Below are 53,961 nucleotides of genomic sequence, written 5' to 3' on the forward strand. Positions count from 1 at the left end.
GTTTAAGCAAAGATCGCCGGGGCCGCGGTGCGGCCCGTTCGCGACACAAGGCCGCTCCTACAGGGGACGCGTCAGGCTTGAGGCAGGCGTGGGCTCGCCCGCGCAGCAGGCGCGCATGGTCTGGCGCAACCAGCGATGCGCCGGGTCGTTGTCGAAACGCGGATGCCAGGCCTGCATCACCCGCACCCTCTCCAGCGGCACCGGGATCTCGAACGAACGCAGCGGCAGGCCGAACTTGGTCACGCTGCCGAGGATGTTCGCCGGCATCGGCAGGATCAGGTCCGACTCCGGCAACGAGAACATCGCCGAATGGAAACTCGGCGTGATCAGCGCCACCCTTCGCTGCACGCCATGGGCGCCCAGTTCCACGTCGATGGGACCGTTGGCCCGTCCGCGTCGCGACACACTGATCTGCGGGTAGCGGGCAAAGCGCTCCGGGGTAATCTCGTCGTCGAAGATCGGGTGGTCGGCACGCGCCAACCCGACGAACCAGGTGTCGAACAGGCTCTGCACCTTGATCTCCGGCCCCATGTCGATGCTCGAACTGACCACCAGGTCGATCTGTCCGTGGCGCAGCACCAGGTCATCGTCGCCCTGGTGCTCGGGAACGAAGCGCAGCACGGTGTTCGGCGCCTGCTCAAGCATCATGTGCAGCAGGCGCGCGCCATACAGGGCGATGAACAAGTCGTTGGTGCGGATATTGAAGGCTCGGTCGAGGTTCGCCAGGTCGACCTCGTCGCCACTGCGAAACACCAGCCCGGCCTGCTCCACCAGGGCCCGCACCTGGTCGCGCAGGGCCAGCGCCCGGGGCGTCGGCACCAGGCCACGGCCGGCGCGCACCAGGATCGGGTCGCCCATGGCCTCGCGAATGCGCCCCAGGGTGCGGCTCATGGCCGCCGGGCTCAGGTTCATGCGCTGGGCGGCGCCGACCACGCTGCCTTCGTCGAGCAGGGCGTCGAGGGCGACGAGCAGGTTCATGTCCGGGAGTTGCATGGCCGTTTTCCGTGACAGCTGTGGGACACGCGATGGTATCAGGTTGCTGGATTGCGTCAGGCGCAATGGCACCGTGCGTGGTGGGCTATTTATCACGACCGATCGATGCGTCAGCCTGAATAGGCCCTATCGCGTGGCAAGCCCGCTCTCACGAAATTTCCCCTGATCGAGCGGCCCTGCCTTTACAGATTCAATCAAGGAACCTCCATGCCCCACCCGGTCCTGATCGCCATCGACGCCTCTCCCGCCGCCAGTGCCCTGCTCGACCTCGCCCGTCGCTACTGCCACCCCGGCGAACACACCCTGCACGTGCTGCTGGCCATCGACTCGAGCTTCGCCGTGCACGACCAGCCCACGGCCTACACCGAACTGGAACAGGAGGAATACCCCGCCGCCTGCGACGAACAGCAGTTGGCCGAACACGCCGTGATCCGCGCCGTGCGCAGCCTGCGTGACGCTGGCTTCGACAGCCTCGGCTGCATGGTCGCCGATCAGCCGGTCGAGGCCATCGTCGCCAAGGCCAGGGAGCTGGAATGCGAGCTGGTGATCATCGGGCACCGCCATCTGTCACGCCTGGGGCGACTGCTCGATCCTTCGATCAGCGCGAAGGTGATCGATCGACTGGATGTGCCGGTCCTGGTCGGTGCGGCCAAGCGTCACTGATTTTCCCTCGAATGCGCCTGCTGCAGGATCAGGGGGGCGTCCCCCAGTGGCGGGACTGAATCATTTCCGTCGGGCGGAACGCCTTTGATCTTGTCCGACAATCCCGCCTTGCCTAGAATACTGCCGCCGCTTTTCGGCCCATTCCCCATGGATCCCGGGGCTTATGCAGTTGCGAGCATGACGTTGCCCACCCGATCACCACGATCCGCCCTGTACAAGTCACACCCCGAGCTGGTCCTCAACCTGGGCAGCTGCCTCGCCGTGCTCGCCATCGTGGCCATCGTCAGCTACCTGCTGGCCCGCGAGCGCGACAGCGTCGAACAGTCGGCGATGCGTTCGTCGAGCAACATCGTGCAGTTGATCGAAAGCGATATCCTGCGCAACGTCGAACTCTACGACCAGTCGCTCAAGGGCCTGATCTGGGCCGTGCAACATCCCGAGCTGCTCAACGTGCCGGTCAAGCTGCGCCAACAGATCCTGTTCAACCAGGCCTTCTCCGCGCCGGTGCGCGGCGACATTCTCTGGCTCGATGCCAAGGGCGACGTACTCGGTGACTCCACCAGCGCGGTGCCGCGCCAGGCCAACTTCGCCGACACCGTGGCCTTCCAGGCCCACCGCGACCGCCCGGGCTTGGGCCTGCTGATCAGCCCACCGTTCAAGGCGCGGCTGGGCAACCTGGACTGGTGCATCAGCTTCAGCCGGCGCATCTCCGGCGCCAACGGCGAGTTTCAGGGCCTGGCCGCCGGGGCCCTGCGCCTGTCCTACTTCAACGAACTGTTCCAGCGCCTGGACATCGGCGTGGACAGCAGCATCAACCTGCTCAATACCGACGGCCAGCTCCTGGCACGCCAGCCGACCCGTCCGCAGGATCCGTTGATCGGCACCAGCTTCAGCCAGCGCCCCAACTTCACGCGCATCCTCGAGGAGCGCAGCGGCAGCTTCACCGCCCGCTCGACGGCCTATGAAGGCCAGCGCGTCTACACCTTCGCCCGGGTCGCCGACCTGCCGCTGATCGTCCTGGTGGCGCACTCGGCCGACGAGGTGTTCCAGTCGTGGCGACGCACCGCGATCGTGGTCAGCGTGGCCACCGGCGTGCTGTGCATCGGCATCCTCTGGCTGACCCTGCTGCTGGGCCGTGAATTGCGCCGCCGCCACGATGCCGAGCAAGGCCTGGCCACGCTTGCCGCCACCGACAGCCTCACGGGCCTTGCCAACCGTCGTCGCCTGGACCAGGTGTTGCGCCAGGAGTGGGCCCGCGCCCAGCGCAACCGCAAGCCGCTGGCGGTGCTGATGGTGGATGTGGACCACTTCAAGGCGTTCAACCAGCGCCATGGCCATGCCGGCGGCGATCATGTGCTGCGTGAGGTGGCCACGACCCTGGAGCTATGCATCCGGCGCCCGGCGGACCTGGCGGCGCGCTATGGCGGGGAGGAGTTCCAGGTGGTGCTGCCAGAGACTGAACTGGCCGGCGCCCGGCTGCTGGCCGAGCGAATTCGAGCCAGCGTCGAGGCGATGCCGCCGTTCGGCGATGATGAGCGCTCGGTGACGGTCAGCGTGGGGATCGGCTTGCATGTACCGGGCAACCACCAGGATCTGTCGGCGCTGCTGGCCGACGCGGACGAGGCGTTGTACAGGGCCAAGGCCAATGGCCGGAATCGGGTTGAAGGGCCGATGGCCTGAGGGGCCGCTTCGCGCCCCTTTCGCGGCACAAGGCCGCTCCTACAAGGGGAACGCATTCTTCTCTGTAGGAGCGGCCTTGTACCGCGAAAGGGCCGCAAAGCGGCCCCAGAATCTCAAGACCGAGCGCGAGCCGCGTTACGCAGTGCCTTCACCTGGTCATGATTGCGCTGCACACCCTGCAGCTGCTTCTCCACCAGCGTATAACTCTGGTCATTGGCCGAGCGCCCCAGCTTGACCAGCTTTTCACGGGCCTCTTTGTAGGCCTTGAGCGCATGGTCTTCACCGCGCTCCACCTCGTTGAGCACAGCCTCTTCATCCTTGCCGGTGACCATCGACTTGAGGTTGACCCAGCCGCGGTGCAGGTCGCCGCTGATGCTGGTGCTGGTTTCGGGATCACCACCCAGCCGGCGCACTTCGCTCTGCAACTCTGCCGCGGCACTGGCGCACTCGCTGGCGCGCTGCACGAAGAAGGCTTTGAGTTGCGGATTCTTCACATCGTCGGCGGAGGTCTTGAAGCCTTTCTCACCGTCCTTGCTGTACTCGATCAGGTCGTTGAGTACGTCGATCGTGTCTTTGTTGGGATTGCTCATGGCAACAAACTCCTTGGCAGGTGATAGTCACCTTTACCGGAGCAGGCTTCGTGCCAGGCTAAGAAATATGAAATTAGTCTTTAAAATCAATAAGTTGAAATTACAATCAGAAAGCCTGAAAACGGCGTTCTGCATGATCGCCGCTTGGGTCGTCGTGCAGTTTGCAGTATGGTCCGCGCTTCACCTGCCACAGGCCGATGCCCGATGAAACCCGAATCCCTGCAACTGCTGGTCACCCGCACCATGCCCTTCGGCAAGTACCAGGGGCGGATCATCGCCGACCTGCCCGGCGATTACCTGGCGTGGTTCGCCCGCAAGGGCTTTCCACCCGGGGAGCTGGGCGGGTTGCTGGCGTTGATGCATGAAATCGACCACAACGGCTTGGGTGATCTGCTGAAGCCGTTGCGGGGCAAGACACGGGGCTGACGGTACCCTCTGTAGGAGCGGCCTTGTGCCGCGAAAGGGCTGCGAAGCGGCCCCATTCACTGTGTATGACGCTGAAATCCTGGGGCCGCTCCGCGCCCCTTTCGCGGCACAAGGCCGCTCCTACAGGGATTGCACAGGGCCTGGCTAGCCCTTGGCCGGCGCCACTACCATCTCCACCTGTTCGCTCTTCTTGATCACGGCATACACCACTGCCGTCAGCAGGCTGCCGGCCACAATAGCCAGCAGGTACAGCAGCGCATGGTTGATCGCATTGGGGATCAGCAATACGAACAGCCCGCCATGGGGCGCCATCAGCTTGCAACCGAAGTACATCGACAAGGCCCCGGTCAGCGCGCCACCGGCGATGCTCGCCGGGATCACCCGCAACGGGTCCTTGGCGGCGAACGGAATCGCCCCTTCAGAGATGAAGCACAGCCCCAGCGCCAGCGCGGCCTTGCCGGCCTCGCGCTCGCTCTGGGCGAACTTGCGCCGGGCCAGGAAGGTGGCAATGCCCAGGCCAATCGGCGGCACCATGCCGGCGGCCATGGTCGCGGCCATCGGCGCGTAGCTCGACGACGCCAACAATCCCACCGAGAACGCATAGGCAGCCTTGTTGATCGGTCCGCCCAGATCCACACACATCATGCCGCCGAGCAGCAGCCCCAGCAGAATGGCGTTGGTGGTGCCCATGCTGTCGAGGAAATGGGTCAGCCCTTCGAGCATGGCGGCCACGGGCTGGCCGACCACGTAGATCATCACCAGGCCGGTGAACAGGCTGGCCAGCAGCGGGATGATAAGGATTGGCTTGAGCGCGTCGAGGCTGCTGGGCAGGCGCACCCAACGGGCGATGGCCTTGGCGCTGTAACCGGCCAGGAAGCCGGCGACGATACCACCGATGAACCCCGCCCCCAGCGTGCTCGCCAGCAGGCCGCCGATCATCCCGGGCGCCAGCCCCGGACGGTCGGCGATGGACCAGGCGATATAGCCGGCGAGCAGCGGCACCATCAGCTTGAACGCCGCCTCGCCGCCGATCTGCATCAGCGCGGCGGGCAACGTGCCGGGCTCCTTGTAGGCCTCGATGCCGAACACGAACGACAGCGCGATCAGCAGGCCGCCGGCCACCACCATCGGCAGCATGAACGACACCCCGGTCAGCAGGTGCTTGTAGACGCCGGCCTTCTCGGCCTGCTGCACCGCGCCAGGCGCATCCCCCGCAGCCTCCACCTTGCCCTCGGCCAGTGCCTTGTCCAACGTGGTACGGGCCTGCTTGAGGGCGATGCCGGTACCGCAGCGGTAGATGCGCTTGCCGGCGAAACGCGCAGCCGGCACTTCGATATCGGCGGCCAGCAGCACCACGTCGGCTTCGGCGATGGCCTCGGCCGGAAGCGGATTGCGCGCGCCGACCGAGCCCTGGGTCTCCACGGTGAGCTGGTAGCCCATGGCCTGCGCGGCCTGTTGCAGCGCTTCGGCGGCCATGAAGGTATGGGCCACGCCGGTCGGGCAGGCGGTCACCGCGACAATTTTCGGCGTGCTGCCCTGCAGGGCCGGCGCCGCCTCGTGAACCCGGGCCCCTGCGGCGGCTTGGTCAAGAAACCCCTCGCGGTCCGCCAGTGCCTGGGCCGGCGTGCTCTGGTACAGGCGCTTGCCCGCGAAACGCGCCAGGTCCATCGGCCCGGTGCTGACCACCAGCACCCAGTCGGCCTCAGCAATCTGCGCCGTGGTCAGGCGACGCTCGGGGTGCTCGGCATCCTGCACCTCGACACTGGTGCTCCAGCCCCGACGCTGGGCTGCGGCGGCCAGCAGGCGGGCGCTGAGCACGCTGGACACCTGCCCGTTGGGGCAGGCGGTGACAATGGCAATGTTCATCAGCAGCCCTCTTCTTGTTGTTCTGCCAGGTGCACGGCGGCCTCCAGCCGGGCCAGTTGCTCGCGATCGTGGATGCCGAAGCCGACCTGGGTGACCGCCTGGGCGGCGATGGCGGTGGCGCGGCGCAAGGTGGCGGCGGGCGCCTCGGCCTGCAGCAGGCCGTGGACCATGCCGGCGACCAGCGAATCACCGGCGCCGACGGTGCTGGCGATGCGCACCTTCGACGGTTGCGCATGCAGCGCCAGACCGGCGGCGAACCAGGTCACGCCCTGCTCGCCCTGGGACACCACCACATGCTCGACGCCGCTGGCCAGCAAGCGCTGCGCGGCGACGCGCTGGCCGGCCGCGTCAAGCACGGGCTGCCCGAGCACTTCGCCCAGCTCCTCGGTGTTGGGCTTGACCAGCCAGGGCGCGGCCTCGAGGCCGGCGCGCAAGGCTTCGCCGCTGCTGTCCAGGGCCACCTTCAGGCCCTGCGACTTGAGCATCAGCAGCAGCTCGCGCAGCCACTCGGGGCTGATGCCCCGCGGTAGGCTGCCAGCCACCACCACGGCGTCATGCCCCGGAGCCAGCTGGGCCAGGCGTTGCAGCAAGGCATCGCGGGCGGCCTCGTCGACCTGCGGCCCCGGCCCGTTGATATCGGTGACCTGACCATCGGCCTCGACCAGCTTGATGTTGCTGCGGGTCTCGCCGGGCACACGGACGAAGCAGTCGGCGAACCCACGCCAGGCAATCAGCGCCTCGAACGGCGCCAGGTTGTCGAGCCCGAGAAAACCGCCGACGGTCACGCTGTGGCCCAGGTCGGCCAGCACCTGGGCGACGTTCAGCCCCTTGCCGGCGGCATGGCTGTGCTGGGCCTGGCTGCGGTTGACCGCGCCGGGGCGCAGTCGATCGAGGCTGATGGTGATATCCAGCGCCGGGTTGAGGGTAAGGGTGAGAATCTTGGCCATCAGTAACGCTCCACCAGCGCCCGGACTGCCTCGGCGCTGTCTTGTTGCAGGGCCTCGCGCGCCAGGGCGCGGGCCGTCGAAAGGTCGGCCTGGCGCACCAGTGCCTTGACTTCAGGGATGCTGCGGGCGGCGACGCTCAGTTCGTCCACGCCCAGGCCCAGCAGCACGGCGACGGCCTGCGGATCGGCCGCCAGTTCGCCGCACACGCCCACCCACTTGCCCTGGGCATGGGCGGCGCGCACGGTCATGTCGATCAGGTTGAGCACCGCCGGGTGCAGGCCGTCGGCCTGGGCCGAGAGGCTTGGGTGGCCACGGTCGATGGCCAGGGTGTACTGGGTCAGGTCGTTGGTGCCGATGCTGAAGAAGTCCACCTCGCGAGCCAGCTGCGGCGCCAGCAACGCGGCCGACGGTACCTCGACCATGATGCCCACCTGCAGGTCGGCCACCGGGATCTCCTGGCGCAGGCGCTCGACCATGGCCTTGGCGGCGCGCCATTCATGGAGCTGGCCGACCATGGGGAACATGATGCGCAGCGGGCGATTGTCCGCGGCGCGCAGCAGGGCCCGCAGCTGGTCTTCCATCACCTGCGGGCGTTGCAGGGTCAGGCGCACGCCGCGCACGCCGAGGAACGGGTTCTCTTCCGCCGCGATCGGCCAGTACGGCAAGGGCTTGTCGCCGCCCACATCAAGGGTACGCACCACCAGCGGGCGCCCGCCCAGGCCGTCGAGCACCCGGCGGTACTCGGCCTCCTGGGTGGCCACATCGGGCAGTTGCGGGTGGGCCATGAAAATCAGCTCGGTGCGCAGCAGGCCGACGCCTTCGGCGCCCTGCTCCACAACTTTGTCGATGCCACTGCTTTCGCCGATGTTGGCGAACACTTCGACGCCGTGGCCGTCACGGGTCAGGGCCGGCTCATGGCGGTTGGCCCAGGCGATCCGCAAGCGCCGCTCACGGGCATCGCGCTCGGCCAGCGCCCGTTGCAAGCGGGCCTCGGGCGGCGCGACCTCGACCTGCCCGCGCAGGCCATCGAGCAGCAGCGGTGTGCCGCTCTCCAGCAGCAGCACTGCCGCCCCGGCACCGACCACCGCCGGGATGCCCAGCGCCCGGGCGACAATGGCACTGTGGGCCGTGGCGCCGCCCTGGGCGGTGACGATGCCGGCGACCCGCGCCGGGTCCAGACGCGCCACATCGGACGGGCCCACCTCGGCCATCACCAGCACGTAGGGCTGCTCGGGCTCGACCAGCGCCCGCACGCCACACAACTGGGCCAGCACACGGCGACCGATATCCCGCAGGTCGGCGGCGCGCTCGGCCAGCAGCGCGTCGTGCAGCGCCTCCTGCTGGCGGGCAGCGCTCTCGATCACCGCCATCCACGCGGCGGCGGCGCTCTCGCCCTGGGCCAGGCGCAGCTCGACGTCGTCGGTCAGGGCCGGGTCGGCGAGCATTTCCTGGTGGGTGACGAAGATTTCGCCGATGGCCTTGTCGCTGCGTTGCACCAGGGCCTGCAGGTCGGCGTGCACCTTGTCGATGGCCGCTCGCAACCTGGCGCGTTCCTGGCCGGGCGACTCGCCGCGCAGCGGGTAGTCGATCTCGCGTTCGACGCACACATGGGCCGGGCCGCTGGCGATGCCCGGCGCGGCCGCGACACCCTGCAGGGTGCTGCCGGGCGCCGGGGCCTGGAGGGTTTCGATGGGTGGCTGCTCCACTGCGGCCGTTTGCGGCAAGGGCTCGACCTCCTCGCCCAGCCCCTGCTCGATGGCGGCCTGCAGCACCGGCAAGGCATCGGCGGCAACGCCCGGTTCGGCGATCAGTTCCAGCACCTGGCCACGGCGAGCGCCCAGGCTCAGCAGTTTGCTCAGGCTCTTCACCGAGACGGCGGGCTGGACGCTGTCTTGCAGACGGATGCGAATCTCACCCTCGAAGCCCTTGGCCAACTGCGCCAGCACCTTGGCCGGACGCGCATGCAGGCCATGGGCGTTGGCCAGCATCACCCGGGCGCTGGGCCAGTCGGCGGGCGCCTCGCCACCGAGCACTTCGAGCACGGCGCGGCTGCTGGTGGCCTGGTAGAGCATCTGCCCACGGCCCTCGATCAGCACCTCGCACAGGCGCTCGAGCAAGGCCTGGTGGGCGGCGCCGAGACTGGCCAGGCAGAACAGGCCATTGAGCGGCTGGTCGCGGTAGCGCAGTGGCTGCTGTGGGGTGACGAAGGCCAGGCCCGGCTGGCGCACCTCGCGTTCACTGTGCAGCCACCACAGGCCTTCGCCCAGCGGCAGCGGTTCGGTCTGCTGCAGCACGGCGGCAAAGCCGCTGTCGGCACAGCCGCCGCGTTGCAGCAGGCGGGCGCCGCGCCAGGCCAGTTCATCGAAGTCTTCCGCCGCCAGGTTGAGGCCGACCAGCTGGGCATCCAGTGCCAGCTCGCGCGGCGCGCCCTGCAGCAGCTTGAGCAGCGCCTCGGCGCTGCCGGCGCGACGCAGCGCCTCGGCCAGGTCGGTTTCGCCCAGGGCGCGGGTCAGCAGTTGCAGCAGGCGCAGGTGTTCGTCGGAGCGGGCGGCGATGCCGATGGCCAGGTAGACGATCTGCCCGTCGCCCCAGTCCACGCCTTCGGGAAATTGCAGCAGGCGCACACCGGTGGCGAACACCAGTTCACGAGTCTGCGGCGTGCCGTGGGGGATGGCGATGCCCTGGCCAAGGAAGGTCGAGCCCTGCGCCTCCCGGGCCTGCAGCCCCGCCAGGTAGCCCTCGGCGACCAGGCCATCGGCAACCAGTCGATCGGCCAGCAACGCCAGTGCCTCGCCCTTGTCGGCGGCACGCTGGCCCATGGCAATCTGCTCCACGGCAAGCTCGAGCATGACCCTCTCCTTTTGCGGCAGCCCCGTCGGCTACCGAGGTATTGTTGTGGAATTCGACGGCAAAAGCCGCCAAAACGATCAGCGCAACGGGCGAATGCGCATTTCCAGGCAGGAAATTTCGTTTTGCTGAAACGTTTAATCTGACCAAGTGGCCACGTTACTCGATAATCTGCCAACGAAAAAGCCCCATCCTGTCGGACAATTGCGACAATGGTCGTCTGCGCGCAGGGCCGTGGATGGGTGAAACTAGCCGGTCCAGCCCCGTGGCCAGTCCCGGAAACAATAAGGAAAATTCGGTGAAACTCAGCGATATCGCCCGTCTGGCCGGTGTGTCCGTGACCACCGCCAGCTACGTCATCAATGGCAAGGCCGAACAGCAGCGCATCAGCAACAGCACCGTCGAGCGCGTGCGTGCGGTGGTCGAGGCCCACGGCTTCACGCCCAACCCCCAGGCCGCCGGCCTGCGCAGCCGCCACACGCGCACCCTGGGCTTCATTCTCCCGGATCTGGAGAACCCCAGCTACGCCCGCATCGCCAAGCAACTGGAGCAAGGCGCCCGTGCCCGTGGCTACCAGCTGCTGATCGCCAGCAGCGACGACCAACCAGACAGCGAACGCCAGTTGCAGCAGCTGTTCCGCGCCCGCCGCTGCGATGCGCTGTTCGTCGCCAGCTGCCTGCCGCCGGAGGACGACAGCTACCGCGAGCTGCAGGCCAAGGGCCTGCCGGTGATCGCCATTGACCGACGCCTGGACCCGGCGCATTTCTGCTCGGTGATCAGCGACGACCGCGACGCCAGCCGCCAGCTGGCCCAAAGCCTGCTGAAAACCCGCCCACGCAGCATCGCCCTGATTGGCGCCCGCCCCGAGCTGTCGGTGAGCCAGGCCCGTGCCGGTGGCTTCGACGAGGCCCTGCAAGGCTTCGACGGCGACGTGCGCCGCTACCAGGGCGAGGCCTTCAGCCGTGAATGCGGCCAGCGCCTGATGCAGCAATTGATCGACGAACTGGGCGGCCTGCCGGATGCCTTGGTGACCACCTCCTACGTGCTGCTGCAGGGCGTGTTCGACACGCTCCAGGCGCGCCCGGAGAATTCGCGCGAGCTGCAACTGGGCACCTTCGGCGACAACCAACTGCTCGATTTCCTGCCGCTGCCGGTCAACGCCATGGCCCAGCAGCACGGCCTGATCGCCGCCACTGCATTGGAACTGGCCCTGGCCGCCATCGAGGACAAGCGCTACGAGCCCGGTGTGCACGCCATCGGCCGCACCTTCAAGCAACGGATCGCCAAGGCCTGAAGATGCGCCTGATCGACACCCACACCCACCTCGACTTCCCCGATTTCGACGCCGACCGCCCGCGCCTGCTGGCCAACGCGGCGGCGCGCGGGGTGGAGCGCATGGTGGTGCTGGGGGTGTACCAGGACAATTTCCAGCGAGTCTGGGACCTGGCCTGCGCCAACGAAGGCGTGTACGCGGCGCTGGGGCTGCACCCGATCTACCTCGAGCAGCACCGCCCCGAACACCTGGCGCAACTGCGCGACTGGCTGGAACGCCTGCGCGGCAATCCGCGGCTGTGCGCGGTGGGTGAGTTCGGCCTGGACTTCTACCTGCCCGAGCTGGACCCGACGCGCCAGCAGGCGTTGTTCGAGGCCCAGCTGCAACTGGCCTGCGACTTCGAGCTGCCGTCGCTGCTGCACGTGCGCCGCAGCCACGCCCAGGTGATTGCCACGCTCAAGCGCTATAAACCGGCGCGGGCGGGGATCATCCATGCCTTTGCCGGCAGCTACGAAGAGGCGCGGGAGTACATCAAACTCGGCTTCAAACTGGGACTCGGCGGCGCCGGCACCTGGCCCCAGGCGTTGCGCCTGCGCAAGACCCTGCCACGGCTGTCGCTGGACAGCGTGGTACTGGAGACCGACGCGCCGGACATGGCGCCGGCGATGTTCCCGGGGCAGCGCAACAGCCCGGAGCACCTACCCGAGATTGCCGGGGCGCTGGCCGACGTCATGGGGATCGAGCCAGGGCTGCTGGCCGAGGCCAGCAGTCGCAATGCCTGCGAGATGTTTGGCTGGTAGCCCGACGCGGTCTCTGTAGGAGCGGCCTCACGCTACCCTCGGTCACACCCTGAACGCCCCAATCAACCGCTTGAGCTCCACCACCTGCGCCGACAACGCCCGGCTGGCGTCCTCGGTCTGGCAGGCGCCCTCGGTGGTGTCCTGCGCCGCGCGGTTGATCGCCACGATGTTCTGGTCGATGTCGTGGGCCACGGCAGTCTGCTGCTCGACGGCGGCGGCGATCTGCTGGTTCTGCTCGACGATCCCGCCCACCGCGCCGAGGATATTGCCCAGGGCCTGTTGCACCTGGCGCGCCTCGTCCACGGTGCCGGCAGCCATCTGGTGGCTGCTGCCCATCACCCGCACCGCCGCGCCCACGCCATCCTGCAGGCGCTGGATCATCTGCGCGATCTCTTCGGTGGAGTCCTGGGTGCGCCTGGCCAGGGTCCGCACTTCGTCGGCGACCACGGCGAAGCCTCTGCCCTGCTCGCCGGCCCGGGCTGCCTCGATGGCGGCGTTGAGGGCCAGCAGGTTGGTCTGCTCGGCAATGCTGCGGATCACTTCCAGCACCCGGCCGATGGCCTGGCTGTCGCCTGCCAGTTGGTTCACCGCCGCCACGCTCTGGTCGATCTCGCCGGCCAGGCGGGCGATGCTGCCCTGCTGGCTTTCCACCAGGTCGCGGCCCGAGGCGCTCTCGTGGTTTACCCGCTGCGCGCCTTCGGCGGCCAGGGCGGCGCTGCGAGCGACCTCCTGCGCGGTGGCGCTCATCTGGTTCATCGCCGTGGCCACCTGCTCGATCTGCTCGCGCTGGCCACTGACTGCCTGGTTGCTGCGGCTCGACACCGAAAGCACCTGCCCGGCCTGCTCCTCGACCGTGGTCACGGTCTTGCCGACCTGCTCGATCAGCCCGCGGATACGCCGTACCGTCTCGTTGAAGCCACGCCCCAGCTCGCCGAGTTCGTCCTGGCTGTTGGCCTTGAAGCTGATGGTCATGTCGCCGGCGGCGACCTTGTCCATGGCGTTGCCCAGGTTGCCGAGGGTTTCCCGGGTGGAGACGTAGAAGCCACCGTAGAGGTAGACGATCAGCGCGAACACCGTGGCCAGGGCCGCGACCAGCGCGATCGTGCGCAGGCGGTGCTCGCCCAGGCGCTCTTCCAGTTGGCCGTGCAGGTGGGCGAGGACAGCGTCGTTGAAGCGGTAGGTCTGCGCCATCAGGTCGCTGGTCTGCTGGTAGAAGCCGGCCCAGGGCGCATCCAGGGTCTCGGCCACCACGACCTGGTCCTCGAACAGGGTAGCGGCCTGTTTGACCGTGGCCTGGCTGGCCTGGGCATCGCTGGCCAGCGCAGCCTTGAGCCCGGCATCGCTGGCCAGGACGTCGTCGAGACGGATGGCATAGTCGGCGGACAGCCGCTCCAGGCGCTGCAGCAAGTCTTCGAAGCGCGCGCTGCCCGAGGAATCCATGAAACCACGGCCGAGGGCCACCGCGCCCATCGCCCGGCCTTCGCCCAGGGCCTGGGTGACCTGCGCCGTGGCGTTGCCGACCAGCTCGCTCAGCTGGCGCACCGAGGCCTGGCTGTCCTGGTTCAAGCCCGACTGGCTGGCGACCAGCTTGCCCAGCACCTGGGCCTGGGCCAGCAGCTTGTCGAACAGCGCCGCCTTGTTCTGTAGCGAGCTTTCCTCCCGGGCGCGGGCAAAGGCCACGGCCAGCTCGGCACGCTTGGCCTCGAGCGCAGGGTCGCTGCCCTTGAGGCCGTCGAGCCGGGCCTGGACCTTGTCCTGCAATCCGGCAATGCGGCTTTCAACGTCGCCAGCCTGGCCCGACTGGCCCAGCACAGCGTTGATCTGCAGCAGGTTGCCCAGGGTCTCCAGATCGCCACGCAGGGCCAGGCTCTCGGACAGCGGTGCCAGCCCCTGCAGCTCGCCACGGGTGGCCTGCAGCTGGTTGTAGGCGTCGCGGACCAGGTAAAAACTGGTGACCAGCATGGGCAGGAAGAACAGGACGCTGATCAGGCTGAACTTCATGCCGAAGCTCAGCCGATTCATCAGTGCGATGGCCGGATAGAGCAGACGCTTCACAGGTCACCTCCTTGAATTCTTGTTGTTCTGCGGGGTAGCACAAGGCCATCTAGGGCCAGTGGCTTTGTATAGCGCAGATTGGAATCAAGGTTTGTAACTTATGGTTAAGCAACCAACGCGTTGATGAGCAGCTCAGACCAGCACAGTCCACAGGGCGAAGCAGGCATACCACAGCACGGCGCAGCGCAGCAGCAGCTCCCACAGGCTGTCCAGGCGCTCCAGGCCTCGCTGGCGGTCCTCCTCCTCGGGAATGTCGTCGGCCACCCGGCCGACCTTGGCCACCAGGTGCCCGGCGCTGACGTGCCAGTCGAGCAGCTCGTGCAACATCACCCGGGTCACCGCGACGAAGTTGCCGACCAGGGCGAAGCTCACCGTCATCACCCGCACCGGCAGCCAGTCCATGGCATGACGCAATTGCCCGGCCAGGGTCTGCAGCGCCGGCTGGCGGCTGTGGTCCATGGTCAGCGCCAGCAGGCGGTAGGCCAGCGCCGCACCCGGGCCGAGCAGGAAGTACCAGAAGATCACCGCGAAGAAGCTCTGGTAGGCCTGCCACAGCAGATGGCCCTGGACCCGCTTGATCAGGCTCTGGGCATCGTCGGCGGCCAGGCCCAGGTCGCGTTCGGCCACATGCAGCGCGGCCTGGTCGTCACCGCGGCGCCAGGCGTCACGAAACGGCCCGAGCGCCGCCTTCACATCGCCGCGGCCGAGGCTGTAGACCAGCACCAGCAGGTGCACCGGCAACGCCAGCAGGCCGTAGGCCACCGGCTCCAGCACATGCAGCAGCAGCGCGAGCAGCGCCACCGGCGCCAGGACCAGGATGCCCAGCGTCCACCAGGGATGGACCTTGCCGCTGCGCTCCAGGCGCACCAGTTCGCCCAGGTAGAAGCCGTCGCGCTGCAACCGCTGGCGCAGGGCCGAGAACTTCTCGACCCACAGCGCCAGCACCAACACCAGAAAACTCATGCCTTGTCCTCGTTGCGTTGCAGCGCGGCCCGGTAGCGCGACCAGTCGAAGGCCGGCCCCGGATCGGTCTTGCGCTGCGGGGCGATATCGCTGTGGCCACAGATGCGCTGGGCGTCGATCACAGGCCATGCCGCGCGGATCTCGCGGGTCAGCCGCTCCAGGGTGGCGTACTGGGCATCGGTGTAGGGCAGCTCGTCAGTGCCTTCCAGTTCGATGCCGATGGAAAAATCGTTGCAGCCCTCGCGCTCGCCGAAGCGCGACACGCCGGCATGCCAGGCGCGGTCGAGCAACGAGACGAACTGGGTCACCGCGCCATCGCGCTCGACGAACAGATGCGCCGAGACGGTCAGGTGGTTGATGGTGGCGAAATAAGGGTGCTCGTTCGGGTCCAGGCGGTTCTGGAAGAACTGCTGCACCTTGCCGGTGCCGAAGCAGGCCGGTGGCAGGCTGATGTTGTGGATGACCAGCAGCGCGATGGCCTCGCCCTCGGGGCGGGCGTTGAAGTTCGGCGAGGGGCAGTGGCTGACGCCGGTGAACCAGCCGGTCGCACGGTCCAATTGCATGGTGCAGATCCTGAAATGACGCCCGAGACAGGTGCCCAGTATGCCGTGGCCGGCAGGCGCTTGCATGTAAATGATTGTGTAGGAAAATTCAGCGTTACTGCGCCTGCTGCCCGCGCAGTTGCTCCAGCACCGCTTCCAGCGCCCGCTCGAACAGCAGGCCGTCGTCCAGCAGGCGCACTTCGCCACGGCGCAGTGCCAGGGCCAGGCCCATGCGGTTCCATTCGCGCACCTTCATGCCGGTGCGGTTGGTGAAGACCAGGCGATCATTGCTGTCGATGCGCGCCACCAGCTTGCAGCGCAGCGGCTCGTCGTCGTCCATCACTTCGACCCAGTTGCCGACCTGCAGGCGCTGCACCTGGCGCAATGCCGGCTCCTGGTCATCGAGCGGCAGGCCAGGGGCAAGGGCGGACTCGTCGTTGACCGCCAGCACGATAGCCTCCTCCAGCCACACTTCATCCAATGCGGCGTCCGGCTCCGGCGTGCCACCGCAGGCACGCAAGTGCAGTTTCTCCAGTTGCAGGAAGAAATCACGCGTGGCGGCGGAGTCCAGCGCCACCCCCGCCAGGCCGTCGCGCAGCGCCTTGAGCAGGCCCGGCACCTGCTCCAGCAGGCGCTGTGGCTCACGGTACGGGGCAATGCTGACCAGCAGGTCGTCCACTGTCGCCAGGGCGTCGGCCCAGGCCGCCGAGGCCTCGCCCTGCTTCAGCCAGGCCAGCAGCAGCACCTGGCTCCAGGACTGCACCAGCATCTGCACCACCACCTGCGGCAGCACCCGGCCATGCAGGCGGTCGTTCAACTCCTGCTGCACCCGCTGGCGGGCCTGCAAGGCACGGGCACGGCCCTCCTCGGCGTCGCGGGTGCGCTGCTCGAGCAGTTCGTTGCGCCGGCGCTCGTCCTGGCTGAAGGCGAGAAACTCATCGAGCAGCTCGTTGAACACCGCGCAGTCGTCGGAAAAGTCATTGAGCAGGCGCTGGACGATACGCTCGACCCGCAAGTGCAGGCTGTCGCGCAGCCCCTCGGCATCGCTCTCCCAGCCGATGGCCACGGCGGCGATCTCGTTGAGCAGGCGGCGCGCCGGGTGGCTGCCACGGCTGAACATGCCCTTGTCGACCAGCGCGACCTTGAGCACCGGGATATGCAGGCGGGCAATCAGCGCCCGCAGGCTGGCCGGCAGGTTGTCGTCGCCCTGGATGTAGGCGAACAGCAGGTCGACCAGGTTGATCGCGTCCTCGTCGTCGGTGGCGATCCGCCGCCGCGTGCCGCTGCGCACGCTGACCCGCAGCAACAACTGCTCCAGTTGCTGCCCGAGGTTGAAGTCATCCGGCTCGCCGGGGGCCGGTACATAGTGCTGCAGGTGGGTGAGCAGGCGCAGCAGGTCGCCGGTGCTGGTCGGCTGCGCGGATCCGGCCGCCTGCAACCGCGGCGCGACACGCCCGCGCACCGGTGCCAGCAGCGTCTGCACCGAGGCGAAGAAAGCCTGGCCGGCGGAGTCGGACAAGCCGCCCAGCGCCGGGCTGACCGGGACGCGCCGGGCGATGCTGCGCCGGTCCTCGGCGCGGCGCCGCGGGGCGGGCATCAGCTCCGGCAGTACACCGGCGCTGGCGAGCAACTGGCTGGCCTCGCCGTAGAGCAGGTCGAGGTCGCGCAGCACGTAGCGCTCGAACAGCTTGAGCAGCACCATCTTGACACTGGCGCCGACTCCCAGGTTGCGCCCGGCGTCCAGGAAGTAGCCACACAGGTTGCCGGGGCCCAGGGGATTGCTTGCGCTGGCCAGCGGCAATTCCAGCAGCGTGGTGAAGCGCAGGTTCAGTTGCTCCAGCAGGAAGCCGTCGCGGGACAGCACCCGGTCGACCATGGCCTGCACGGCCACCGAGCGCTCCAGCGACGGCTTGTCCTGCGTCTGCGCCCTGACCAGGGACTCGAGCCCATCGCCCTGGCCGATGCGGGCGAAGGCCTCATAGAAGGTGTCGAGGAAGCCCCGCTCGATGCTCTTGCGCTTGAGGCGCAGGTCGCGCATGGCTTCGAAATACAGGTTCTGGTCGAGACGCCCGCTGGCCTTGTCGGCCATTTCGAACAGGGTGTCGTCGGCATTGTCGAACAACGCCTGCAAGCCCTGGCGCAGTTGCAGCGCGGCCTTGTCGCGCACCTGCAAGAGCAGCACCGGAAGGCATGGCGAGGGCGCGCGCGCGCCCCGGTCGATGGCGGCCGCCAAGGGCACCACCTTGCCTTCATCATGCATCCCGGACTCCTTGCTGGATGTTGCGTTGTTCGACTGGAAGGGAATCGTCAAAGCTATGACGCCAAATACTGGTCGCTATTATCGGTGAAAATTCTGACAGCTGCTAGCACGCCATTCGCACGCCTCAACTGACAGTACGTTCACTGGAATGCTCAAACCGCCTGACCAAAGGTCATCGGCCCTACAGCTGTACACGCCGCCCCCCTGCCCTATAATCGCCGGCACCTAGCTTGTGGAGCCGACCATGCCGAACCTACGCCTCGCCGACCTGACCGCCGAAATCGAAGCCAACGTGCGCCGCGCGCTGCTCGAGGACATCGGCAGTGGCGACATCACCGCACAGCTGATCCCGGCCGAGCGCCTGGCCAAGGCGACCATCATCACCCGCGAGGACTGCGTGATCGCGGGCACCGCCTGGGTCGATACGGTGTTCCGCCAGCTCGACCCGCGGGTGGCGGTACACTGGCAGGTGGCCGACGGCGAGCGGGCCACGGCCAACCAGGTGCTGTTCCACCTCGAAGGCCCGGCGCGCTCGCTGCTCAGCGGCGAACGCACGGCGCTGAACTTCCTGCAGATGCTCTCGGGCGTGGCCACCCGCGCACGCTTCCTGGCCGACCTGGTGGAAGGCACCCAGGTGCGCCTGCTCGACACCCGCAAGACCCTGCCCGGCCTGCGCCTGGCGCAGAAGTACGCGGTCACCTGCGGAGGCTGCCACAACCACCGCATCGGCCTGTACGACGCCTTCCTGATCAAGGAAAACCATATCGCCGCCAGCGGTGGCGTGGCCGAGGCCGTGGCGGCGGCACACCGCATCGCCCCGGGCAAGCCGGTGGAGATCGAGGTGGAAAGCCTGGACGAACTGCGCCAGGCGCTGGCGGCCGGAGCCGATATCGTCATGCTCGACGAACTGACCCTGGACGAGATGCGCGAAGCGGTGCGCATCACCGCCGGCAAGGCCAAGCTGGAGGCCAGCGGCGGCGTCAACGAGACCACCCTGCGGGTGATCGCCGAAACGGGTGTGGACTACATCTCGATCGGCGCGATGACCAAGGACGTGAAGGCGGTGGACCTGTCGATGCGCTTGAGTCTCTGAGGTTTTCGCAAGGTATGAAAAAACCGGCCAGATGGCCGGTTCTTTTTATCGCGGGGCCAGCCCGCTCCCACGTTCAGAGTGGGAGCGGGCTGGCCCGCAAAGGCTGGATCAGTTCGCGGCGTTGGCCAGGCCGTCCAGGTAGCGTTCGACGTCCAGGGCCGCCATGCAGCCGGCGCCGGCCGAGGTGATGGCCTGGCGGTAGACGTGGTCGGCCACGTCGCCGGCGGCGAACACGCCCTCGACGTTGGTGGCGGTGGCGTTGCCTTCGCGGCCGCCGTGGACCACCAGGTAGCCGTCTTTCAGGGTCAGCTGGCCTTCGAACAGCGAGGTGTTCGGGGTGTGGCCGATGGCGATGAACACGCCGTCGACCTTGATTTCGTCGAAGCTGCCATCGTTGTTCTTCAGGCGCGCACCGGTCACGCCCATGTTGTCACCCAGCACTTCGTCCAGGGTGGCGTTGAGCTTGAGCTCGATCTTGCCTTCAGCGACACGGGCGTGCAGCTTGTCGATCAGGATTTTCTCGGCGCGGAAGGTGTCGCGGCGGTGTACCAGGGTCACCTTGCTGGCGATGTTGGCCAGGTACAGTGCTTCTTCCACGGCGGTGTTGCCGCCACCGACCACGGCGACCGGCTTGTTGCGGTAGAAGAAACCGTCGCAGGTGGCGCAGGCCGACACGCCCTTGCCCATGAAGGTCTCTTCCGACGGCAGGCCCAGGTAGCGGGCGCTGGCGCCGGTGGCGACGATCAGCGCGTCGCAGGTGTAGGTGCCGCTGTCACCGCGCAGGGTGAACGGCTTGTTGGCCAGGTCGACGGCGTTGATGTGGTCGAAGACGATCTCGGTCTCGAAGCGCTCGGCGTGCTCCTGCATGCGCTGCATCAAGGCCGGGCCGGTCAGGCCATGGGGGTCGCCCGGCCAGTTGTCGACTTCGGTGGTGGTGGTCAGCTGGCCGCCGGCCTGCATGCCGGTGATCAGCAGCGGCTTGAGGTTGGCGCGGGCGGCGTACACCGCGGCGCTGTAACCGGCAGGGCCGGAACCGAGAATGATGACGCGCGAATGACGTACTTCAGACATGTCGAACTCCTGTCGAGCGGGCCGCACGGGTCCAGCATCTAGGTGCCGGTTGCGCCAGCTGGAATTAAAAGGGACCCACGCAGCACTTGGGGAAGGCTACAACGCGTTGGTCCAAAACCGAAAAAGTTGAGCGCACTGTAGCGAGGCCGCAGAGATTAAGGAAATATCCTTCGACAATCCACCTTATAGACAGTCTCTATCCGGCTGCCATTGTCCCAATGCTTTGTTACACGCCGTTTCCCAGAGGCGCGGTGCCTTTCGTCGGCGCGCCAAACTCGGTAAGGTCAGCGCGTTTTCCTCAAGCGGAGCATTCCGATGCAAGCCCCCGTCCTGTCCGGCCCCCAGTACCTGCGCGAGGGCCTGAAACTGGTCCTGAGCCCGAGCCTGCGCCTGTTCGTGCTGCTGCCCCTGGCGGTCAACCTGCTGCTGTTCGGCGGCCTGATCTACTTCGCCGGCCATCAGTTCAGCCTGTGGGTCGATGCGCTGATGCCCACCCTGCCCGACTGGCTGAGTTTCCTCACCTACATCCTGTGGCCGCTGTTCGTCGCCCTGGTGCTGTTGATGGTGTTCTTCACCTTCACCCTGCTGGCCAACGTCATCGCCGCGCCGTTCAACGGCTTCCTGGCGGAAAAGGTCGAGGTGGTGGTGCGCGGCCAGGACACCTTCCCGCCCTTCAGCTGGGCCGAGCTGATGGCCATGGTGCCACGCACCCTCAGCCGCGAGATGCGCAAGCTGGGCTACTTCCTGCCACGGGCCATCGGCCTGTTCATCCTCTCGTTCATCCCGGTGGTGAACGTGATCGCCGCGCCGCTGTGGCTGGTGTTCGGTATCTGGATGATGGCCATCCAGTACATCGACTACCCGGCGGACAACAACAAGATGAGCTGGCAGGACATGCTCGCCTGGCTGCGGCAGAAGCGCTGGCAGTCGATGGGTTTTGGCGGGATCACCTACCTGGCGTTGATGATTCCAGGGGTCAACGTGCTGATGATGCCGGCGGCGGTGGCCGGGGCGACGTTGTTCTGGGTGCGTGAGCGTACCTGAGCTCCCACAATCCTGAAGGAGATCACCCAGCCCTTCGGACTACGCTGTTGCGCAGGGAGCTATCTCCCTGTGGGAGCGGCCTTGTGTCGCGAAAGGGGTGCGAAGCGCCCCCAGGAATCATGCGTCAAGCTGATATCGCCGGGGCCGCTTTGCGGCCCTTTCCGACCGGTCCGACGCCTCGGCAAGGCCGCTCCTACACAGGCGGTGTCAAGCCGGTCAGTGGCTCAACTGACTGGAAAACTGCCCCACCGCATCCACCACCTTCTTCGCCCCTTCCTGGATCTCGACGATCACCCCGCCGGTATCGGCGGCCAGGGCCAGGCCCTGCTCGGCCTGACGCTTGCTGGTGTCGATGATGTCCACTGCGGCCTGGGCCAACTGTTCGTTCTGCTGCACCACCTTGGCGATCTCCTCGGTGGCGCTGCTGGTGCGCGAAGCCAGCTGGCGCACTTCGTCGGCGACCACGGCAAAGCCACGCCCCTGCTCGCCGGCGCGGGCGGCCTCGATGGCGGCGTTGAGCGCCAGCAGGTTGGTCTGGCCGGCGATGTCGCTGATGGTCTTGATGATCGCGCCGATCACCTTCGACTGCTTGTCCAGCGCCTGGATGCCATCGGCGGCGTCCTGCATCGAGCCTTCCAGGCCACGCATCACCTCGACGGTCTGGGTCACCACATCGGTGGCCTTGCGCGCGCTGTCGTCAGTCTCCAGCGAGGTGGTGTAGGCAATGTCGGCGGCCTGGGCCACGGCCAGTTCCTGGTTGACCTGGTCGGTGATCACGGTGGCGAACTTGACCACCTTGTACAGCACATCATGGGCGTCGATGATCGGGTTGTACGAGGCCTCCAGCCAGACCACCCGGCCATGGGCGTCGATGCGCTTGAAACGCTCGGCGACGAACTCGCCGCGACGCAGCCGCTCCCAGAAAGCCTGGTAGCCCGGCGAGTTGGCCTCCTCCGGCTCGCAGAAAATCCGGTGATACTTGCCACGGATCTGCTCTAGGCTGTAGCCCATGGTCTGCAGGAAGCGGTCGTTGGCGGTCAGCACCTGGCCTTCGAGGTTGAACTCGATCACCGCAGTGGAACGCATCAGCGCCTTGATCAGGCTCTCGTGCTCGCGGGAGGTCTCGATGGTGCGGGTCAGGTCGCTGGAGTGCAGGGAGAAGTACTTGATACGCCCCTGGCTGTCCTTGACCGGCTGCAGGATCGAACGCAGCCACGCCTCGTCACCGTTGCCGCGCAGCAGACGGAAGGCGCCGTTGAGGTGCTCGCCACGGGTGATGGCGTGCTTCATGCGCTGGTAGAAATCGAGCTTCTTCACATGCGCCGGCACGATCTCCTCGATGTTGCGCCCGATCAGTTGCTCGGCGCGATAGCCCATCTCGGCCTCGAAGTTACCGTTGACCGACTCGATGCGCCCCTGGGGGTCGAGCTGGAGCACCAGCATCTCGCTGTCGAGGCTGTTCTTGACCTGCTCGATGGACATCAGCTCTTCGCGCAGTTGCTGGATTTCTTTCTTCAGTTTGCTGTTGAACATGACCGCTCTCCCGGAGCGAATTCCTGTAGTCGAATGCCTCTGCATCGGCTGCGTGGCGAGGGTTCTTGAGTGCGTTACAAGGAAATATTCAAACGGATGCAAGTGCCGGAAATCAGGCGTCACGTGTCCGTCACGAAGGCGTCACATGGCCGCAACGGGGGCGGCCCAGACTTTTTCGCATGAGCACACCGTCCCTGCGTATCACTCTGGTCAGCGAAACCTTCCCACCCGAGATCAATGGCGTGGCCAACACCCTTGGCCGCCTCAGCGAAGGGCTGCGCCTGCGCGGCCACCAGGTGGAACTGATCCGCCCGCGCCAGGCCACCGACAAGGCGACCGCCAACGACGAGACCCTGCTGCTGTGCCGAGGTTGGCCGTTGCCGGGCTACCCGGGCCTGCAATGGGGCGAGGTGTCGATGCACAAGCTGTGGCGCCGCTGGCGCCGGCAACGCCCGGACGTGTTGTACATCGCCACCGAAGGCCCGCTGGGCCTGAGCGCCCTGCGCGCAGCCCGGCGCCTGGGCGTGGCGGTGGTCAGCGGCTTTCACACCAACTTCCCGCAGTATTCGGGACAATATGGCCTGGGCCTGCTGTCACGGCTGCTCACCCACTACCTGCGCTGGTTCCATCGGCGCACCGCCATTACCCTGGTGCCCAGCGTCAGCCAGCGCCTGGAGCTGGAGCGCCGCGGCTTCGAACGGCTCGGCCTGATGGCCCGCGGGGTCGACGCCAGCCTGTTCAACCCGGCCCGGCGCAGCCAGGCCCTGCGCGAGCAGTGGGGGCTGGGTGTGGATGACATTGCCGTGCTGCATGTCGGGCGCCTGGCCGCGGAGAAGAACCTGGCCCTGCTGCGTCCTTGCATGGAAGCCCTGGTCAAGGCCTACCCGCAGCGGCGCCTGCGCCTGGTGATCGTCGGCGATGGCCCACTGCGCGGCCAGCTCGAACAGCAACTGCCCGACGCCGTGTTCTGTGGTGCACAGCGCGGCGAGGTGCTGGCCGAGCACTACGCCAGCGGCGACCTGTTCCTGTTCCCGAGCCTGACCGAAACCTTCGGCAACGTCGTGCTCGAGGCGCTCGCCTCGGGCCTGGCCGTGGTCGCCTACGACGAGGCCGCCGCTGCCCAGCATATCCGCCACGGCCACAGCGGCGCCCTGGCCATGCCGGGAGACCAGGCGGCGTTCATCGACGCCGCCTGCTGGTTGCTGGAGGAAAGCGAAACCCTGCGCCGGGTGCGCCTGAACGCCCGCCAGCACGCCAGCCGTCAGGGCTGGCCGGCGATCGTCGAGCAGTTCGAGGGCTACCTGTACAGTGCCTGCCGCGAGCCGCAGGCCGCCCGCGAACAGGTCCCGCCACTGGTGATCAAGCCAGGGTCGTCAGCGCCTCACGGCTGAACGGCAGCACGGCGTCTTCACGCCCGTCCCGTACTTTGCGCGCCCATTCGGCATCCACCAGCAGGGCGCGGCCCACGGCCACCAGGTCGAACTCCTGGTCCTGCAAGCGGCGCAGCAGCCCTTCGAGGCTGGCGGGCTTGGCCACCTTGTCGGTGGCGACCATGAACTGCAGGAACTCGCCGTCCAGGCCGACACTGCCCACGGTGATGGTCGGCTTGCCGGTGAGCTGGCGGGTCCAACCGGCGAGGTTCAGCTCGCTGCCCTCGAACTCCGGCTCCCAGAAGCGCCGGGTGGAGCAGTGGAAGATATCCACTCCCGCCTCGGACAGGGGCTTGAGGAACCCCGCCAGGGCTTCGGGGGTTTCCACCAGGCGAGCACTGTAGTCCTGCTGCTTCCATTGCGAGAAACGCAGGATGATCGGGAAGTCCGGGCCGACGGCTGCGCGCACGGCCTGGATCAGTTCGATGGCGAAGCGTGAGCGCCCGCCCAGGTCACCGCCATATTCGTCATCGCGACGGTTGCTGGCTTCCCAGAAGAACTGGTCGATCAGGTAGCCGTGGGCGCCATGGATCTCCACGCCGTCCATGCCGATGGCCTGGGCATCGCGCGCCGCCTGGGCGAAGGCGGCGATCACCTCGCGGATATCCTCCCGGCTCATGCCGTGGACCAGCACCTGGCCGTCCTTTTCCTTGCCGCTCGGGCCATAGCCCGGAACGCTGGCGTCCGGCTCGGTGCCCAGGCGTCGCACACTGCCCACATGCCACAGCTGCGGCACGATGCGCCCACCCTCGGCATGCACGGCCTCGACCACGCGCTTCCAACCGGCCAGGGCGTCCTCACCGTGGAAGCGCGGCACGTTGGGGTAGCCGTTGGCGGCCTTGTGCCCGACCGTGGTGCCCTCGGTGATGATCAGGCCGACACCGGCGGCGGCGCGGCGGCGGTAGTACTCGACCACGCCGTCGTGGGGCACGCCGCCGGGGCAGAAGGTACGGGTCATCGGCGCCATGACCACGCGGGTCGGCAGGTCGAGGGAGCCGAGGGTGAAGGGCTGGAACAGAGGGTTGCTGGACATGCGGCGCTCCCGTGGGATGAAGTGATGCGCCCGAGCTTAGGGGCCGCCAGGTGAGTGTCACAGCATCATTGATTGCAGTGATCGGCAGGTATCGCTGCGGGCGGGCCGATTTGCAACAGGAAATTTATTTTGCAAAAGGGCTTGAATTCGTCCGGCGGTTGCCTGACTTTAGAGTCAAGAGGCGCAGAAAACCCAACGCCCTCAGTGGCCTAGGCACGCCTCTCGCGAGCAAGCTGAATAAGGATTGAATCATGCAAATCCAGGTCAACAGCAGCAACCAGATCCAAGGCAACGTCCGCTTGAACGAGTGGGTCCGCAGCACACTGCAAAGCAGCCTCGAACGCTACGAGGACGACCTCACCCGCATCGAAGTCCACTTGCGCGACGACAATGGCGCCAAGCCCGGACCGCACGACAAACGCTGCCAAATGGAGGCTCGCCCCAAAGGCCACCAACCGATTTCCGTGACCCATACCGCTACCTCGCTGGACCAGGCCGTCGATGGCGCCGCCAGCAAGCTGAACCACGCGCTGGAGCACTTCTACGGCAAGCTGCGCAGCAAGCGCGCTATCCTGGAGCAGAGCGATCCAGACGCCTGACACTTGAATGTGTCCAATGAAAACGCCCGGCCTTGCGCCGGGCGTTTTCATTGCGTGCCGATCAGCGGGCCTGAACCAACCCACCCTTGCCCCGGTCAACCCCTGCAGTCATTCAGTGCAGGACCGACCATGAACAACCCTTTCGACCAGATCAGCGCCGCCTTCGCCCCCGAGTACCGGGTCAACCTGAGCATCGAGCGCCTGGACGGCAGCATCATGCTGACCCTGTCCGACGACAGCGGCGTGGTCGCCAGGCGCCTGATCAGCCAGGCCCAGCGCAACGATCCGGTGCGCCTGCAGCGGGTCATCGACAGTATCCGCCTGGGCCTGGCCATCGAGCTGGGGCAGAACCCACTGGAGGTGCTGGCGGCCCTGACCCGCACCTGGCACGGCGAGCAGCGCTTTCCTGCCGCCGGAATTGCCAACTGAGGGCTACTTGCCTTCGTCCACTTCCTTGCCGCTGGCATCCAGCGCCTTGGTCGACGGGTAGCGGTACGAGGCGTAGCGCACCACCAGGATGGCGAAGGCCAGCAGCAGGATGCCGCCGCACACGTACAGCAACCCGACATCCGGCGCCTTGTGGTGCGAGACATCGCCGATCAGCAGGCGGGTCAATGCGGTGATCGCCACGTAGAGCAGGAAGCGGATCGGCATGTGGTTGGTCTTGAAGTAGATCCCCACCATCGCCCCCAGCTCCAGGTAGATGAACAGCAGCAGGATGTCATCGACGCTGACCCCGCCCTTGCCCAGCATGTCCAGGAAAGTCACCACCGCCGCATAGGCGGTGATCGCGCCGATACCGAACAGCGCCAGGTAGTGGAAGGCTTCCACGCACAGGTTGCCCAGCGAGTCGGCGGAGCCGTGCAGGCCTTTGCGCAGTCTTTCTGCCCATTTGATATTCACGATGTTCGATTCCCCGATACGACTGTCTTGTGCCATGCAGTTAAAGGGCCACGCCCCCTGTCTTGGAAGGCGGCCGATTGCCGCAGGGCACCTGTGGGCTACGCTGATTTTCAGTTTGCCGGGCCATCATTGCGGTTGCAGGATGATGGCCGGGCGATGTACTGTATAAAAATACAGTTAACCGCTACCCAACCAGCAAAAAGGCACAGAGGTGATGAATGGCCGTCGAAGTGGTGTACCGCAGCAGCCGCGACCCGGAGCGTTTGTTCATGGATAAGGCCGAAGCAGACCGTCACGACAAGATGCTCGAGCTGGCCGAACGCCTGGCCGAGGTGCTGCACAAGGCCGTACCGTCGCTGAGCGAACAGCAGGTCGAGGAAGCCGGTATCTACATGGCCAAGAACCGCGACGTGTTCGCCCGGGCGTTCAAGAGCCAGCCTGATGCGCTGGCGGAACTGCTCGAAGGTGGCGCGGCCGAATAACTTCGACACTGCACTCTGTAGGAGCGGCCTTGTGCCGCGAAAGGGCCGCAGCGCGGCCCCTGCTACCCGGTGCTCTGCCCCCTTTCGCGGCACAAGGCCGCTCCTACAGGGAGAGCACTGGTCTTTTCAGCCGTACAGCAACCGCTCTGCCAACATCTGCGCCACCCTGGCCGGCGACCGTTTCTCCGCCTGGGCATGGGCGAACACCTCGGTCAGCCGCGTGGGAATTCGCGCCAGGTGCGCGGTGATGGTGCCCACGGCCTCCCCTCGATGGGTCAACGCCACATAGATCAACCCGCCCGCGTTGATCACGTAGTCCGGCGCGTACAAGATTCCCCGACTCTCCAACTGGTCGGCCACCTGCAGCGTGGTCAGCTGGTTGTTCGCCGACCCCGCCACCGCCGCACAGCGCAGCTGCATCACGCTCTGCCCGTTGAGCACCGGCCCCACGCCACAGGGCGCGAAGATGTCGCACGGGGTGCTGATCAAGGCCTCGTGGGCCACCGGGTGGGCATTGAACTGCTCCACCGCCAGGCGCACCTTGCCCGGGTCCAGATCGCTGACCAGCAACTCGGCGCCCGCCGCATGCAGTTGCTCGGCCAGGGCATAGCCCACGTTGCCCAAACCCTGCACTGCCACCCGCAGCCCCTCCAGGTTGTCGCTGCCCAGCCGGGCCATGGAGGTGGCGCGAATGCCGGCGAACACACCCATGGCCGCATGGGGCGATGGGTCGCCCGAGGCGGTGGTGCTGGTCACGTAGGGGGTGGACTGGGCGATGCAGTCCATGTCGAGGGTCGAGGTGCCGCTGTCCACCGCCGTGATGAAACGCCCCTGGAGGCTGTCGACGAAGCGGCCGAAGGCCTCGAACAGCGCCGCGCGGTTTTCCACATGCGGATTGCGCACGATCACCGCCTTGCCACCGCCCATCGGCAGCCCGGCCAGGGCCGCCTTGTAGCTCATGCCCTGGGCCAGGCGGATGGCATCGGTCATGGCGCTCTCGTCGTCGGCATAGGGCAGGTAGCGGCAGCCGCCCATAGCCGGCCCCAGCTGTTCGCTGTGAATCACCACCACGGCCTTCAGACCCGTGGGCGGGTCGATGAACAGATGCAGTGACTGGGCGCGGGTGCTTTGCATGAGCTCGAACATAGACGGGCTCCCCAAAGAGGTGCTCCTACCAGTATAAACAGGTGGAGGCCGGACATTGCACGGGCGGACCACTGGACGAAAAGCCACGCCAGGGCTACAAGTTAAGCGTGATGGAGAGGTCCCATGAACCCACGCCAAGCCTGCCTGGCCTGCCTGGAACGCGAGCCGGTCGCCCTGCTGGAAGCCGCCCTGTGGATCGCCGCCGAGCATGACGACACGGTCGAGCCTGCGGCCGGCCTGGCCCGACTGCAGGAACTGCAACGCGACGTCAGCACCAGCCTGCCGATACTGCCGCTCAACGAGCTGGCCCAACCCTTGCTGCGCCAGCTCAACGCCCTGGGCTTCCAGCAGGACGAATACCACCCGCTGCGACCGCAGGCGGCCCTGATGGACAAGGTGCTGCAGCGCCGTCGCGGCCAGCCGTTGCTGCTGGCCATCCTCGCCCTGGAACTGGCCCGCCGTCTGTCGATCCCGCTGGAGGGCGTCAACTTTCCCGGCCATTTCCTGCTGCGCGTACCCGGCGCCGATCACCTGCTCGACCCCTGCGGTGGCCGCCGCCTCTACCCCAACGACTGCCGTGAACTGCTCGCCCGCCAGTACGGCCCGCAGATGACGCTGAGCGCCGAGCACCTGCGCAGCGCCTCGCCGATGCAGATGCTCCAGCGCCTGTCGCGCAACCTGCGCCAGTTGCACATCAGCAACGACAACGACCTGGCCGCGCTGGTCGATGCCGAACGGGTCATGCAACTGGGCCCGGTGCAGGTCAGCGACTACCTGGCCCGCGCAACGCTGTACCAGCACCTGGACTGCCCCCAGGCCGAACGCTTCGACCTGGAGCACGCCCTGTTGCTGACCGACGACCCGCTGCAGCGCCTGAAACTCAGCGAACGCCTCGGCCAGCTGCCCAGCACCAAGCGCTCAATCCATTAAGGCCTCGCCCGCGACCTTCGGCTCACGCGCCTGCGGCGCCCGCACCCGACTGATCAACAACGCCCCCAACACGGCCGGGACTGCGCAGAAGAAGAAGATCTGTTCCACCGGCATGTGCAAGGTCAGCAGCAAGCTGCCCAGCAGTGGCCCGAGGATCGAGCCGAAGCGCCCGACGCCCAGGGCCCAGCCGGTGCCGGTGGCGCGCACCTGGGCCGGGTAGAAGTTGCTGACGAAGGCATTGAGCGTCAGCTGACCGCCGATGATGCAGAAGCCGGCGGCGAACACACTGGGTACCAGCCAGCGCGGGTCGTCGTGGTTCAGGCCAACCAGCACGCTGAACAGCGCCGCTCCCAGCAGCACGGCGGCCAGCAGACGGGCCTTGTTGGCCATGCGGTCGGCGCACCAGGCCAGGCACACCGCGCCGAAGGTGCCGGCGAACAGGAACAGCGAGGTCACCAGGTTGGCCTGGTTCAGCGCCAGCCCGCTTTCCTGCAGCAGCGACGGCAGCCAGCTGATCATGAAGTACAACAGGATCAGGCTGACGAAAAAGGTGCTCCACAGCAGCAGGGTCGGACGGGCGAAACCGTCGCGGAACAACGCCACCACGGTGAGTTTGCTTTCCGCCGGCTCGTCGGTGGCGACGCGTGCCGCCGGTATCTGCCAGCCCGGCAGCAGGCGAGCGGTGACCCGCTGCAGCCGCGCATAGGGCGGGGCGTCGCGCAGCAGGCGCGGCAGCGACTCGGGCAGGAACAGTGCCAAGAACGGGAACAGCAGCAAGGGCGCCACGCCGCCGGCGAGGAACACCGCCTGCCAGCCGTAATGGTCGATGAAGCCCGCGGCGACGAAGCCCCCCGCAGCGCCCCCCAGGGAGAAACCGCAGGCCGCCAGGGTGACCATCAGGGTGCGCAGTCGAGGCGGCGCGTAGTCGGCCATCAGCGCCATGGCGCTGGGCATGGCGCCGCCCATGCCGATGCCGCAGAGAAAGCGCGCCAGCATCAGGCTGTCGAGCGAAGAGGCGAACACCATCAGCAGCGTCAGGCTGGCGTACAGCAGCACGCAGCACAGCAGCACCCGGCGCACGCCGAAGCGGTCGGCCAGTGGCGTCACCGCCAGCGAACCGACTGTCAGCCCCAGCAGGTTGGCGCTGAATACCGGCCCGAAGGCGGCCTTTTCCAGCCCCCAGTCCTGGGCCAGCGCGGGAATCACATAGCCCAGCACCTGGGCGTCATAACCATCGGTGACCAACAGCAGGATCAACAGCAGCAGCAGGCGCCACTGATAGGGTGACACCGGGCGCGCGTCGAGCGCCGCGCGAAAGCTGGCTATCTGGTTGTGCATCGCAAGGTCCCTGTCTTTTGTTGTTATGAGTGCAGGTGCGGGCGGTGGCGATCAGTCGGGCGTGTCGGGCTGCCTCGCCGGGTGGGCCTGGTGGAAGGCCGGGTGCTGCTCGGCCAGGGCGGCGACCCGGCGGATGCGCGGGTAACCACCGAGGTCGATGTTGAAGCGCTCGGCCGCGTACAACTGCGGGATCAGATAGACGTCGGCGAGGCCCGGCGTCGTCCCGAAGCAGAAGCCGTCATCGCCGATCAACTGCTCGATCGCCGCCAGCCCCTGGCTGATCCAGAGGCTGATCCACTGGTTGACCTGGGCCTCGTCGTGCCCCAGCTGACGCAGTTGGTTGAGCACGCTGACGTTGTGCAATGGGTGGATATCGCAACCGATGATCGCCGCCACGCCGCGCACCTTGGCCCGGGCTTCGGGCGCACGGGGCAGCAGTGGCGTTTGGGGGAAGGCTTCCTCCAGGTACTCGATGATCGCCGGCGACTGCACCAGCAGCTCGCCGCTCTCCAGGCGCAGGGCCGGCACCCGGCCCTGGGGGTTGAGCGCCAGGTAGTCCGCGCCGCGCTGCTCGCCCTTGAGCAGGTTCACCGGCAGGGCCTGGTAATCCAGGCCCTTGAGCGCCAGGGCGATGCGCACCCGATACGACGAGGTGGAGCGGTAGTAGGTGAACAGTTCCATCGCCCTGCCCCCTCAGTTGGCCGCGACGATGGTGCCGCGGCATTCGCCGAAGCCGATGCTGGCCACGCCCTCGCGCACGCAACGGGCACGCAGGATGATCTCGTCACCGTCCTCGAGGAACTTGCGCACCTCGCCGCTGGCCAGTTCCACCGGATGCTTGCCGCCCTCGGTGATCTCCAGCAGGCTGCCAAACGAACCCGGCGCGGCGCCCGACAGGGTGCCCGAGCCGAACAGGTCGCCCGGTTGCAGCTGGCAACCGTTGACGCTGTGGTGGGCAACCATCTGCGCCACGGTCCAGTACATGCTGCGGGTGCTGCTCAGGGTGAGGCGATGAGCCGGCAGGTTCTGCTCGCGCATGCGCTCGGTCAGCAGCAGCACCTCCAGCTCGATGTCGAAGGCGCCGGCGGCCTGGTCGCGCTTGTCCAGCAGGTACGACAGCGGCTGCGGGTCACCCTCCGGACGGGCCGGCTGGGCGCAGCGGAACGGCTCCAGGGCCTCGGCGGTGACCACCCACGGCGACACCGTGGTGATGAAGCTCTTGGACAGGAACGGGCCCAGCGGCTGGTATTCCCAGGCCTGGATATCCCGCGCCGACCAGTCGTTGAGCAGGCAGAAGCCGGCCACGTGCTCGGCGGCATCACCCACCGGGATCGGCTGGCCCATGTCGTTGCCCTGGCCGATCCAGATGCCCAGCTCCAGTTCGTAGTCCAGGCGCGCGCATGGGCCGAAGCTCGGCTCGGTCTGGCCCGCCGGCAGGGTCTGGCCCTTGGGGCGGCGCACATCGGCGCCGGAGGCACGGATGGTCGAGGCGCGGCCGTGGTAACCGATCGGCACATGCTTGTAGTTGGGCAGCAGCGGGTTGTCCGGGCGGAACAGCTTGCCGACGTTCTTGGCATGCTCGATGCCGACATAGAAGTCGGTGTAGTCACCGATCTTCGCCGGCAGGTGCAGTTGGCATTCGCTGGCCGGGTACAGCGCGGCCTTCAGCGCAGCCTGGTGCTCGCTGCCCTCGCCCAGCAGTGCCAGCAGGCGCTCGCGCAGGGCCACGCGGGCCGCACGGCCGAGGGCGAAGAAGGCGTTCAGCGCGCCGTCGACGGTGGCCTCGACGGCGGCCTTGGCCGCACCGTCGAACAGGCCGGCGGCCAGCACGGCCTCGAGGTCGAGGATCGCGTCGCCGATGGCCACGCCGCAACGTGGCGCCTGCCCTGGGCGGCTGAAGATGCCCAGGGGCAGGTTCTGCAGCGGGAAGTCGCGGTGCCCGTTGGCGTGCTCGACCCAGCTGCGGGCAATGGCGGTATGGTTCATCGGTTATCTCCGGTTCGGGTTGAAGGTGCTCGGCAAGGTGGCCCAGCAACTATCATAGTCGGCCTGCAACTGCGGGCTTTCGAGGGCCTGGCGGCTCGGACGCAGCACCTGGCTGGTCTCGAACATGAAGGCCATGGTGTTGTCGATCTTGTGCGGCGCCAGGTCCACCGAGATGGCCTTGTCGCAAGTCTCGGCGTCCGGACCGTGGGCGCTCATCACCCCGTGCAGCGAGGCGCCGCCGGGCAGGAAGCCTTCGGCCTTGGCGTCGTAGGCGCCGTGGATCAGGCCCATGAACTCGTTCATCAGGTTGCGGTGGAACCATGGTGGACGGAAGGTGTTCTCGGCCACCATCCAGCGCGGCGGGAAGATCACGAAGTCCATGTTGGCCATGCCGTGCACGCTGGTGGGCGAGGTCAGCACGGTGAAGATCGACGGGTCGGGGTGGTCGAAGCTGACCGTGCCGATGGTGTTGAAGCGGCGCAGGTCGTACTTGTACGGCACGTTGCTGCCGTGCCAGGCGACCACGTCCAGCGGCGAATGCTGCAGCTCGCAAGCCCAGTGTTCGCCGAGGAACTTCTGCACCAGCTGCACCGGGCCGGTGCTTTCTTCGTAATGGGCGACCGGAGTGAGGAAGTCACGCGGGTTGGCCAGGCCGTTGCTGCCGATCGGGCCGAGGTCCGGGATGCGCAGCGGCGCACCGTGGTTCTCGGCGATGTAGCCACGGGCCTGGGCATCGAGCAGTTCGACTCGGAACTTCATGCCCCGCGGGATCACCGCGATCTCCAGCGGTCCGACTTCGAGCACGCCCAGCTCGGTGGCGATGCGCAGGCGGCCCTGCTCAGGCACCAGCAGCAGCTCGCCGTCAGCATTGAAGAACACCCGCTCCATGGAACGGTTGGCGCGGTAGATGTAGATGCTCACCCCGGCCGGCTTTTCCGACGCCGAGTTGGCCACCATCGGCAGCCAGCCATCGATGAAGTCGGTCGGCTCGGACGGGATCGGCTGGGGGCTCCAGCGCAGGCGATTGGGGTTGACGGCCCCCAGCGCGCCGGTCAGCGGCTGGCGCTCCAGGCGCTCGAAGCGCGGGTGCAGCGCCGACGGGCGAATGCGGTACAGCCAGGTACGGCGCAGTTCGCTGCGGGTCATGGTGAAGGCAGTGCCCGACAGCAGCTCGGCGTACAGCCCGTAGGGGGCCTTCTGCGGCGAGTTCTGCCCGACCGGCAGGGCGCCGGGCAAGGCTTCGCTGGCGAATTCGTTGCCGAAGCCGCTCAGGTACTCGAGTTCAGGGGAAGTGTCGCGGGTCATCGGTGCCTCCGGGCTGCTGGGAGCCGTTGCGGGCAGCTGGCTGCGGGCCCGATCCTGAAACCGGCACCAAGGGCGGCAGCGCGTCTGCATTGTTTTTATCGTAATCAGATTACGAATAACGTAATTTGCCCGCACGCAGTCGTCAAGCTATAAAGGCGCCACCCTAAGAAATCCGCATAGAAGTCCCCCATGGCCAAAGCCAGCAGCAACGCCGACAACGGCAAACAGAAGGTCCGCTCGGCGGAAGTCGGCACCGACATTCTCAAAGCCCTGGCCGAACTCTCCCCCTCCACCTCGCTGTCGCGCCTCGCCGAGCATGTCGAGATGCCAGCGAGCAAGGTGCACCGCTACCTGCAAGCGCTGATCGCCAGCGGTTTCGCTGAGCAGGACCCGGCCACCAACCACTACGGGCTGGGGCGCGAGGCGTTGCGGGTAGGCATGGCGGCCCTGGGCAGCATCGATGTGCTGAAGGTGGCGGCGCTGCCGCTGTCGCAGTTGCGCGACGAGCTCAACGAAAGCTGCTTCATCGCCGTGTGGGGCAACCAGGGCGCGACCGTGGTGAGCATCGAGCCGGCGGTGCGAGCGGTGACGGTGGTGACCCAGATCGGCTCGGTGCTGCCGTTGCTGAGCTCGTCCACCGGTCTGGTGTTCGCTGCCCATCTGCCCGAGCGGGAGACCGTGGAGCTGCGCGACCAGGAACTGGCCACGCTCGGCCAGACGGCAGCCGACTATGCGCCCCTGCTGGAGCAGATCCGCCAGCGCGGCCTGCACCATGTGCACGGGTTGCTGATGCCGGGGGTGGATGCGCTGTCCGCGCCGGTGTTCAACGCCATGGGCCAGATCGCCGCGGTGATGACCGTGGTCGGGCCGACCTCGATCTTCCATGCCGACGAGCACGGCCCGGCTGCCCGGCGCCTGCTCGCCGCCACACAGGCCACCAGCTGGCGGATGGGCCACGGCGCGGATCAGTGAAAGGGCTTACAAAGCATTACGGATTTTCACTGCACAGGCTGGCTATAGTCCGCCTTGCACTTTTACCCGAAACGTAAAGGTGAATGTCATAAGCCGCTATTTTTCCCACGGGATCAAGCGCTTATTCTGATCTCACTGGCCGGCACGAAGGGCTCTCCCCCCCGCCTTTCGGGCCCGCCCAGGTTCACCGACGTTGATTTTGAAGCTCCTTGATCTAACGTCTCGATTGGCCGCTGCGATTGCAGCGGCCTTTTTTATTTGTGCAAGAATCGAGCATCAGAAGTTGACGCTCTTCAAGCCAACGGATACTTCTGCAGGTTCGCCATCATCTGCTGCAACGCCTGCAGGCTGTCCTGCGGATGCCCGGCGCCCTCGAAGTCGCCAATCCGCGCCCAGTTGTCCGCCACCTGCTCGGGCGTGAACCCTTCACGCGGGTCGAACCCCACGCCCTGGCTGCGCTCCCAGCGCACCTTGCCGACCCAGCCGCCGCCCACCTCGAACAACTCGCCGCTGTCCTGGCACTGATCGCTCCCCAGGTACACCACCAGTGGGCTGATCAGCTCGGGTTGCAGCCGCTCGAACACCTGCGGCGGGATCAGCCCCTCGGTCATGCGCGTACCGCCGGTCGGGGCGATGGCGTTGACCAGGATGCCGTGCTTGCGGCCCTCGATGGCCAGGGTGCGGGTCAGCCCGTAGAGGCCGAGCTTGGCCATGCCGTAGTTGGCCTGACCGAAGTTTCCGTAGATGCCCGAGGTGGACGAGGTGAAGATCACCCGCCCCCAGTTCTGCGCCCGCAGGTGCGGCCAGGCGGCGTGGGTGACCTTGTAGGCGCCCTCGACGTGCACGCGGTAGACCAGCTCCCAGTCACTGTCCTCCATCTTGTGGAAGGTCTTGTCGCGCAGGATGCCGGCGTTGTTGACCAGCACATCGACCCGACCGAAGGTGTCCAGGGCCTGCTCGACGATGCGCGCGCCGTCGGTGACCGAGTCATGGTTGGCGATCGCCGAACCGCCCGCGGCGCGGATCTCCTCCACCACGCGGTCGGCCGCCGAGACGTTGGCGCCTTCGCCATGGGTCGACCCGCCCAGGTCGTTGACCACCACGTGCGCGCCGCGCGCGGCGAACAGCAACGCATGGGCCCGGCCCAGGCCGCCACCGGCCCCCGTGACGATCACCACTCGATCCTGCAGACGTACTGGTTCGCTCATGCTCAAGGCTCCTGGCAATGAAGGGATGCAACACAGTCTCCGCCAGCCGCCGGGGCCGGGCAATCAAGCGCACCGTGGCGAATGCCGCCCGATAACGCCCGGCGATGATCGCCCGGTCAGGACCAGGCGACCTTCAGCGGCACATAGCTCATCGGTTGTTCACGAAAGGCCAGGTAGTGGCGCAGCACCTGCACCGGCGCCTCGGTGTGCGGGTAATGGCCGATGCCCTGCAGCACCACGGTATCCGGCTCCGGCACCAGCTCGCGGTAGCGCTCGACCATGTGCGCGCCGGACAGCGGATCCACCGCACCATTGATGAAGCGCAGCGGCACGCCCGGGCGCTGCAACGCCGCGACCCAGCGTTCGCGCTGGGCCCTGCGCTCGGGCAGGAAGCTGATGAGCCGGTGCAGGATGCGCGGGCCGCGATTGGAGGCGATCAGGCTCCAGTAGTCGTCCAGGGCGCTTTCGCTGGGGTGGGTGCAAGGGCCGTAGACCTGGGTGACGTTGCGCACCAGGTCGTCGCGCCCGAACGAGCGCCCGACCAGCCAGCCCAGGCGGCTGAGCAGCAGCTTCTGCACCAGCAGCACACGGCAGCTCTCAGGGAACAGTCCGCTGTTGAGGAACACGCAACTGGCCACCTCGAGCCGCCGCTCGTGGTGCCTGGCCAGCAGTTCCTGGGCGACGCTGCCGCCGTAGTCGTGGGCCAGCAGGTGCACCGGCTGGTTGATGTGCAGGTGTGCCAGCAACGCCTGCTGCAGGTCGGCCTGCTCGAGCAGGCTGTAGTTGTGGTCCGCAGGCTTGGCCGAGTCGCCGAAGCCAAGCATGTCGCAGGCCACCACGCGAAAGCGCTGGGTCAGGGGTGCCCACAGGTAATGCCAATCCCAGCTGGCCGTGGGGAAACCGTGAAGCAATAGCAGGGGCTCTCCTTGCCCTGCCGTCCAGTAGCGGATGCTCTGGCCCCGGAAGGTGAAACCCTGGCTCCGGGTGCGCCAGACGCACAATGGAATCTCGGCCAGTGGCATCACGGTCGTCCCGGTGGATAAGTGTCGGAAGAGGGCAAGGCTGCGTTCATTGCATGTCACCTCGGCACATACATGTGCTCTCTATGTCGAGGCTCAGTCTAGAAGGCAATACGAAGGTATTAGGTTGCCTTGGCAGCCAGCCTGATGACCGTGCGAGTCAGTGGCACGAACGGTCAAATCAACTTCATCAGAAGCGGCGCCGCCAACAGGTTGAGCAGCCCGGTCAGGACCATGACCAGGCCGGCCACCGAGCCCTCCTCGCGGCCGACCTCCTGGGCCCGGCTGACGCCCGCGCCATGGGCGCCGACGCCGAACAGCGCGCCCCGCGCCAACGGCGTGCGCAGTGGCAACCAGCGCAGCAGGATGCCGCCGAACATCGCCCCGAGCACGCCGGTGAACATCACGAACACCGCCGTCAGCTCCGGCACGCCGCCCAGGTCCTGGGCCACCGGCATGGCGAACGGCGTTGTGATCGAACGCGGCAGCAGCGACAGGCTGACCGCCTCGTCCAGCGCCAGCAAGTGCGCCAGCGCCCAGGAACTGCCGATCGAGGCCACGCTGCCGGCCAGCATGCCCACCAACAGTGCCGGCCAGTGCCGCGCCAGCAATGCGCGCTGCTGCCAGATCGGCACCGCAAAGGCGACGGTGACTGGGCCCAGCACGCCCATCAGCCAGTGGGTGTTGCGGGCGTACTCGGCGTAGGCGGTGTGCAGCGGCACGGCCACCGCCAGCAGCAACGCCGGCACCAGGATCAGCGGCGACAACAGGTAGCGCCCGCTGCGCCGGTACAGCCAGCGGCTGCCCAGGTAGGCGCCCAGGGTCAGCGCCAACCAGAACAGCGGCATGGGTTCAAGGCTCATGGCGCAACCTCCAGCGGCACACCAGTTCCACGGTCAGCGCGGTGACCACCATCACCAACAGGGTGCTCAGGGCGATCACCAGCAGGATGCGCCAGCCTTCGCTACGCAGCAGGCTGCCGTAGTCCAGCAGGCTCATCAGCGCCGGGATGAAGAACAGCAGCATCTCGGCCATCAGCCAGCCAGCGCCCAGTTGCAGGGTGGCCGGCTTGAGCACACCGGTAGCGAACAGCACCAGCAGCAACGCCAGGCCCATCACCCCGGCGGGGATCGGCCAGGCCAGCCAGGCGGCCAGTTGCCCACCGATCAGGAACAGGGCCAGCAGCACCGCCAGCTCGGCGAGCAGGCGCAGGGTTTTCTTCAGCAATGCAGGATTCATGGGCGGGGGTTCCTCGACAACGTGCCCATTGTAGAATTCGCGCACCTAGGCCAGAAGCGAATTGTTAGACTGACAGCCATTCCAGAATGGAATCTAGTGATCATGGAATTCAAACAGCTGCGCAGTTTCATCGAGGTCGTTCACAAGGGCGGCTTCACCCAGGCGGCGACCACCCTGCACGTCAGCCAGTCGGCGGTGAGCAAGCAGGTCGCCCAGCTGGAACAGGCTGTCGGCCAGCCGCTGCTGGAGCGCCAGGGTTCACAGTTGCTGCTGACCGCCGCCGGGCGCATCGTCCTCGAGCGGGGCGAGGCGCTGTTGCGCCAGCGCCAGGAGTTGCAGAGCGAACTGGACGACCTCAGCCAGATGGCCCGCGGCGAACTTCGCCTGGGCCTGCCGCTGCTGGGCAGCGACGCGCTGTTCGCCGGGTTGTTCGCCGAGTACCGGCGGCGACATCCGAACATCTCGATCCAGCTGCTCGAAGGCGGCAGCCGCATGGTCGAGCAGGCGGTGAGAAGTGGCGAGCTAGAGCTGGGCGGCAGCCTGACGCCGAGCGATCCGGCGTTCGACTACCAACCCTTTTGCAACGAGCCGCTGGAGGCCCTGCTGCCTGCCGGTCACCCGCTGGCCGGGGAGGCCGACGTCGCCCTGGCGCAACTGGCCGACACGCCGTTCCTGCTGTACCAGCGCAGCTTCGTGTTGAATGATCGGTTGCTCAGTGCCTGCCAGCAGGAGGGCTTCACACCCAGGGAAGGCGGACGCAGCGGCCAGGCAGACTTTCTCGCCGCGCTGGTGGCGGCCGGTCAAGGCGTGGTGCTGCTGCCGGCGATCGTCGCGCGGGCGCTGGAGCGGCCCGGGGTGGTGCGTTTGCCGTTGCGGGCGCCGGAGTACCTGCGCTGGGATATCGCCTTCATCTGGCGGCGCGGGGCTTATCTGTCGCGGGCGGCGCAGGCGTGGCTGGCGTTGTTGCGCGAACAGAACGAATGACACGAACGTGTAGGAGCGGCCTTGTGCCGCGAAAGGGCCGCACTGCGGCCCCAGGTACTGAGCATATACGCATAAATTGCTGGGGTTGCTGTGCAGCCCTTTCGCGGCACAAGGCCGCTCCTACAGGGGCCGTTTAACCTTTGAGTGCTGCCACAAACTCCGCCAGCCACGGCTCGGCATCGGTCTCCGGCGTCACCGTCTCACTGGCATCGAGCCGCAGCATCGGCAGTACCTCGCTCACCCCCAGCTCGGCGAACAACTCGCGCATCTGCTCGCCGCCGCCGCAGTAGGTATCGCCATAGCTCGAGTCACCCAGGCCGATCACCGCCCCCGGCAAACCGCGCCAGGCCGCCGGCAGCACGTCGCGAATGGTGCTGTACAACGGCATCAGGCTGTCGGGCAGTTCACCCATGCCAGTGGTCGAGGTCACCGCCAGCAGCGCGTCCGGGGCGAAGCCCTCGATGTCCTGCAGGGTGGCGCGGGCAGCGTGCCAGGCTTCAAGGCCGGCGGCCTTGAGCAGCGACTCGGCATGACGGGCGACTTCTTCGGCGGTGCCGTATACCGAACCGGAAATAATGGCGACTTTCATCGGGTGAGGATTCCGAAACTGAGTGAAAACGTAGGATACTAGCACTCGACAGTGGCAAAAGGCCGCCTATGCCTAAAGTCACACACTTCAGGATTATCCGACGAATGACCGGAACGAAGCGTATTGCCCACTGTCGACAGCCGTGAAGAAATCGCCCTTACCGATCGCCCCTTCGAGTTCGACCATGCAAGCAGACGCCCTACTCTCTCAGGACGAACTGGATTTCATCCAGGACATGCAGCATTCGCCCCAACTGAACCTGGCCGACCCCATGTCGAGCCTGCTGGTCAATGGCGACCGTCGTCTGAAGGACCTGCTCACCCGCCTGGTGGCCAATGAGCAGGTAACCCTGCAGGCCAGCTTCAACAACCAGCAACTGAGCTTCCCCCTGCAACTGGTCGAGGACGAATTCCACGCCCTGCACCTGCAACTGGGCTCGCCGGACATCTACGAGGACGGCCCCATGCTGCGACCCTGGCGCCTGTCGCTGGAGCAGCCGAGCGCCCTGCTCGACGACCATGGCCAGGCCAGCGACCTGTGGGTGCGTGACATCTCGTTCAAGGGCGTGCTGCTGGAAGTCCGTGGCCGGCGCGAGGCGCCGTCCCACTTCAAGCTGCGCTTCGCCGCCGCGGATATTCCGCCGATCGGCCTGCACGGCGTGCTGCGCCGGCGCATCGGCCCGCGCCTGGCCGCCTATGACCTGTCGCACAGCCCGGCCGAAGAAATCGAACGCCTGCGCGAGTACATCCTGCAAGCCCACCGCCAGGCCCACCCCGAGCTGCACGCCCAGGCTCCCGCCGCTTTCTGACGACCGTCCAGCCGCTGAAACTGACCGGTCATGCGTGATCGCGCATAATCTGCGCCCGATTCTTGCAAGCACGCCTGCGCCGCCCACCACCCCGGGCCGCATGCCAAGGGGCCGGCTACCCGCCAGCCCCGTCGCCAGGAGATACACGATGTCTACCCCACCCGTCACCCTGATGGTGTCGCGCCGCGCTGCCTGTGGCCGCTACCAGGACCTGCTGGCCTGGCTGCACGAAGGCGAGCAGCTGGCCACCGACTTCCCCGGTTACCTGGGCTCGGGCATCCTCGCGCCGCCGGCCGAGGGCGATGAATTCCAGATCATCTTCCGCTTCACCGACGAGCAGACCCTGCACGCCTGGGAGCATTCCGCCTCGCGCCGGACCTGGCTTGAGCGCGGCGACGGTCTGTTCGAACGCCCCAAAGAGAGGCGCGTGAGCGGCATCGACGACTGGTTCGGCACCAATACGGTGCAAAAACCGCCACGCTGGAAACAAGCCACGGCCATCTGGCTGGCGTTCTTCCCGGTCTCCCTGCTGTTCAACCTGCTGTTCGGCCACTGGCTGGCAGCACTGGAACTGCTGCCCCGCGTGCTGCTCAGCACCCTGGCCCTGACCCCCTTGATGGTGTACCTGTTCATCCCGCTGTCCACCCGTCTGCTGGCCGGCTGGCTGAACGCCGCGCCGCACGCTCCGAGCGACCGCGCCCAGGGGCTGCGCAGCCGCTGAGGCACAGGCTCGCAAGGCCGCGCAGTTCGGGTATGCTGGGGCATCACGCACGGACAGACGAACAGACCGCCCGCACATGAACAGCCCAATCCTCATCACCGGCGCCAGCCAGCGCGTCGGGCTGGCCCTGGCCCTGGAGCTGGCCCAGGCCGGCCATACGGTGGTCAGCGCCAGCCGCAGCCTGCATCCTCAGGCGGCCCACCCGAATATCCGGCAGTTCCAGGCCGACCTGACCCGCAGCGAAGACCGCCAGGCCCTGATCGACCACCTGCACGGCCACTACGACGGCCTGCGTGCGATCATCCACAACGCCTCGCTGTGGCTCGACGATGGCCTGGACAACCTCGACACCATGTTCCGCCTGCACGTCGAGGCGCCCTACCACCTCAACCTGGCCCTCGGCGAGTGGCTGAACAAGGTGGACAAGGCCGACATCATCCATATCTGCGACGAGACCTCCTCGCGCGGCAGCAAGAGCCATATCGGCTACGCCGCGACCAAGGCCGCGCTGCAGAACATGGTGCTGTCGTTCGCCGAAAAGTACGCGCCCAAGGTGCGCGTCAACGGTATCCTGCCGGGCCTCTTGATCCTCAAGGAAGGGGGCGACGAGCAGTACCGCCAGCAGACCCTGAAAAAGGCCCTGCTCGAATTCGAACCCGGCGCCCGCCCGCTGATCGACGCCGTGCTGTTCCTGCTCGAAAGCCAGTACAGCACCGGCAGCCAGGTGGTCATCAACGGTGGCCGCCATCTGAAGAACCGCATGACCTGAAGAGACGCCCCATGACCCCGCAACAACAGCTCGAACTCGAAGCCGCCGCGTTCCGGCGCCTGGTCGACCATCTGCAGAAGCGCACCGACGTGCAGAACATCGACCTGATGAACCTCTCCGGCTTCTGCCGCAACTGCCTGTCGAAATGGCTCAAGGCCGCCGCCGATGATCGCCAGATCGAGCTGAGCCTGGACGATGCCCGCGAGCAGGTGTACGGCATGCCCTACGCCGAGTGGAAAGCCCAACACCAGAAAGAAGCCAGCGCCGAGCAACAGGCGGCGTTCGAACAAGGAAAACCTCGTGACTGACCTGAACACCCTGCGCAGCAGCCTCGCCAGCGGCGAACACGTTTTCGCCGACACCCTGGCGTTCATCGCCGCGAACTACAGCTACCAGCCCCAGGCCTTCGACAACGGCGAGGTGCACAACGCCGCCGGACAGAACGAAGGTTCGTGCAAGACCCTGGGCCTGGCGCTGCTGGAAGGGCTGAGCGATCAGGAAGCGCTGCTGGCCTTCGGCGAGCACTACCGCAGCGTGGTGGCCACGCCCGAGGGCAGCGACCATGGCAACATCCGTGCGCTGATCAAGCATGGGCTGGCCGGGGTGAAGTTCACCGCCCAGCCGCTCGCGCGCCTGGCCTGACTTCGCGTCTCGCTCATCGCGGGGCAAGTCGCGGCGGTGCGCCGATGCGACTTGCCCCGCGATGAGGCCCTCAACTGATAACGCTACCCGGCACCTGGCCCTCCAACTGCCCTGCTCGCAGCCACCCCAGCGCAATCGGCCACAAACTTTCACGAAACCGATCGTGAAAGAACGCAAAATGCCCGATTTCCCCCACCGAGATATCCACAGGCGCCACCCGCAGGTGCCGACGCTCGGCCTGCCGCAAATACCCCAACAACCTCTCGGTGGCCGCCACCGTGCCGAACGGATCGTCGGTCAAGCTGACGGCCAGGGTCGCCGCCCGCACCTGTTCGAACGGCGCCGCCTCAAGCAGGCGCCCACTGGGCCGGTGCTCGTAGCGCGGCGTGCGGGTGCTCCAGTCGTGCACGACACCGGCCGGGGTGTCCTCCAGCCAGCCCAGGCGCTTGCCGGGGAAGTAGCCGAACAGCCGGGTCAAAAGCGGCATCAGCACATGCCATTTGCCGAACAGCTGCCAACGCTGCTCTGCCGCATAGTCACGCCAGTAGGCGAACTGCGCCCCCACCAGCACCGCATGGCGCACCTGCCCCGCCGACGGCGCCAACCCCAGCGCCCAGCCGCCGAAACTGTGGCCGACTACATGCACCGGCTGGCCCGGATGCTCGGCGGCGGCCAACTGCAGCATCGCCTCGAAATCCAGCCGCCCCCAGTCGCTCCAGGACGCCTGGAAACCGCGCAGCGTGGCCGGGCGAGACTCGCCAATGCCGCGGTAGTCGTAGGTGAGCACGTCAAAGCCCTGGGCGAACAGGTAGTCGGCGAATCGCGAGTAGTAACGGCAGCGCACCGAGGTGGCGGCGTTGATGATCACCAGCGCTCGCCCGGGATCGGGATCGGCGTGGTGCCAACGGAATCCGCCGAGGCTGCAGCCGTCGGCGGCGACATGACGAAAGGCACAGGCGGGTTGGGTGAGGCTGCTCATGGCGCGCTCCCTGCGGCGTCGCGCCATGCTGGCGGACGGGCTGTTGTCGTGCGCCAACGCTAGCAAAAAATTCTGTGTCTGTACCGGCCAAGTCGCGGGGCAAGTCGCAGCGGCGCACCGCCGCTCCCACGCCAACCATGTATTTACGGGACTGGCGTGGGAGCGGGCTTGCCCCGCGATAGGTTCAAGTAGTCGGCAGGGCTCGCGCCACGCCTGGCTTGCGCAGCACCGCCAGGCGCGAGCCGTCGTAGCGGGTCTCGCGGAACAGCTTCCAGCGGCCGAACAGGCCGTACACATGCATCACCCGTCCCTGCTCGTGGTAGCCCATGCGCAGGTGCAGCTTCATGGCCGGCACGTTGTGGGTCTCCACCACGTCCACCACCTTGTGGCAGCCCTTCTCCCGCATGGTGTTCCACAGCTCGACCTGGGCCGTCACCGACAGCTCGCTGCCGAAATAGGGCCGGGTCATCTCGCCGCCGAACTCGAAGAATTCGCCCGGTTTCACCGGGAAGGTGCAACCGTAGTAGTGCTTGTCGTGATAGTCGACCACGCTGGCCCAGATGAAGGCCACGGCGTCGCCCTGCTCGTCCAGGTACATGTGCCCGGTGTGCCCTTCGGCGGCCAGTTCGCGCATGGTCTCGACGCGGTCGCCGAAATTCGCGGCGAAGGCGTCGGCGTTGGCGGTGGTGATCTGCACCAGGGTGACCGGCGTGTGGGCCTTGAGGCTGTAGGGAGGCACCGGACTGATCAGGTCGCGTTCCATCCACAACAACTCCCAGTGGAAGAACACGTAACGTTCGAACAAGGTCTTGAAGGTACGCTTGAGGCCCTTCTGGCGAATGCGTTCTTGTAGTTTTTGCAGCGCGCCCATTGCTCCCTCCTCGGCCCCGGCGGAATTGCCAGGCCAATAGCTGGGGTATAGATCAGGCGGAGGGTGCCCATGGCAAAGGGCCATTGGAGGATTTGTTTCAGAATATTAACAAGTCGTCGGCGGGAACCGCGCAGCCGTCATCAACGGCTGCGCGGTCAAGGACTTGCTTACAGCTCGATGCAGTCGAACCGTACGTCGGTGGCCACGTCTTCGTCGTAGTTGACGTCAGCGCGCTCGAAGCCGAACAGGTTGAGGAACTGCTTCTTGTAGCCGGCGTAGTCGGTCAGCTCGAACAGGTTCTCGGTGGTGACTTTTGGCCACATCGCACGGCAGGCGTCCTGCACGTCATCACGCAGTTCCCAGTCGTCCAGACGCAGGCGGCCTTCGTCGTCCAGGGCAGCCGGCGCACCGTCCTCACGGTACATGCGATCACGGAACATGCGGTCCAGCTGGTTCTGGGTACCTTCGTGAATACCCTTCTCCTGCATGATCTTGAAGACCATCGACAGGTACAGCGGCATCACCGGGATCGCCGAGCTGGCCTGGGTGACGACCGACTTGAGCACCGCAACGTTGGCACTGCCACCGACCTTCTTGCCCAGGCGCTGAGCGGTTTCGTCCAGGTCCTGCTTGGCCTTGCCCAGCGCGCCGTCCCAGTAGATCGGCCAGGTGATGTCGGAGCCGATATAGCTGAAGGCCACGGTGCGCGCCTGCGGCGCCAGCACGCCAGCGGCGTTCAGCGCATCGATCCACAGCTCCCAGTCCTGGCCGCCCATCACGGTGACGGTGTCGGCGATTTCCTGCTCGGTGGCCGGCTCGATGCTGGCCTCGATGATGGTGTCCTTGTTGGTGTCGATGGCGGTCGACTTGTACGGCTGGCCGATCGGTTTGAGCGCCGAGCGCACCAGCTCACCGGTCTTCGGCAGCTTGCGCACCGGCGAGGCCAGGGAGTAGATCACCAGGTCGACCTGGCCGCCCATTTCGTTCTTGATCAGCTCGATGACCTTGGCGCGGGCTTCGTCGGAGAAGGCGTCACCGTTGATCGACTTGCTGTACAGGCCTTCGGCCTTGGCGAACTTGTCGAAGGCAGCGGCGTTGTACCAGCCGGCGGTACCGGCCTTGGTCTCGGTGCCCGGCTTTTCGAAGAACACGCCCAGGGTATCGGCCTTGAAGCCGAACGCAGCGGTGATGCGCGCGGCCAGGCCGTAGCCGCTGGAGGCGCCGATTACCAGGACTTTCTTCGGACCATCCTCGCGCACGCCCAGCTTGCGGGTGGCTTCGATCTGGTCACGGACGTTGAGCTCGCAGCCCTTGGGGTGAGTCGTGGTGCAGATGAAACCGCGAACCTTGGGATGAATGATGGCCAATGTCTGTACCTCGTCAGGTTTAGGCTGGGGCAGCGCCCGGATTCGGGGCACTGCCGTTTGATCTAGAGGGTGAGACTACCCTCGTGGGATATCCGACACATATTACGGGGTGATTCATAATCCTCGAACATTTTGTAGGAGCGGCCTTGTGCCGCGAAAGGGCCGCGAAGCGGCCCCGACAATTTCAGCGATCCTCCGAAATCTGGGGCTGCTGCGAAGCCCTTTCGCGGCGCAAGGCCGCTCCTACAGGGACGGTGCTGGCTGCAGGGCTTCGCGCAACCATGCGAGGAACTGCCGCGCCAATGGATCCTCCTGGCTTTCCCAATGCACCAGGCAGCTCCACACCGGCCCGCGTACGCGCTGTGCCGACAAGGGCCGCAAACGTCCCTCGTCGACCATCCGCTGTGCCAGCAACTGACTGACCAGGGCGATCCCCAGCCCCTCGCCCGCCGCCTCCAGCAGCAGCCCCGGGTCAGAGAAGTTCAGCCCCTTGCCCTGCTGCCCCACCTCCTCGCCGCCCTCCAGCTGCCAGTGACTCCAGTCCATCTCGCGCTCGCCGTGCAAGGTCGTGCGCCCGGTCTCGGGTAATGTCGGGTGACAGGCCGGATACAGTGTGTCCTGGTGTAGCACAGTGAAGCTGCACTCAGCCTGCGGCCCGATATCGTCGCGAATCGCCAGATCGATGGTCTCGTTGGCCATGTCCGGCACCTCGAAACTGGTGAACAGCCACAGGTCCACATCCGGGTAACGCTGGTGGAAATCCGCCAGGCGCGGCAACAGCCAATGTCGGGCGAAGGCCGGGGTGGTGTTGACCACCAGTTGATTGGGCTTGCGGTATTGATCGAGGCGACGGATGCCCACCGCCAGCTGCTGCAGCAAGGCCTGGGTGGTGCTGAGCAGGTCATGCCCGGCATCGGTGAGGCTGACGCTGCGCCCGCTGCGGTGGAACAACGGTTGTTCCAGGTAACTCTCCAGGCTGCGGATCTGCTGGCTGATCGCCGACTGGGTGAGGTTCAGGGCCTCGGCGGCCTTGTGGAAGCTGCCCAGGCGAGCGGCAGCTTCGAAGCCGCGCAGGGCGTTGAGCGGGGGCCAGTGTTTGAGCATGCTGATAAGCCTGACTGATCAGAAATACGCTAAATCTATCGTTTGTCGCTCCGGTTTCCCAGCCATAACATGGGCAGCAACACCCGCGACGGCGGGCTTCGTTGATAAAAATCCCTAATAGATCGGAGTTCACTATGACCCTGTCCCGCGACAGCGGCTGGCGCATGCCTGCCGAATGGGCCCGCCACGCCGCCACCTGGATGATCTGGCCACACAACAAGCCGCTGTGGGAGTCGGGCTGGGGCGTGACCCTCGCCGACGTGCAGCGCGACTATGCCCGTGTGGCCGCCGCCATCGCCCGCTTCGAGCCGGTGAAGATGGTGGTCGACCCTTCGGCCATGGCCATTGCCCGCGAACTGTGCGGCCCCGGCATCGAACTGGTCGAACTGGCCGTGGACGACAGCTGGTGCCGCGACAGCGGTCCGACCTTCCTCATCCACCCGCAGCAGGGCGTGGCCGGCCTGAGCTGGCGCTTCAACGCCTGGGGCGACAAGTCCGAGCACGGCAAGGACCGCAGCCTGGCCCGGCGCATCCTCGACCACCTCGGCCTCGAAGGCCTGAGCACCTCGCTGTGCAACGAAGGCGGCGCCATCCATGTCGACGGCGAAGGCACGCTGATCACCACCGAATCGGTGCTGCTCAACCCCAACCGCAACCCGGGCCTGAGCAAGGCCGACTTCGAGGACTGCTTCGCCCGCCTGCTGGGCATCCGCAAGACCATCTGGCTGCCGGGCGACCCGCAGTACGTCACTGGCGACATGACCGACGGCCATGTCGATGGCGTGTGCGCCTTCGCCCGCCCCGGCGTGCTGCTGGTGGACGCCACCCACGACCAAGGTTCGGTGTACGCCGAAGTGGCCCGCGAGAACCGCCGCGCCCTGGAGCTGGCCACCGACGCCCAGGGTCGCTCGTTTGAACTGCTCGACCTGTACGAAGCCACGGCGGCCGTGGATACCGAAGCCGAGGTGTTCTGTGCCTCCTACACCAACTTCTACCTGGCCAACGGCGCGGTGATCATGCCCGCCTACGGCATCGACGCCGACCAGGCCGCCGCCCGGCAGCTGGCCCTGGCCTTCCCCGGCCGCGAAGTCGTGCCGGTGCGCATCGACCACATCGCCCACGGCGGCGGCGGCATCCACTGCATTACCCAGCAGCAGCCGGCCTGGCAGGGAGCGCGCCCATGAGCACCCTGCGCATCGCCACCACGCAGATGGCCTGCAGCTGGGACCTGGCCGCCAACCTCGACCGCGCCGAGCAACTGGTGCGCCAGGCTGCCGCCCAGGGCGCCCAGGTGATCCTGCTGCAGGAGCTGTTCGCCACCCCGTACTTCTGCATCGAGCAGTGCCACAGCCACCAGGCCCTGGCCCAGGACTACCACGACAGCCCGCTGCTCAAGCGCTTCGCCGCCTTGGCCAAGGAACTGGGCGTGGTGCTGCCGCTGAGCTGGTACGAGCGCGCCGGCAATGCCTTCTTCAACTCGCTGACCGTGGCCGACACCGACGGTCGCCTGCTGGGGGTGTACCGCAAGACCCACATCCCCAACGCCATCGGCTACCAGGAAAAGGAATACTTCAGCCCCGGCGACACTGGCTTCAAGGTCTGGGACACCGCCTTCGGCCGCCTGGGCATCGGCATCTGCTGGGACCAGTGGTTCCCCGAGACCGCCCGCTGCCTGGCGCTGATGGGCGCCGAGGTGCTGCTGTTCCCCACCGCCATCGGCTCGGAGCCGGGCGCCGTCGAGCTGGACTCGCGTGACCATTGGCAGATGGCCATGCGCGGCCACGCCGCCGCCAACCTGCTGCCGGTGGTGGCCGCCAACCGCGTCGGCCATGAAGTGGCGCGCAGCGACGATAGCCTGTCGATGCGCTTCTACGGCTCGTCGTTCATCTGCGACCACAAGGGCGCGATGCTGCAAGAGGCCGACCGCGACAGCAGCGGCGTCTGGCTGCACGACCTGGACCTTGCGCGCATGCGCGAAGACCGCCTGACCTGGGGCATCTACCGCGACCGTCGCCCCAGCATGTACGCGCCGTTGCTCAGCCTGGACGGCCGCACTCCACAGACCGCGAGGGCCTGAACCATGCCAAGCCGTCCATCGAAACTGCTGGCCATCGCCGCCCTGGTGGCCTGCGCCGGCGTCGCCCAGGCCGAGCAGGAAGCCCTGCGCCTGTACAACTGGGCCGACTATTTTGCCGAAGACACCCTCAAGCGCTTTACCGCCGAGACCGGCATCCCGGTGATCTACGACGTCATGGACGGCAGCGAAGTGCTCGAGGCCAAGCTGATGTCCGGGCGCAGCGGCTACGACCTGGTATTCCCCGGCGACACCGTGGCCGAACGGCTGATGCGCGCAGGCAGCCTGCAGGCCCTGGATCGCAAGCAACTGACCGCGCTCGACGATATCGAGCCCGGCCTGCGCCAGTTGCATGACCGCTACCCCAAGGCCAGCCAGGCCACCGTGCCCTACACCTGGGGCACCATCGGCCTGACCATGGATGCGAAGAAGATCCGCGAGCGCATGCCCGACGCCCCGCTGAACAGCCTCGACCTGCTGTTCAAGCCGGAGCTGGCGGCCAAGTTCGCCGACTGCGGCATCTCGATGATCGACTCGCCCGACGAAGTGCTGGCCGTGGTGCTCCATTATCTGGGCCGCGAGCCGCGCAGCGCCAAGCGCGAAGACCTGGCCGCCGCCAGCGAGCTGCTCAAGGGCATCCGCCCCTACGTGCGCAAGCTGCAGTCGCAACCGGTCACCGAGCTGGTCAATGGCAACACCTGCCTGTCGCTGGGCTACAGCGGCGACGTGATCCAGGCCCAGCGTACCGCCGAGGCCGCGGGCAAGGCCATCGACTTCCAGTACCGCGTGCCTCGCGAAGGCACCACGGTGTGGATGGACACCATGGCCATCCCCGCCGACGCCAAGCACCCGGAATACGCCTATCGTTTCATCAACTTCGTCATGCGCCCGGAGAACATGGCCGCGATCAGCAACTTCACCGGCTACCCCACCGCCAGCGCCAAGGCCCGCCCCCTGGTGGATGCGCGTCTGCGCGACAACCCTGACATCTACCTCAGCGATGCCACCTACACCCGGTTGATCCCGGGCAAGGACATCCCCCAGGCCGACATGCGTGCGCGCATGCGCGTCTGGACCCGCTTCAAGACTGCACAGGACTGACCCCATGCCTACTCGCCGCACCTTCCTCCAACAGATGAGCGTCGTCGCCGGCCTCGGCGCCGCCGCCAGCTTCGGCCTGCCGTTCGGCGGCGGCAGCGCCCGCGCCGCCGAGTCGGGCCGCTGGTTCATGCCCGACGAGGGTGAACCGCACCAACGCGCCTACATCGCCTTCGGCGCCCAGGACGCCATCTGGGAAGACTTCACCGAAGACGTCCAGGCCGCGCTCGGGCGCATCGCCCGGGCCATCGCCGCGTTCCAGCCGGTGACGGTGTTCTGCCGCGCCAGCGAGCGCGACATCGCCGAGGAGGAATGCGGCAACCACAACATCACCTATGTCGAAACCGAGCTGGACGACATCTGGATGCGTGACATCGGCGCCAACTTCGTGATCGACGACGACGGCACGCTGGGCGCGGTGGACTTCAACTTCAACGGCTGGGGCGGCAAACAGCAGCACCGCTACGACGCCAAGCTCGCAGCCCGCGTTGCCAAGTTGGCCGGCGCCCAGTACCAGCGCAGCGAGCTGGTGGGCGAAGGCGGCGGCATCGAGGTGGACGGCCACGGCACCGGGATCATGACCGAGAGCAGCTGGATCAACGGCAACCGCAACCCCGGCTGGAGCAAGGCCCAGGTCGAAGAGGAACTGAAGGAACGCCTGGGGCTGCGCAAGATCATCTGGCTGCCGGGCATCAAGGGCAAGGACATCACCGATGCCCATGTGGACTTCTATGCGCGCTTCGCGGCGCCTGGCGTTGTGGTGGCGAACCTGGACAACGATCCGGATTCCTATGACCACGAGGTGACCCTCGAGCACCTGGAAATCCTGCGCAACGCCACCGATGCCGATGGACGCAGACTGCAGGTGCACACGATGTCGCCGCCATTGAAGCCGCGGCGCAGCAAGTTCAACGAGGACAATCCGGACTTCGCGGCGGGGTATATCAACTACTTCGTCATCAATGGCGCGGTGATAGCGCCGCAGTTTGGTGATCGCAGTGCCGACGAGAAGGCGCGGGCGTTGTTGGTGAAACTGTATCCGGGGCGCAAGGTGGTGCAGCTGGATATCGATGCGATTGCCGCGGGAGGGGGCGGGATCCACTGCGTTACCAACCAGTGCCCGGCGGTGTAGGCACGATGCCGGGAATGCTGCGCATCCCTTTCGCGGCACAAGGCCGCTCCTACAGGGGATTGCGTTCCCTCTGTAGGAGCGGCCTTGCGCCGCGAAAGGGCCGCAAAGCGGCCCCACTTTCACAGGGCCTCGGCAGGCCTGCGCCGCCCCGCTGCCGATCACAGCACTTGGCCCTGCCCGATTGAAGGCACCACCGCGCGCCAATCATTCATTTGAATTTCAGATCAATGGCAAAGAAAAACAAACTTCTCAAATAAGCCCCAGGCGGGGATGCTGTCAGGATCACGCCCGCATCCCGGAGAACAACAATGAACGAAGTCGTCATCGTCGCCGCCACCCGCACTGCCATCGGCAGTTTCCAGGGGGCCCTGGCCAACGTGTCCGCCGTGGAGCTGGGCGCCGCCGTGATCCGCCAGCTGCTGGCCCAGACCCAGCTGGACCCGGCCCAGGTCGACGAAGTGATCCTCGGCCAGGTGCTCACCGCCGGCGCCGGCCAGAACCCCGCCCGCCAGGCCGCGGTCAAGGCCGGCCTGCCCTTCGAGGTCCCGGCGCTGACCCTGAACAAGGTCTGCGGCTCGGGCCTCAAAGCCCTGCACCTGGCCACCCAGGCCATCCGTTGCGGTGACGCCGAGGTGGTGATCGCCGGTGGCCAGGAGAGCATGAGCCTGGCGCCTTACGTGATGCCTTCGGCGCGCACCGGCCAGCGCATGGGCCACGGCCAGTTGATCGACAGCATGATCACCGATGGCCTGTGGGATGCCTTCAACGACTACCACATGGGCATCACCGCCGAGAACCTGGTGGACAAGTACGCCCTCACCCGTGAACAACAGGACGCCTTCGCCGCCGAGTCGCAGCGCAAGGCCGTGGCCGCCATCGAGGCCGGGCGCTTCAAGGACGAGATCACCCCGATCCATATCCCGCAGAAAAAAGGCGAGCCGCTGGTGTTCGACACCGACGAGCAGCCACGCCCCGGCACCACTGCCGACTCCCTGGGCAAGCTGCGCGCCGCCTTCAAGAAGGACGGCAGCGTCACCGCCGGCAACGCCTCCAGCCTCAACGACGGCGCCGCCGCGGTGCTGCTGATGAGCGCCGCCAAAGCCAAGGCCCTGGGCCTGCCGGTGCTGGCGAAGATCGCCGCCTACGCCAGCGCCGGCGTGGACCCGGCGATCATGGGGATCGGCCCGGTGTCGGCGACCCAGCGCTGCCTGGACAAGGCCGGATGGCAATTGGCCGACCTGGACCTGATCGAGGCCAACGAAGCTTTTGCCGCCCAGGCGCTGGCGGTGGGCAAGCAACTGGAATGGGATGCGGCGAAGGTCAACGTCAATGGCGGCGCCATCGCCCTGGGCCACCCGATCGGCGCCTCGGGCTGCCGAGTGCTGGTGACCCTGCTGCACGAAATGATCAAGCGTGATGCCAAGAAAGGGCTGGCAACCCTGTGCATCGGCGGCGGCCAGGGCGTGGCGCTGGCGATCGAGCGCTAATCGACGGGCTTGCGTGCGCGCGGGCTTGCCCCGCGCCCACCGGCGAAGCCGCTGCCTTCACGTCACTTCTCTTCATCCTTCCACGGCGCCTGCAGATAGCGGCTGCGGTTGAACGTCTCCAGCCACTCCGGGCAAAACACCACCAAGGCGCTGATCACCGTGCCATTGATGAACGCCTCGGGGAACATCATCAGCCACAGATAGCCGACAAAATCGCTGAGCCACTCGGGCATGGCGAAACGCTCGTCCACCCACAACAACCCCAGCCCGGCCGTCAGGCACACCAGCACGGTCAGCGCGGCGGGGAAGAACCCGCAACAGAAGATATACACGAACAGGTTACGCGGCTGGGCGCGCTCGACCAGGATCGCGCACACCTCGGTGACCAGCACCGGCAAGCCGACGATCAGCAGGCCATTGACGCCGATGGCGGCGAGGTCCTGACGGCCCAGTAGCAACAACCCAAGCTGGGCGAGAAAACCACCGAGCACCGCCAGCGGCCAGTCCAGCAGCAGGGTGACGGCGGTCATGCCGATGAAGTGGTAGGACACGCCAGTATCGAAGTCACGTCGCACCAACCACAGCACGAACAGGCAGAACACCGTGCCGAACAGTAAATGCTGGCGACGGGTATCGGTGAACAGCTCCACCCAGCGGGTGCGGCTGGCGGCCCAGATCAGCAGGGGCACGTAGCCGAGCCAGCCAAGGGTGAGGCTGGTGCTGGACAAGACCTGTGCGCTGATCACCTGAACACTATCCCTGTCGGCCATGTGGACAAGCCTGAGTCTACACCCATTCTCCCTTTCGTCCGGTTGCTATAGGCTGGTGCCTCCTTTCGCCGCAGGACGCATCCGCCATGACCGAAGGCTTCAACCTGCCCTTGCTGCTGGGCGCGGTGTTCAGTGGCGTCGCGGGCGTGCTGCACCTGATGGTCATCGCCGTGGGACCACGCTGGTATCGTCTATTCGGCGCAGGCGAACGCATGGCTCGGGCTGCCGAACAAGGACGCGCCTACCCTGCCCTGATCACCACGGCGATTGCGTTGATACTGCTGATCTGGGCCGCCTACGCGCTATCGGCAGCCGGGGTGATCGCGCCAC

53 protein-coding genes and 2 pseudogenes (1 of these 55 only partly in view) are annotated in these 53,961 nt (G+C 66.7%); 25 read left to right on the forward strand and 30 right to left on the reverse strand.

The window, feature by feature from the left end:
- Nucleotides 1-57 precede the first annotated feature (57 nt).
- Nucleotides 58-993, reverse strand: a complete 936-nt coding sequence (locus V0R62_RS19655; protein ID WP_330104889.1) for a LysR family transcriptional regulator — start codon at nucleotides 991-993, stop codon at nucleotides 58-60.
- Nucleotides 994-1,200: 207 nt separating this feature from the next.
- Here V0R62_RS19655 and V0R62_RS19660 point away from each other — a divergent pair, with 207 nt between their 5' ends.
- Together V0R62_RS19660 and V0R62_RS19665 are read left to right on the forward strand one after the other, a co-directional pair.
- Entirely contained in the window at nucleotides 1,201-1,656 is a 456-nt protein-coding gene (locus V0R62_RS19660; protein ID WP_330104890.1) for a universal stress protein, read from the forward strand.
- 183 nt (nucleotides 1,657-1,839) lie between these two features.
- Nucleotides 1,840-3,336, forward strand: coding sequence for a GGDEF domain-containing protein (locus V0R62_RS19665; RefSeq protein ID WP_330104941.1), 1,497 nt, complete (start codon nucleotides 1,840-1,842; stop codon nucleotides 3,334-3,336).
- Between the two features lie 113 nt (nucleotides 3,337-3,449).
- Here the strand turns inward: V0R62_RS19665 and V0R62_RS19670 are convergent, their stop codons facing one another.
- Nucleotides 3,450-3,926, reverse strand: coding sequence for a ferritin-like domain-containing protein (locus V0R62_RS19670; RefSeq protein WP_330104891.1), 477 nt, complete (start codon nucleotides 3,924-3,926; stop codon nucleotides 3,450-3,452).
- A 204-nt stretch (nucleotides 3,927-4,130) separates the two neighbouring features.
- Between V0R62_RS19670 and V0R62_RS19675 the strand changes: the two genes are divergently transcribed.
- Entirely contained in the window at nucleotides 4,131-4,352 is a 222-nt protein-coding gene (locus V0R62_RS19675; protein WP_110736839.1) for a DUF3820 family protein, read from the forward strand.
- A 144-nt stretch (nucleotides 4,353-4,496) separates the two neighbouring features.
- Here the strand turns inward: V0R62_RS19675 and V0R62_RS19680 are convergent, their stop codons facing one another.
- From V0R62_RS19680 to ptsP, 3 genes are read right to left on the reverse strand one after another with little or no spacing between them, the layout of a single operon-like run.
- Nucleotides 4,497-6,218, reverse strand: a complete 1,722-nt coding sequence (locus V0R62_RS19680; RefSeq protein WP_330104892.1) for a PTS fructose-like transporter subunit IIB — start codon at nucleotides 6,216-6,218, stop codon at nucleotides 4,497-4,499.
- Nucleotides 6,218-7,165, reverse strand: coding sequence for a 1-phosphofructokinase (pfkB, locus tag V0R62_RS19685; protein ID WP_330104893.1), 948 nt, complete (start codon nucleotides 7,163-7,165; stop codon nucleotides 6,218-6,220). Before pfkB ends, V0R62_RS19680 begins: the two co-directional genes overlap by 1 nt.
- Nucleotides 7,165-10,014 (reverse strand): phosphoenolpyruvate--protein phosphotransferase, encoded by a 2,850-nt coding sequence (ptsP, locus tag V0R62_RS19690; RefSeq protein WP_330104894.1) that lies wholly within the window; start codon nucleotides 10,012-10,014, stop codon nucleotides 7,165-7,167. Before ptsP ends, pfkB begins: the two co-directional genes overlap by 1 nt.
- Before the next feature lie 296 nt (nucleotides 10,015-10,310).
- On the opposite strand from ptsP, the gene cra reads away from it, so the two are divergent.
- Both cra and V0R62_RS19700 read left to right on the forward strand, forming a co-directional pair.
- A complete protein-coding gene (gene cra / locus V0R62_RS19695; RefSeq protein ID WP_110736847.1) occupies nucleotides 10,311-11,306 on the forward strand; it encodes a catabolite repressor/activator in 996 nt (331 codons plus the stop codon).
- Nucleotides 11,307-11,308: 2 nt separating this feature from the next.
- Complete coding sequence (locus tag V0R62_RS19700; RefSeq protein WP_330104895.1) at nucleotides 11,309-12,085, forward strand: TatD family hydrolase; 777 nt, start codon at nucleotides 11,309-11,311, stop codon at nucleotides 12,083-12,085.
- A gap of 42 nt (nucleotides 12,086-12,127) precedes the next feature.
- On the opposite strand, the gene V0R62_RS26885 is transcribed toward V0R62_RS19700, so the two are convergent.
- The 5 genes and pseudogenes from V0R62_RS26885 to V0R62_RS19720 all read right to left on the reverse strand — a co-directional run bounded on the left by V0R62_RS26885 (nucleotide 12,128) and on the right by V0R62_RS19720 (nucleotide 17,905).
- Nucleotides 12,128-12,841 carry a methyl-accepting chemotaxis protein gene (locus V0R62_RS26885; protein ID WP_408005701.1) on the reverse strand — a complete coding sequence of 238 codons (714 nt, stop codon included), beginning with the start codon at nucleotides 12,839-12,841 and terminating at the stop codon, nucleotides 12,128-12,130.
- A 144-nt stretch (nucleotides 12,842-12,985) separates the two neighbouring features.
- Nucleotides 12,986-14,107, reverse strand: a pseudogene (locus V0R62_RS26890) (HAMP domain-containing protein); the annotation flags it as partial.
- 165 nt (nucleotides 14,108-14,272) lie between these two features.
- Complete coding sequence (ampE, locus tag V0R62_RS19710; protein ID WP_186733859.1) at nucleotides 14,273-15,103, reverse strand: regulatory signaling modulator protein AmpE; 831 nt, start codon at nucleotides 15,101-15,103, stop codon at nucleotides 14,273-14,275.
- On the reverse strand, nucleotides 15,100-15,666 hold the full coding sequence (gene ampD / locus V0R62_RS19715; protein ID WP_330104897.1) for a 1,6-anhydro-N-acetylmuramyl-L-alanine amidase AmpD: 567 nt from the start codon (nucleotides 15,664-15,666) through the stop codon (nucleotides 15,100-15,102). Before ampD ends, ampE begins: the two co-directional genes overlap by 4 nt.
- A gap of 94 nt (nucleotides 15,667-15,760) precedes the next feature.
- The gene (locus V0R62_RS19720) at nucleotides 15,761-17,905 is read right to left on the reverse strand and encodes a DUF1631 domain-containing protein (protein WP_330104898.1); all 2,145 of its coding nucleotides are present in this window, start codon (nucleotides 17,903-17,905) and stop codon (nucleotides 15,761-15,763) included.
- Between the two features lie 244 nt (nucleotides 17,906-18,149).
- Between V0R62_RS19720 and nadC the strand changes: the two genes are divergently transcribed.
- Nucleotides 18,150-18,998, forward strand: coding sequence for a carboxylating nicotinate-nucleotide diphosphorylase (gene nadC / locus V0R62_RS19725; protein WP_186713196.1), 849 nt, complete (start codon nucleotides 18,150-18,152; stop codon nucleotides 18,996-18,998).
- A gap of 108 nt (nucleotides 18,999-19,106) precedes the next feature.
- Here the strand turns inward: nadC and trxB are convergent, their stop codons facing one another.
- On the reverse strand, nucleotides 19,107-20,069 hold the full coding sequence (gene trxB / locus V0R62_RS19730; RefSeq protein WP_330104899.1) for a thioredoxin-disulfide reductase: 963 nt from the start codon (nucleotides 20,067-20,069) through the stop codon (nucleotides 19,107-19,109).
- Nucleotides 20,070-20,384: 315 nt separating this feature from the next.
- Here trxB and cysZ point away from each other — a divergent pair, with 315 nt between their 5' ends.
- Nucleotides 20,385-21,113, forward strand: coding sequence for a sulfate transporter CysZ (gene cysZ, locus V0R62_RS19735; protein WP_330104900.1), 729 nt, complete (start codon nucleotides 20,385-20,387; stop codon nucleotides 21,111-21,113).
- Between the two features lie 216 nt (nucleotides 21,114-21,329).
- Here the strand turns inward: cysZ and V0R62_RS26895 are convergent, their stop codons facing one another.
- The gene (locus V0R62_RS26895) at nucleotides 21,330-21,761 is read right to left on the reverse strand and encodes a methyl-accepting chemotaxis protein (RefSeq protein WP_371923703.1); all 432 of its coding nucleotides are present in this window, start codon (nucleotides 21,759-21,761) and stop codon (nucleotides 21,330-21,332) included.
- A 162-nt stretch (nucleotides 21,762-21,923) separates the two neighbouring features.
- A pseudogene (locus V0R62_RS26900) lies at nucleotides 21,924-22,691 on the reverse strand (PAS domain-containing protein); the annotation flags it as partial.
- A gap of 134 nt (nucleotides 22,692-22,825) precedes the next feature.
- Between V0R62_RS26900 and V0R62_RS19745 the strand changes: the two are divergent.
- Nucleotides 22,826-24,037 (forward strand): glycosyltransferase family 4 protein, encoded by a 1,212-nt coding sequence (locus tag V0R62_RS19745; RefSeq protein WP_330104902.1) that lies wholly within the window; start codon nucleotides 22,826-22,828, stop codon nucleotides 24,035-24,037.
- Here the strand turns inward: V0R62_RS19745 and V0R62_RS19750 are convergent.
- On the reverse strand, nucleotides 24,006-25,109 hold the full coding sequence (locus V0R62_RS19750; RefSeq protein WP_330104903.1) for an NADH:flavin oxidoreductase: 1,104 nt from the start codon (nucleotides 25,107-25,109) through the stop codon (nucleotides 24,006-24,008). The genes V0R62_RS19745 and V0R62_RS19750 overlap by 32 nt on opposite strands.
- Nucleotides 25,110-25,360: 251 nt before the next feature.
- Here V0R62_RS19750 and V0R62_RS19755 point away from each other — a divergent pair, with 251 nt between their 5' ends.
- Nucleotides 25,361-25,708, forward strand: coding sequence for an HPF/RaiA family ribosome-associated protein (locus V0R62_RS19755; RefSeq protein ID WP_186733865.1), 348 nt, complete (start codon nucleotides 25,361-25,363; stop codon nucleotides 25,706-25,708).
- Nucleotides 25,709-25,837: 129 nt separating this feature from the next.
- Complete coding sequence (locus tag V0R62_RS19760) at nucleotides 25,838-26,137, forward strand: DUF3509 domain-containing protein (RefSeq protein ID WP_198743699.1); 300 nt, start codon at nucleotides 25,838-25,840, stop codon at nucleotides 26,135-26,137.
- Nucleotides 26,138-26,140: 3 nt separating this feature from the next.
- Here V0R62_RS19760 and V0R62_RS19765 read toward each other — a convergent pair whose 3' ends face one another.
- Nucleotides 26,141-26,611, reverse strand: a complete 471-nt coding sequence (locus V0R62_RS19765; RefSeq protein WP_110736873.1) for a phosphate-starvation-inducible protein PsiE — start codon at nucleotides 26,609-26,611, stop codon at nucleotides 26,141-26,143.
- Nucleotides 26,612-26,829: 218 nt separating this feature from the next.
- Here V0R62_RS19765 and V0R62_RS19770 point away from each other — a divergent pair, with 218 nt between their 5' ends.
- The gene (locus V0R62_RS19770) at nucleotides 26,830-27,093 is read left to right on the forward strand and encodes a YebG family protein (RefSeq protein WP_012274138.1); all 264 of its coding nucleotides are present in this window, start codon (nucleotides 26,830-26,832) and stop codon (nucleotides 27,091-27,093) included.
- A gap of 126 nt (nucleotides 27,094-27,219) precedes the next feature.
- On the opposite strand, the gene V0R62_RS19775 is transcribed toward V0R62_RS19770, so the two are convergent.
- Nucleotides 27,220-28,239, reverse strand: coding sequence for a Leu/Phe/Val dehydrogenase (locus V0R62_RS19775; protein ID WP_330104904.1), 1,020 nt, complete (start codon nucleotides 28,237-28,239; stop codon nucleotides 27,220-27,222).
- Nucleotides 28,240-28,362: 123 nt separating this feature from the next.
- Here V0R62_RS19775 and V0R62_RS19780 point away from each other — a divergent pair, with 123 nt between their 5' ends.
- A complete protein-coding gene (locus V0R62_RS19780; RefSeq protein ID WP_330104905.1) occupies nucleotides 28,363-29,169 on the forward strand; it encodes a SirB1 family protein in 807 nt (268 codons plus the stop codon).
- Here the strand turns inward: V0R62_RS19780 and V0R62_RS19785 are convergent.
- From V0R62_RS19785 to hmgA, 4 genes are read right to left on the reverse strand one after another with little or no spacing between them, the layout of a single operon-like run.
- Nucleotides 29,158-30,507, reverse strand: a complete 1,350-nt coding sequence (locus tag V0R62_RS19785) for an MFS transporter (RefSeq protein ID WP_330104906.1) — start codon at nucleotides 30,505-30,507, stop codon at nucleotides 29,158-29,160. The two genes, V0R62_RS19780 and V0R62_RS19785, sit on opposite strands and share 12 nt — an antisense overlap.
- Nucleotides 30,508-30,558: 51 nt before the next feature.
- Entirely contained in the window at nucleotides 30,559-31,188 is a 630-nt protein-coding gene (gene maiA / locus V0R62_RS19790; RefSeq protein ID WP_330104907.1) for a maleylacetoacetate isomerase, read from the reverse strand.
- A gap of 12 nt (nucleotides 31,189-31,200) precedes the next feature.
- Nucleotides 31,201-32,493 (reverse strand): fumarylacetoacetase, encoded by a 1,293-nt coding sequence (fahA, locus tag V0R62_RS19795; RefSeq protein ID WP_330104908.1) that lies wholly within the window; start codon nucleotides 32,491-32,493, stop codon nucleotides 31,201-31,203.
- 3 nt (nucleotides 32,494-32,496) lie between these two features.
- Nucleotides 32,497-33,798 (reverse strand): homogentisate 1,2-dioxygenase, encoded by a 1,302-nt coding sequence (hmgA, locus tag V0R62_RS19800; RefSeq protein ID WP_330104909.1) that lies wholly within the window; start codon nucleotides 33,796-33,798, stop codon nucleotides 32,497-32,499.
- 189 nt (nucleotides 33,799-33,987) lie between these two features.
- Here hmgA and V0R62_RS19805 point away from each other — a divergent pair, with 189 nt between their 5' ends.
- On the forward strand, nucleotides 33,988-34,770 hold the full coding sequence (locus V0R62_RS19805) for an IclR family transcriptional regulator (protein WP_330104910.1): 783 nt from the start codon (nucleotides 33,988-33,990) through the stop codon (nucleotides 34,768-34,770).
- A gap of 293 nt (nucleotides 34,771-35,063) precedes the next feature.
- Here V0R62_RS19805 and V0R62_RS19810 read toward each other — a convergent pair whose 3' ends face one another.
- The 4 genes from V0R62_RS19810 to V0R62_RS19825 form a co-directional block, all read right to left on the reverse strand.
- Nucleotides 35,064-35,978 (reverse strand): SDR family oxidoreductase, encoded by a 915-nt coding sequence (locus V0R62_RS19810; protein ID WP_330104911.1) that lies wholly within the window; start codon nucleotides 35,976-35,978, stop codon nucleotides 35,064-35,066.
- A gap of 116 nt (nucleotides 35,979-36,094) precedes the next feature.
- Nucleotides 36,095-37,000 (reverse strand): alpha/beta fold hydrolase, encoded by a 906-nt coding sequence (locus V0R62_RS19815; protein ID WP_330104912.1) that lies wholly within the window; start codon nucleotides 36,998-37,000, stop codon nucleotides 36,095-36,097.
- A gap of 173 nt (nucleotides 37,001-37,173) precedes the next feature.
- A complete protein-coding gene (locus V0R62_RS19820) occupies nucleotides 37,174-37,860 on the reverse strand; it encodes an LrgB family protein (RefSeq protein WP_028689844.1) in 687 nt (228 codons plus the stop codon).
- Nucleotides 37,850-38,236, reverse strand: coding sequence for a CidA/LrgA family protein (locus V0R62_RS19825; RefSeq protein WP_050706866.1), 387 nt, complete (start codon nucleotides 38,234-38,236; stop codon nucleotides 37,850-37,852). The genes V0R62_RS19820 and V0R62_RS19825 overlap by 11 nt, the downstream gene beginning before the upstream one ends.
- A gap of 102 nt (nucleotides 38,237-38,338) precedes the next feature.
- On the opposite strand from V0R62_RS19825, the gene V0R62_RS19830 reads away from it, so the two are divergent.
- Nucleotides 38,339-39,220, forward strand: a complete 882-nt coding sequence (locus V0R62_RS19830) for a LysR family transcriptional regulator (protein ID WP_330104913.1) — start codon at nucleotides 38,339-38,341, stop codon at nucleotides 39,218-39,220.
- Between the two features lie 133 nt (nucleotides 39,221-39,353).
- On the opposite strand, the gene V0R62_RS19835 is transcribed toward V0R62_RS19830, so the two are convergent.
- Complete coding sequence (locus V0R62_RS19835; RefSeq protein WP_330104914.1) at nucleotides 39,354-39,809, reverse strand: flavodoxin; 456 nt, start codon at nucleotides 39,807-39,809, stop codon at nucleotides 39,354-39,356.
- A gap of 184 nt (nucleotides 39,810-39,993) precedes the next feature.
- Between V0R62_RS19835 and V0R62_RS19840 the strand changes: the two genes are divergently transcribed.
- From V0R62_RS19840 to V0R62_RS19860, 5 genes are all read left to right on the forward strand, one after another.
- Nucleotides 39,994-40,617 (forward strand): hypothetical protein, encoded by a 624-nt coding sequence (locus tag V0R62_RS19840; protein ID WP_050706869.1) that lies wholly within the window; start codon nucleotides 39,994-39,996, stop codon nucleotides 40,615-40,617.
- Between the two features lie 148 nt (nucleotides 40,618-40,765).
- Complete coding sequence (locus tag V0R62_RS19845) at nucleotides 40,766-41,338, forward strand: antibiotic biosynthesis monooxygenase (protein WP_330104915.1); 573 nt, start codon at nucleotides 40,766-40,768, stop codon at nucleotides 41,336-41,338.
- 76 nt (nucleotides 41,339-41,414) lie between these two features.
- Entirely contained in the window at nucleotides 41,415-42,107 is a 693-nt protein-coding gene (gene folM, locus V0R62_RS19850; protein ID WP_186735088.1) for a dihydromonapterin reductase, read from the forward strand.
- 11 nt (nucleotides 42,108-42,118) lie between these two features.
- Nucleotides 42,119-42,415, forward strand: coding sequence for a DUF1244 domain-containing protein (locus V0R62_RS19855; protein ID WP_050706872.1), 297 nt, complete (start codon nucleotides 42,119-42,121; stop codon nucleotides 42,413-42,415).
- Nucleotides 42,408-42,749, forward strand: coding sequence for a HopJ type III effector protein (locus tag V0R62_RS19860; protein ID WP_330104916.1), 342 nt, complete (start codon nucleotides 42,408-42,410; stop codon nucleotides 42,747-42,749). Before V0R62_RS19855 ends, V0R62_RS19860 begins: the two co-directional genes overlap by 8 nt.
- A gap of 70 nt (nucleotides 42,750-42,819) precedes the next feature.
- On the opposite strand, the gene V0R62_RS19865 is transcribed toward V0R62_RS19860, so the two are convergent.
- The 4 genes from V0R62_RS19865 to V0R62_RS19880 form a co-directional block, all read right to left on the reverse strand.
- Nucleotides 42,820-43,728, reverse strand: a complete 909-nt coding sequence (locus tag V0R62_RS19865; RefSeq protein ID WP_330104917.1) for an alpha/beta hydrolase family protein — start codon at nucleotides 43,726-43,728, stop codon at nucleotides 42,820-42,822.
- Between the two features lie 184 nt (nucleotides 43,729-43,912).
- Entirely contained in the window at nucleotides 43,913-44,599 is a 687-nt protein-coding gene (locus V0R62_RS19870; protein ID WP_330104918.1) for a GNAT family N-acetyltransferase, read from the reverse strand.
- Nucleotides 44,600-44,766: 167 nt separating this feature from the next.
- The gene (fabV, locus tag V0R62_RS19875) at nucleotides 44,767-45,966 is read right to left on the reverse strand and encodes an enoyl-ACP reductase FabV (RefSeq protein WP_330104919.1); all 1,200 of its coding nucleotides are present in this window, start codon (nucleotides 45,964-45,966) and stop codon (nucleotides 44,767-44,769) included.
- Between the two features lie 243 nt (nucleotides 45,967-46,209).
- Nucleotides 46,210-47,070 (reverse strand): LysR substrate-binding domain-containing protein, encoded by an 861-nt coding sequence (locus V0R62_RS19880; RefSeq protein WP_330104920.1) that lies wholly within the window; start codon nucleotides 47,068-47,070, stop codon nucleotides 46,210-46,212.
- A 134-nt stretch (nucleotides 47,071-47,204) separates the two neighbouring features.
- On the opposite strand from V0R62_RS19880, the gene V0R62_RS19885 reads away from it, so the two are divergent.
- The 5 genes from V0R62_RS19885 to V0R62_RS19905 all read left to right on the forward strand — a co-directional run bounded on the left by V0R62_RS19885 (nucleotide 47,205) and on the right by V0R62_RS19905 (nucleotide 52,861).
- The gene (locus tag V0R62_RS19885; RefSeq protein WP_330104921.1) at nucleotides 47,205-48,254 is read left to right on the forward strand and encodes an agmatine deiminase family protein; all 1,050 of its coding nucleotides are present in this window, start codon (nucleotides 47,205-47,207) and stop codon (nucleotides 48,252-48,254) included.
- The gene (aguB, locus tag V0R62_RS19890) at nucleotides 48,251-49,147 is read left to right on the forward strand and encodes an N-carbamoylputrescine amidase (RefSeq protein ID WP_330104922.1); all 897 of its coding nucleotides are present in this window, start codon (nucleotides 48,251-48,253) and stop codon (nucleotides 49,145-49,147) included. The genes V0R62_RS19885 and aguB overlap by 4 nt, the downstream gene beginning before the upstream one ends.
- 3 nt (nucleotides 49,148-49,150) lie before the next feature.
- Nucleotides 49,151-50,245: an extracellular solute-binding protein gene (locus tag V0R62_RS19895; protein WP_330104923.1), complete on the forward strand. Its 1,095-nt coding sequence runs from the start codon at nucleotides 49,151-49,153 to the stop codon at nucleotides 50,243-50,245.
- Nucleotides 50,246-50,249: 4 nt separating this feature from the next.
- Complete coding sequence (locus V0R62_RS19900) at nucleotides 50,250-51,374, forward strand: agmatine deiminase family protein (RefSeq protein WP_330104924.1); 1,125 nt, start codon at nucleotides 50,250-50,252, stop codon at nucleotides 51,372-51,374.
- Between the two features lie 308 nt (nucleotides 51,375-51,682).
- Nucleotides 51,683-52,861, forward strand: a complete 1,179-nt coding sequence (locus V0R62_RS19905) for an acetyl-CoA C-acetyltransferase (protein WP_330104925.1) — start codon at nucleotides 51,683-51,685, stop codon at nucleotides 52,859-52,861.
- Nucleotides 52,862-52,923: 62 nt separating this feature from the next.
- Here V0R62_RS19905 and V0R62_RS19910 read toward each other — a convergent pair whose 3' ends face one another.
- On the reverse strand, nucleotides 52,924-53,631 hold the full coding sequence (locus V0R62_RS19910; protein ID WP_330104926.1) for an energy-coupling factor ABC transporter permease: 708 nt from the start codon (nucleotides 53,629-53,631) through the stop codon (nucleotides 52,924-52,926).
- An 86-nt stretch (nucleotides 53,632-53,717) separates the two neighbouring features.
- Here V0R62_RS19910 and V0R62_RS19915 point away from each other — a divergent pair, with 86 nt between their 5' ends.
- A protein-coding gene (locus V0R62_RS19915; RefSeq protein WP_330104927.1) for a hypothetical protein crosses the window boundary here: on the forward strand, nucleotides 53,718-53,961 show its 5' portion. It continues 188 nt past the right edge of the window; the window shows 244 of its 432 coding nt (coding positions 1-244); its start codon is at nucleotides 53,718-53,720; the stop codon falls past the right edge of the window.

Source organism: Pseudomonas carassii, from assembly GCF_036324045.1.
Taxonomy (GTDB): Bacteria; Pseudomonadota; Gammaproteobacteria; order Pseudomonadales; family Pseudomonadaceae; genus Aquipseudomonas; species Aquipseudomonas peradeniyensis.

What these genes read in the sequence shown, in the direction of transcription:
- V0R62_RS19805 (WP_330104910.1), top strand. Translation starts at nt 33,988, where the DNA reads ATGGCCAAAGCCAGCAGCAACGCCGACAACGGCAAACAGAAGGTCCGC.
- V0R62_RS19905 (WP_330104925.1), top strand. Translation starts at nt 51,683, where the DNA reads ATGAACGAAGTCGTCATCGTCGCCGCCACCCGCACTGCCATCGGCAGT.
- V0R62_RS19780 (WP_330104905.1), top strand. Translation starts at nt 28,363, where the DNA reads ATGAACCCACGCCAAGCCTGCCTGGCCTGCCTGGAACGCGAGCCGGTC.
- V0R62_RS19750 (WP_330104903.1), bottom strand. Translation starts at nt 25,109, where the DNA reads ATGTCCAGCAACCCTCTGTTCCAGCCCTTCACCCTCGGCTCCCTCGAC.
- folM (WP_186735088.1), top strand. Translation starts at nt 41,415, where the DNA reads ATGAACAGCCCAATCCTCATCACCGGCGCCAGCCAGCGCGTCGGGCTG.
- V0R62_RS19700 (WP_330104895.1), top strand. Translation starts at nt 11,309, where the DNA reads ATGCGCCTGATCGACACCCACACCCACCTCGACTTCCCCGATTTCGAC.
- V0R62_RS19810 (WP_330104911.1), bottom strand. Translation starts at nt 35,978, where the DNA reads ATGAGCGAACCAGTACGTCTGCAGGATCGAGTGGTGATCGTCACGGGG.
- cysZ (WP_330104900.1), top strand. Translation starts at nt 20,385, where the DNA reads ATGCAAGCCCCCGTCCTGTCCGGCCCCCAGTACCTGCGCGAGGGCCTG.
- V0R62_RS19655 (WP_330104889.1), bottom strand. Translation starts at nt 993, where the DNA reads ATGCAACTCCCGGACATGAACCTGCTCGTCGCCCTCGACGCCCTGCTC.
- V0R62_RS26885 (WP_408005701.1), bottom strand. Translation starts at nt 12,841, where the DNA reads ATGAACCAGATGAGCGCCACCGCGCAGGAGGTCGCTCGCAGCGCCGCC.
- V0R62_RS19825 (WP_050706866.1), bottom strand. Translation starts at nt 38,236, where the DNA reads ATGAATCCTGCATTGCTGAAGAAAACCCTGCGCCTGCTCGCCGAGCTG.
- V0R62_RS26895 (WP_371923703.1), bottom strand. Translation starts at nt 21,761, where the DNA reads ATGCGTGGCCTGGAAGGCTCGATGCAGGACGCCGCCGATGGCATCCAG.
- V0R62_RS19845 (WP_330104915.1), top strand. Translation starts at nt 40,766, where the DNA reads ATGTCTACCCCACCCGTCACCCTGATGGTGTCGCGCCGCGCTGCCTGT.
- V0R62_RS19830 (WP_330104913.1), top strand. Translation starts at nt 38,339, where the DNA reads ATGGAATTCAAACAGCTGCGCAGTTTCATCGAGGTCGTTCACAAGGGC.
- V0R62_RS19760 (WP_198743699.1), top strand. Translation starts at nt 25,838, where the DNA reads ATGAACAACCCTTTCGACCAGATCAGCGCCGCCTTCGCCCCCGAGTAC.
- pfkB (WP_330104893.1), bottom strand. Translation starts at nt 7,165, where the DNA reads ATGGCCAAGATTCTCACCCTTACCCTCAACCCGGCGCTGGATATCACC.
- V0R62_RS19755 (WP_186733865.1), top strand. Translation starts at nt 25,361, where the DNA reads ATGCAAATCCAGGTCAACAGCAGCAACCAGATCCAAGGCAACGTCCGC.
- V0R62_RS19855 (WP_050706872.1), top strand. Translation starts at nt 42,119, where the DNA reads ATGACCCCGCAACAACAGCTCGAACTCGAAGCCGCCGCGTTCCGGCGC.
- V0R62_RS19885 (WP_330104921.1), top strand. Translation starts at nt 47,205, where the DNA reads ATGACCCTGTCCCGCGACAGCGGCTGGCGCATGCCTGCCGAATGGGCC.
- ampD (WP_330104897.1), bottom strand. Translation starts at nt 15,666, where the DNA reads ATGCAATTGGACCGTGCGACCGGCTGGTTCACCGGCGTCAGCCACTGC.
- V0R62_RS19895 (WP_330104923.1), top strand. Translation starts at nt 49,151, where the DNA reads ATGCCAAGCCGTCCATCGAAACTGCTGGCCATCGCCGCCCTGGTGGCC.
- V0R62_RS19865 (WP_330104917.1), bottom strand. Translation starts at nt 43,728, where the DNA reads ATGAGCAGCCTCACCCAACCCGCCTGTGCCTTTCGTCATGTCGCCGCC.
- V0R62_RS19840 (WP_050706869.1), top strand. Translation starts at nt 39,994, where the DNA reads ATGCAAGCAGACGCCCTACTCTCTCAGGACGAACTGGATTTCATCCAG.
- V0R62_RS19880 (WP_330104920.1), bottom strand. Translation starts at nt 47,070, where the DNA reads ATGCTCAAACACTGGCCCCCGCTCAACGCCCTGCGCGGCTTCGAAGCT.
- fahA (WP_330104908.1), bottom strand. Translation starts at nt 32,493, where the DNA reads ATGAACCATACCGCCATTGCCCGCAGCTGGGTCGAGCACGCCAACGGG.
- hmgA (WP_330104909.1), bottom strand. Translation starts at nt 33,798, where the DNA reads ATGACCCGCGACACTTCCCCTGAACTCGAGTACCTGAGCGGCTTCGGC.
- nadC (WP_186713196.1), top strand. Translation starts at nt 18,150, where the DNA reads ATGCCGAACCTACGCCTCGCCGACCTGACCGCCGAAATCGAAGCCAAC.
- V0R62_RS19910 (WP_330104926.1), bottom strand. Translation starts at nt 53,631, where the DNA reads ATGGCCGACAGGGATAGTGTTCAGGTGATCAGCGCACAGGTCTTGTCC.
- V0R62_RS19670 (WP_330104891.1), bottom strand. Translation starts at nt 3,926, where the DNA reads ATGAGCAATCCCAACAAAGACACGATCGACGTACTCAACGACCTGATC.
- V0R62_RS19680 (WP_330104892.1), bottom strand. Translation starts at nt 6,218, where the DNA reads ATGAACATTGCCATTGTCACCGCCTGCCCCAACGGGCAGGTGTCCAGC.
- V0R62_RS19820 (WP_028689844.1), bottom strand. Translation starts at nt 37,860, where the DNA reads ATGAGCCTTGAACCCATGCCGCTGTTCTGGTTGGCGCTGACCCTGGGC.
- V0R62_RS19720 (WP_330104898.1), bottom strand. Translation starts at nt 17,905, where the DNA reads ATGCATGATGAAGGCAAGGTGGTGCCCTTGGCGGCCGCCATCGACCGG.
- trxB (WP_330104899.1), bottom strand. Translation starts at nt 20,069, where the DNA reads ATGTCTGAAGTACGTCATTCGCGCGTCATCATTCTCGGTTCCGGCCCT.
- maiA (WP_330104907.1), bottom strand. Translation starts at nt 31,188, where the DNA reads ATGGAACTGTTCACCTACTACCGCTCCACCTCGTCGTATCGGGTGCGC.
- V0R62_RS19900 (WP_330104924.1), top strand. Translation starts at nt 50,250, where the DNA reads ATGCCTACTCGCCGCACCTTCCTCCAACAGATGAGCGTCGTCGCCGGC.
- V0R62_RS19660 (WP_330104890.1), top strand. Translation starts at nt 1,201, where the DNA reads ATGCCCCACCCGGTCCTGATCGCCATCGACGCCTCTCCCGCCGCCAGT.
- V0R62_RS19870 (WP_330104918.1), bottom strand. Translation starts at nt 44,599, where the DNA reads ATGGGCGCGCTGCAAAAACTACAAGAACGCATTCGCCAGAAGGGCCTC.
- V0R62_RS19745 (WP_330104902.1), top strand. Translation starts at nt 22,826, where the DNA reads ATGAGCACACCGTCCCTGCGTATCACTCTGGTCAGCGAAACCTTCCCA.
- V0R62_RS19675 (WP_110736839.1), top strand. Translation starts at nt 4,131, where the DNA reads ATGAAACCCGAATCCCTGCAACTGCTGGTCACCCGCACCATGCCCTTC.
- aguB (WP_330104922.1), top strand. Translation starts at nt 48,251, where the DNA reads ATGAGCACCCTGCGCATCGCCACCACGCAGATGGCCTGCAGCTGGGAC.
- ampE (WP_186733859.1), bottom strand. Translation starts at nt 15,103, where the DNA reads ATGAGTTTTCTGGTGTTGGTGCTGGCGCTGTGGGTCGAGAAGTTCTCG.
- V0R62_RS19815 (WP_330104912.1), bottom strand. Translation starts at nt 37,000, where the DNA reads ATGCCACTGGCCGAGATTCCATTGTGCGTCTGGCGCACCCGGAGCCAG.
- V0R62_RS19770 (WP_012274138.1), top strand. Translation starts at nt 26,830, where the DNA reads ATGGCCGTCGAAGTGGTGTACCGCAGCAGCCGCGACCCGGAGCGTTTG.
- V0R62_RS19785 (WP_330104906.1), bottom strand. Translation starts at nt 30,507, where the DNA reads ATGCACAACCAGATAGCCAGCTTTCGCGCGGCGCTCGACGCGCGCCCG.
- V0R62_RS19835 (WP_330104914.1), bottom strand. Translation starts at nt 39,809, where the DNA reads ATGAAAGTCGCCATTATTTCCGGTTCGGTATACGGCACCGCCGAAGAA.
- ptsP (WP_330104894.1), bottom strand. Translation starts at nt 10,014, where the DNA reads ATGCTCGAGCTTGCCGTGGAGCAGATTGCCATGGGCCAGCGTGCCGCC.
- V0R62_RS19775 (WP_330104904.1), bottom strand. Translation starts at nt 28,239, where the DNA reads ATGTTCGAGCTCATGCAAAGCACCCGCGCCCAGTCACTGCATCTGTTC.